Source organism: Aeromonas sp. QDB31 (genome assembly GCF_027707605.1).
GTDB classification, from domain to species: Bacteria; Pseudomonadota; Gammaproteobacteria; order Enterobacterales; family Aeromonadaceae; genus Aeromonas; species Aeromonas media.
The window spans coordinates 56234-113664 of the sequence record NZ_JAPCIX010000008.1 but is presented as its reverse complement, the minus strand read 5'-3'; the positions used below and the strand labels follow the sequence as shown (position 1 = coordinate 113664).

52 protein-coding genes and 1 pseudogene (2 of these 53 running past the window's edge) are annotated in these 57431 nt (G+C 61.2%); 32 read left to right on the top strand and 21 right to left on the bottom strand.

What is annotated here, in order from left to right:
- Both PG898_RS10735 and PG898_RS10730 read right to left on the bottom strand, forming a co-directional pair.
- Positions 1-1955, bottom strand: partial view of a UvrD-helicase domain-containing protein gene (locus PG898_RS10735; protein WP_270824113.1) — the 5' portion only. It extends 259 nt beyond the left edge of the window; the window shows 1955 of its 2214 coding nt (coding positions 1-1955); it begins with the start codon at positions 1953-1955; its stop codon lies off the left edge, out of view.
- Positions 1952-2767 carry a hypothetical protein gene (locus PG898_RS10730; RefSeq protein ID WP_270824112.1) on the bottom strand — a complete coding sequence of 272 codons (816 nt, stop codon included), beginning with the start codon at positions 2765-2767 and terminating at the stop codon, positions 1952-1954. The genes PG898_RS10735 and PG898_RS10730 overlap by 4 nt, the downstream gene beginning before the upstream one ends.
- A gap of 490 nt (positions 2768-3257) precedes the next feature.
- Here PG898_RS10730 and PG898_RS10725 point away from each other — a divergent pair, with 490 nt between their 5' ends.
- Positions 3258-3893 carry an FMN-binding negative transcriptional regulator gene (locus PG898_RS10725; RefSeq protein ID WP_270824111.1) on the top strand — a complete coding sequence of 212 codons (636 nt, stop codon included), beginning with the start codon at positions 3258-3260 and terminating at the stop codon, positions 3891-3893.
- 72 nt (positions 3894-3965) lie between these two features.
- Here PG898_RS10725 and PG898_RS10720 read toward each other — a convergent pair whose 3' ends face one another.
- The 5 genes from PG898_RS10720 to PG898_RS10700 form a co-directional block, all read right to left on the bottom strand.
- Positions 3966-4421, bottom strand: a complete 456-nt coding sequence (locus tag PG898_RS10720) for a hypothetical protein (RefSeq protein WP_171273215.1) — start codon at positions 4419-4421, stop codon at positions 3966-3968.
- A gap of 202 nt (positions 4422-4623) precedes the next feature.
- The gene (locus PG898_RS10715; RefSeq protein WP_005332845.1) at positions 4624-4836 is read right to left on the bottom strand and encodes a hypothetical protein; all 213 of its coding nucleotides are present in this window, start codon (positions 4834-4836) and stop codon (positions 4624-4626) included.
- 112 nt (positions 4837-4948) lie between these two features.
- On the bottom strand, positions 4949-5290 hold the full coding sequence (locus tag PG898_RS10710) for a DUF1294 domain-containing protein (RefSeq protein ID WP_270824110.1): 342 nt from the start codon (positions 5288-5290) through the stop codon (positions 4949-4951).
- On the bottom strand, positions 5287-5877 hold the full coding sequence (locus tag PG898_RS10705; protein ID WP_270824109.1) for a sugar O-acetyltransferase: 591 nt from the start codon (positions 5875-5877) through the stop codon (positions 5287-5289). The genes PG898_RS10710 and PG898_RS10705 overlap by 4 nt, the downstream gene beginning before the upstream one ends.
- 80 nt (positions 5878-5957) lie before the next feature.
- Entirely contained in the window at positions 5958-7220 is a 1263-nt protein-coding gene (locus tag PG898_RS10700; RefSeq protein WP_005332842.1) for an MgtC/SapB family protein, read from the bottom strand.
- Positions 7221-7400: 180 nt separating this feature from the next.
- Between PG898_RS10700 and PG898_RS10695 the strand changes: the two genes are divergently transcribed.
- The 3 genes from PG898_RS10695 (at position 7401) to PG898_RS10685 (ending at position 12719) form a co-directional block, all read left to right on the top strand.
- Positions 7401-9548, top strand: a complete 2148-nt coding sequence (locus tag PG898_RS10695; protein ID WP_270824108.1) for a prolyl oligopeptidase family serine peptidase — start codon at positions 7401-7403, stop codon at positions 9546-9548.
- 149 nt (positions 9549-9697) lie between these two features.
- Positions 9698-11845 (top strand): AsmA family protein, encoded by a 2148-nt coding sequence (locus PG898_RS10690; RefSeq protein ID WP_226170342.1) that lies wholly within the window; start codon positions 9698-9700, stop codon positions 11843-11845.
- A 139-nt stretch (positions 11846-11984) separates the two neighbouring features.
- Positions 11985-12719: an SDR family oxidoreductase gene (locus PG898_RS10685; protein WP_226170339.1), complete on the top strand. Its 735-nt coding sequence runs from the start codon at positions 11985-11987 to the stop codon at positions 12717-12719.
- A 67-nt stretch (positions 12720-12786) separates the two neighbouring features.
- Here the strand turns inward: PG898_RS10685 and glnE are convergent, their stop codons facing one another.
- The 3 genes from glnE to PG898_RS10670 form a co-directional block, all read right to left on the bottom strand.
- Positions 12787-15681 (bottom strand): bifunctional [glutamate--ammonia ligase]-adenylyl-L-tyrosine phosphorylase/[glutamate--ammonia-ligase] adenylyltransferase, encoded by a 2895-nt coding sequence (glnE, locus tag PG898_RS10680; RefSeq protein ID WP_270824107.1) that lies wholly within the window; start codon positions 15679-15681, stop codon positions 12787-12789.
- A 138-nt stretch (positions 15682-15819) separates the two neighbouring features.
- A complete protein-coding gene (locus PG898_RS10675; protein WP_270824106.1) occupies positions 15820-16260 on the bottom strand; it encodes a GNAT family N-acetyltransferase in 441 nt (146 codons plus the stop codon).
- A 77-nt stretch (positions 16261-16337) separates the two neighbouring features.
- On the bottom strand, positions 16338-17588 hold the full coding sequence (locus PG898_RS10670; protein ID WP_041205015.1) for a methyl-accepting chemotaxis protein: 1251 nt from the start codon (positions 17586-17588) through the stop codon (positions 16338-16340).
- A gap of 32 nt (positions 17589-17620) precedes the next feature.
- Here PG898_RS10670 and PG898_RS10665 point away from each other — a divergent pair, with 32 nt between their 5' ends.
- From PG898_RS10665 to PG898_RS10625, 9 genes are all read left to right on the top strand, one after another.
- The gene (locus tag PG898_RS10665; RefSeq protein WP_042648717.1) at positions 17621-18442 is read left to right on the top strand and encodes a potassium channel family protein; all 822 of its coding nucleotides are present in this window, start codon (positions 17621-17623) and stop codon (positions 18440-18442) included.
- A gap of 153 nt (positions 18443-18595) precedes the next feature.
- Positions 18596-19201 carry a TIGR04211 family SH3 domain-containing protein gene (locus tag PG898_RS10660; protein WP_025328281.1) on the top strand — a complete coding sequence of 202 codons (606 nt, stop codon included), beginning with the start codon at positions 18596-18598 and terminating at the stop codon, positions 19199-19201.
- Positions 19202-19366: 165 nt separating this feature from the next.
- On the top strand, positions 19367-20143 hold the full coding sequence (gene nudC, locus PG898_RS10655) for an NAD(+) diphosphatase (RefSeq protein ID WP_270824105.1): 777 nt from the start codon (positions 19367-19369) through the stop codon (positions 20141-20143).
- Between the two features lie 156 nt (positions 20144-20299).
- A complete protein-coding gene (gene hemE / locus PG898_RS10650; RefSeq protein ID WP_270824103.1) occupies positions 20300-21367 on the top strand; it encodes a uroporphyrinogen decarboxylase in 1068 nt (355 codons plus the stop codon).
- A gap of 187 nt (positions 21368-21554) precedes the next feature.
- Positions 21555-22484 carry an ROK family protein gene (locus PG898_RS10645; RefSeq protein WP_270824102.1) on the top strand — a complete coding sequence of 310 codons (930 nt, stop codon included), beginning with the start codon at positions 21555-21557 and terminating at the stop codon, positions 22482-22484.
- A 49-nt stretch (positions 22485-22533) separates the two neighbouring features.
- The gene (gene epd / locus PG898_RS10640) at positions 22534-23544 is read left to right on the top strand and encodes an erythrose-4-phosphate dehydrogenase (protein WP_005332817.1); all 1011 of its coding nucleotides are present in this window, start codon (positions 22534-22536) and stop codon (positions 23542-23544) included.
- Positions 23545-23610: 66 nt separating this feature from the next.
- Entirely contained in the window at positions 23611-24774 is a 1164-nt protein-coding gene (locus PG898_RS10635; protein ID WP_005332815.1) for a phosphoglycerate kinase, read from the top strand.
- A 116-nt stretch (positions 24775-24890) separates the two neighbouring features.
- Positions 24891-25970: a class II fructose-bisphosphate aldolase gene (fbaA, locus tag PG898_RS10630; RefSeq protein ID WP_005332814.1), complete on the top strand. Its 1080-nt coding sequence runs from the start codon at positions 24891-24893 to the stop codon at positions 25968-25970.
- A 211-nt stretch (positions 25971-26181) separates the two neighbouring features.
- On the top strand, positions 26182-27486 hold the full coding sequence (locus PG898_RS10625) for an NAD(P)/FAD-dependent oxidoreductase (RefSeq protein ID WP_270824101.1): 1305 nt from the start codon (positions 26182-26184) through the stop codon (positions 27484-27486).
- A 37-nt stretch (positions 27487-27523) separates the two neighbouring features.
- Here the strand turns inward: PG898_RS10625 and PG898_RS10620 are convergent, their stop codons facing one another.
- From PG898_RS10620 to cutA, 4 genes are all read right to left on the bottom strand, one after another.
- On the bottom strand, positions 27524-27943 hold the full coding sequence (locus PG898_RS10620; RefSeq protein ID WP_270824100.1) for a hypothetical protein: 420 nt from the start codon (positions 27941-27943) through the stop codon (positions 27524-27526).
- A gap of 79 nt (positions 27944-28022) precedes the next feature.
- Positions 28023-28556, bottom strand: coding sequence for a GNAT family N-acetyltransferase (locus tag PG898_RS10615; protein ID WP_171273226.1), 534 nt, complete (start codon positions 28554-28556; stop codon positions 28023-28025).
- On the bottom strand, positions 28557-30335 hold the full coding sequence (locus PG898_RS10610; protein WP_270824099.1) for a protein-disulfide reductase DsbD: 1779 nt from the start codon (positions 30333-30335) through the stop codon (positions 28557-28559).
- Complete coding sequence (gene cutA / locus PG898_RS10605) at positions 30332-30649, bottom strand: divalent-cation tolerance protein CutA (RefSeq protein WP_005332803.1); 318 nt, start codon at positions 30647-30649, stop codon at positions 30332-30334. Before cutA ends, PG898_RS10610 begins: the two co-directional genes overlap by 4 nt.
- 194 nt (positions 30650-30843) lie before the next feature.
- Here cutA and PG898_RS10600 point away from each other — a divergent pair, with 194 nt between their 5' ends.
- Positions 30844-31185 (top strand): hypothetical protein, encoded by a 342-nt coding sequence (locus tag PG898_RS10600; RefSeq protein WP_041205027.1) that lies wholly within the window; start codon positions 30844-30846, stop codon positions 31183-31185.
- 79 nt (positions 31186-31264) lie between these two features.
- Here PG898_RS10600 and PG898_RS10595 read toward each other — a convergent pair whose 3' ends face one another.
- Complete coding sequence (locus PG898_RS10595) at positions 31265-31702, bottom strand: PACE efflux transporter (protein ID WP_182788989.1); 438 nt, start codon at positions 31700-31702, stop codon at positions 31265-31267.
- Positions 31703-31831: 129 nt separating this feature from the next.
- Between PG898_RS10595 and PG898_RS10590 the strand changes: the two genes are divergently transcribed.
- Positions 31832-32713 (top strand): LysR family transcriptional regulator, encoded by an 882-nt coding sequence (locus tag PG898_RS10590; protein WP_270824098.1) that lies wholly within the window; start codon positions 31832-31834, stop codon positions 32711-32713.
- Between the two features lie 6 nt (positions 32714-32719).
- On the opposite strand, the gene ygfZ is transcribed toward PG898_RS10590, so the two are convergent.
- Positions 32720-33625: a tRNA-modifying protein YgfZ gene (gene ygfZ / locus PG898_RS10585; RefSeq protein ID WP_152565375.1), complete on the bottom strand. Its 906-nt coding sequence runs from the start codon at positions 33623-33625 to the stop codon at positions 32720-32722.
- A gap of 119 nt (positions 33626-33744) precedes the next feature.
- Between ygfZ and PG898_RS10580 the strand changes: the two genes are divergently transcribed.
- Positions 33745-34014 (top strand): FAD assembly factor SdhE, encoded by a 270-nt coding sequence (locus PG898_RS10580; RefSeq protein WP_041205030.1) that lies wholly within the window; start codon positions 33745-33747, stop codon positions 34012-34014.
- Positions 34015-34032: 18 nt separating this feature from the next.
- Positions 34033-34431 carry a protein YgfX gene (locus PG898_RS10575; protein ID WP_270824149.1) on the top strand — a complete coding sequence of 133 codons (399 nt, stop codon included), beginning with the start codon at positions 34033-34035 and terminating at the stop codon, positions 34429-34431.
- Between the two features lie 44 nt (positions 34432-34475).
- On the opposite strand, the gene nadB is transcribed toward PG898_RS10575, so the two are convergent.
- Positions 34476-36083 (bottom strand): L-aspartate oxidase, encoded by a 1608-nt coding sequence (gene nadB, locus PG898_RS10570; protein WP_005332793.1) that lies wholly within the window; start codon positions 36081-36083, stop codon positions 34476-34478.
- 181 nt (positions 36084-36264) lie between these two features.
- Between nadB and rpoE the strand changes: the two genes are divergently transcribed.
- The 11 genes and pseudogenes from rpoE to PG898_RS10515 all read left to right on the top strand — a co-directional run bounded on the left by rpoE (position 36265) and on the right by PG898_RS10515 (position 46352).
- Entirely contained in the window at positions 36265-36846 is a 582-nt protein-coding gene (gene rpoE / locus PG898_RS10565) for an RNA polymerase sigma factor RpoE (RefSeq protein ID WP_005332791.1), read from the top strand.
- Positions 36847-36869: 23 nt separating this feature from the next.
- A complete protein-coding gene (locus tag PG898_RS10560) occupies positions 36870-37457 on the top strand; it encodes an RseA family anti-sigma factor (protein ID WP_270824097.1) in 588 nt (195 codons plus the stop codon).
- A 21-nt stretch (positions 37458-37478) separates the two neighbouring features.
- Positions 37479-38459 (top strand): MucB/RseB C-terminal domain-containing protein, encoded by a 981-nt coding sequence (locus PG898_RS10555; protein ID WP_043128421.1) that lies wholly within the window; start codon positions 37479-37481, stop codon positions 38457-38459.
- Positions 38460-38549: 90 nt separating this feature from the next.
- Positions 38550-39011, top strand: a complete 462-nt coding sequence (locus PG898_RS10550) for a SoxR reducing system RseC family protein (protein ID WP_270824148.1) — start codon at positions 38550-38552, stop codon at positions 39009-39011.
- A 170-nt stretch (positions 39012-39181) separates the two neighbouring features.
- Complete coding sequence (lepA, locus tag PG898_RS10545; protein ID WP_025328260.1) at positions 39182-40975, top strand: translation elongation factor 4; 1794 nt, start codon at positions 39182-39184, stop codon at positions 40973-40975.
- A gap of 3 nt (positions 40976-40978) precedes the next feature.
- The gene (gene lepB, locus PG898_RS10540; RefSeq protein WP_005332782.1) at positions 40979-41902 is read left to right on the top strand and encodes a signal peptidase I; all 924 of its coding nucleotides are present in this window, start codon (positions 40979-40981) and stop codon (positions 41900-41902) included.
- The gene (gene rnc / locus PG898_RS10535) at positions 41903-42574 is read left to right on the top strand and encodes a ribonuclease III (protein ID WP_043128419.1); all 672 of its coding nucleotides are present in this window, start codon (positions 41903-41905) and stop codon (positions 42572-42574) included. It begins immediately after the preceding gene.
- On the top strand, positions 42571-43470 hold the full coding sequence (era, locus tag PG898_RS10530) for a GTPase Era (protein ID WP_043128418.1): 900 nt from the start codon (positions 42571-42573) through the stop codon (positions 43468-43470). The genes rnc and era overlap by 4 nt, the downstream gene beginning before the upstream one ends.
- Positions 43471-43484: 14 nt before the next feature.
- Entirely contained in the window at positions 43485-44195 is a 711-nt protein-coding gene (gene recO / locus PG898_RS10525) for a DNA repair protein RecO (protein ID WP_270824096.1), read from the top strand.
- A gap of 84 nt (positions 44196-44279) precedes the next feature.
- On the top strand, positions 44280-45017 hold the full coding sequence (gene pdxJ / locus PG898_RS10520; RefSeq protein WP_270824095.1) for a pyridoxine 5'-phosphate synthase: 738 nt from the start codon (positions 44280-44282) through the stop codon (positions 45015-45017).
- Positions 45018-45136: 119 nt separating this feature from the next.
- A pseudogene (locus PG898_RS10515) lies at positions 45137-46352 on the top strand (IS3 family transposase).
- 65 nt (positions 46353-46417) lie between these two features.
- On the opposite strand, the gene PG898_RS10510 reads toward PG898_RS10515, so the two are convergent.
- The gene (locus PG898_RS10510) at positions 46418-47284 is read right to left on the bottom strand and encodes a D-hexose-6-phosphate mutarotase (protein WP_270824094.1); all 867 of its coding nucleotides are present in this window, start codon (positions 47282-47284) and stop codon (positions 46418-46420) included.
- 108 nt (positions 47285-47392) lie between these two features.
- Positions 47393-48388, bottom strand: coding sequence for a type I glyceraldehyde-3-phosphate dehydrogenase (gene gap, locus PG898_RS10505; RefSeq protein ID WP_005324581.1), 996 nt, complete (start codon positions 48386-48388; stop codon positions 47393-47395).
- Positions 48389-48733: 345 nt separating this feature from the next.
- Here gap and malQ point away from each other — a divergent pair, with 345 nt between their 5' ends.
- From malQ to msrB, 4 genes are all read left to right on the top strand, one after another.
- The gene (malQ, locus tag PG898_RS10500; protein ID WP_270824093.1) at positions 48734-50923 is read left to right on the top strand and encodes a 4-alpha-glucanotransferase; all 2190 of its coding nucleotides are present in this window, start codon (positions 48734-48736) and stop codon (positions 50921-50923) included.
- A gap of 82 nt (positions 50924-51005) precedes the next feature.
- On the top strand, positions 51006-53183 hold the full coding sequence (gene glgB, locus PG898_RS10495) for a 1,4-alpha-glucan branching protein GlgB (RefSeq protein ID WP_270824092.1): 2178 nt from the start codon (positions 51006-51008) through the stop codon (positions 53181-53183).
- Positions 53183-55324: a glycogen debranching protein GlgX gene (gene glgX / locus PG898_RS10490; protein ID WP_182787616.1), complete on the top strand. Its 2142-nt coding sequence runs from the start codon at positions 53183-53185 to the stop codon at positions 55322-55324. The genes glgB and glgX overlap by 1 nt, the downstream gene beginning before the upstream one ends.
- Positions 55325-55380: 56 nt before the next feature.
- Positions 55381-55773 carry a peptide-methionine (R)-S-oxide reductase MsrB gene (gene msrB, locus PG898_RS10485; RefSeq protein WP_171272597.1) on the top strand — a complete coding sequence of 131 codons (393 nt, stop codon included), beginning with the start codon at positions 55381-55383 and terminating at the stop codon, positions 55771-55773.
- A 71-nt stretch (positions 55774-55844) separates the two neighbouring features.
- Here the strand turns inward: msrB and chrA are convergent, their stop codons facing one another.
- A complete protein-coding gene (gene chrA, locus PG898_RS10480; protein WP_270824091.1) occupies positions 55845-56984 on the bottom strand; it encodes a chromate efflux transporter in 1140 nt (379 codons plus the stop codon).
- A 236-nt stretch (positions 56985-57220) separates the two neighbouring features.
- A protein-coding gene (locus PG898_RS10475) for a nucleotide triphosphate diphosphatase NUDT15 (RefSeq protein WP_270824090.1) crosses the window boundary here: on the bottom strand, positions 57221-57431 show its final stretch. Its footprint extends 221 nt past the window's final position; only the last 211 of its 432 coding nucleotides appear in the window; the start codon falls outside the window, past its right edge — the gene reads right to left on this strand; the stop codon is at positions 57221-57223.

The window sequence follows — 57431 nt, the reverse complement described above, 5'->3', positions numbered from 1 at the left end:
TATTTTCCACCCCGCTCAGCTTTACTTTGTAGGCTACGATCACCCCGTTTTAGAATAAATTCACAGGACTTTTTATTATCTTCCACCATTCGCATTAATTGAGAAAGTATCATTTCATTGCAAGGTATAATACAGATTTTTGATTTTATTGTGTTTATTTTGCTTGCAAGTAAATCAACTTCCTTGAAAGCAGAACCTAACACCAACTCATCTGTTGAGTATGTTACCAATGTCGGTGGGATAGATCTGTTTTCATCCTCTTGTGTAAATGATGTTTCAGTATCAACCAAAGGATTCTCTAGCGAGGTGAAAAATCCGGCACCTGTAGACAATACATCAAAGGCAAGGCGAACTATATCAGGAGATGAGCGAAATACAGTTTGTAGTTTCTGCCCATTTGTCTCTTTGAATATAGATTCGAGTTGGACTTTCGAGGGGGATGAATTTGCTATTGCCTGACTTCTATCAACAGAATATGCTACATTATGAATAGCTTCATCCTTGAGGATATGATGTATAACAGAAAGCTCATTCAGGTTAAATAGATGAGTTTCGTCAATAAAAACAAAATCATAACCTTCCTTATTTTTTCGCCTTCTCCAAATTGGTGAGTCCAATTGATTTAATGCAGTAATAACTATATCATCACTATCAAAATTACCTACAGATTCAAGCTTGCTCTGATAGTTGCGATATATTGAGAATACACATTCAGCATCAAGTTCATTAGTGATTGGTATTGCATGTATCGAGTAGTCTATTTTTTTATAAGATTCTAAATTTTGTCCAGCTCTCCCTTTTATAACTTCGGATATTTCATGCCTTAGTGCGGTAATTATCGCATTAGAATTATCAGGTGATAGTGAGTCAGCTAGTTCTTTAGAAATTAATCGAGAAAATGATTTATAGTCATTGCTAATGAAGTCTAACAATGATTCTTCTATCAGAATTTGCTGATAAGTCTTTGAACTTTCAGCATCTTTATCCAACAGCTCACTTTCTTCTAGCTGGCCTCCAATACGTTCTAAACACCAGTCTTGTAAAGTGCAAACTTTTATCTGACAGGAACTATTAATATAAGTAAGTTGTTCAGCGGTAACATTTGCCTTGATAACTTCATTTACATGATCTCGTGTTGCAGTACTATGAGTGACGAACATAATACTTTTGCCAGAGAAGCTCTCTGATAGTGCAGCTTGTATAGACTTGAGAATCAAACAAAGTGTCTTTCCTGTTCCGGCTGGACCTTCTAAGCAAGATGCTCCAAATGAACCAGACATAACAAAGTCTTTTTGCGATTTAGTCAGCAGATTTTTCCACGCATCAAATCCAATTCTAGCATCTACAGGCGAAAACCCATCCTCAAGTTCAGCAATCTCAATAGGAAATTTATACGGTATATTTCTTATTGCATCCCTAATTGTAACATCTTTGACTTCTTCGAGAAATTTTCGGAAATTTGTATAAGGAGGTTGGTTAGATATCTCAGTTTTAACATAAGAAAATGCTAATAAGTGCTTTCCGTTTCGTTTTTCCTGTCGTTTGCTGTCAGGTTTTTTATCTATTACAACTCGATAATTAGATGCATGTGGGAAAACTATAAGCAATGCTGCTTCTTGCTTATTGATTTCCGCCACCCCAAACGGAATGTTATTCCAAGATTTAATCGCAGCCCTAAGTGACTTCTGGACAATAGTTAGGCACTCATTTTCTGTTGCGATACTAAAGCCATCAAATAGGTCTAGGTCAAATATAAGGCATTCATCGTTCTTTAAATTTTCTGTAAACACTAAACCATTTTGTAGAGAATGACAGGGGAACATAAATTCCTCCCCATTTGATATTCCTCTTAGAATATTTACAAACGCTTTACCTTCATCAAATTCAGTGCTCTGCAGTTGTCGAGTGTTTACTATTTTAATTGCTATTTCTTTTTCAAATGCTATAAATTTCATTGCATTATCTCCGAAACCAAATCTTCTTTGAGTTTAATAGAAGGATCTTCAACTCCAATTCTTGAATAGAAATAAGCGAATCTTTGTAGTACTAACTCTACGTAAGGTGACATTACATCGCAAAGAACATAAGACATCTCATCCTTCGTTTTGTAAACCGCATCGTAGATTCTCAATGCTTCATTAATATTGGTATGAAAAAGTCCCTCAGATATCATTTGAGCAGTTGATTTATGTAATGGTCTAGGGTCACTTAGATCTACAATATAAGAACCCATAGATCTATCAGCATCATGAAAATCTATGACCTCATCTATAAAAAAATATCCCTCAACCTTATTTCCAATAATGTCGGATATTTTTGACGACACCGCCTTTGTGTTAAGCATAGCCTTATCAAAAATTCCTTCGGAAGCGTTTTTTTCAATGATCTTTATTTTGTTTAATTTATCTAAGTAAAGCTTTTCATCTTTGTGGCCAACTATTAATTTGGCGGATGCTTCTGGGCCAAAAGTTGAGATGGCGTTAGGGGATTGGCTGTTTCTAGATAGAATTGATTTTAATTCTCCGAGTAGAGACTTCTTCATTTCATCAAGCATTTTTGGTACGAGAAATATATCAACCCACTCGGTGGCTCGTATTAGTGGGACATATAGGAATCGTTCTTGCTTGAATTGCGCCATATCGCAACGAGCAGAAAGTACCATGCCTAAAACTCTATCAGACTGTATATCTGCCTGAGCAAAGTTAAAAATACTACCTTGAGTTATATTCTTAACTCTAGGTCGCTGTACCATTTTTCTGTATGACATATCCCCATGCCCTTGATAAGTGATGTGCCAATGTGGCCTCTGCACTGGAGTTTAACCCTATGCTAGAGTGATATTATTTATCAAATTATCTATTATGTATAGGAGATTTTTATGCAGCCAATGATAGTAATACATAAGTTAAACTTGAAGTCTATTTCACCGTAATGCACGAAGCTATCACAGTTATAAACATCACTGAGTGAATTGAGAGGAATATAGGTTGTCAGTAAGCGGTAAGGCCTAAGATGAGTATGTCTGGCATATTGGTGATCATACAGAAAACGTCTTGATATGTTCATAACCAATGGTCCTTTCAATTATATGATCGTAACTATTCATCAAATCGCCTCACCAAAGGACAACCATATAAAATATTGCCCACACTATTAACGGCTATATAAAAATGTGAGTGTCTCCATATTTTCACAAGATTAGGTATTATCCTGATGCTTTTACTATGTGAAGATAACCCATCGACAAAGGAGCCCCCATGTACCTGCCATCCCATTTCGCCGCCGCCGATCCCGAGGCGCTGCATCAGCTTGTTCGAGCCCATCCGTTGGGGGCCCTGGTCACCCATGGCGAGCAGGGGCTGGATGCCAATCACCTGCCGTTCGAGTTCGATGCCGGGGAGGGGGAACATGGGATCCTGCGCGCCCATGTGGCGCGCAACAACCCGCTCTGGCAGGAGGTGAAGGAGGGGGACAAGGTGCTGGTGATCTTCAAGGCGGTCGACGGCTATGTCTCCCCCAGCTGGTATCCGAGCAAGCAGGCACATCACCAGCAGGTGCCGACCTGGAACTATGCGGTGGTCCATGCTCACGGCCGTATCCGGGTGCGGGACGATGCCCGCTTCGTGCGCCGCCTGCTGGCGAGCCTGACTCGTACCCATGAGGCAGCAGAGCCCGCGCCCTGGAAGATGGCGGATGCACCGCGCGACTATCTTGAGGCCAGGGTGCAGGCCGTGGTGGGCATAGAGATCGAGATCGATCAGCTGGTCGGCAAGTTCAAGCTGAGCCAGAACAAGGAGGCTGCGGACCGGCAGGGAACCATCGATGCCTTGCAGGCCAAGGGCCAGACTGCGCTGGCGGAGGCGATGCTGTGTCCACCGCCGTCACTCCCCTAGCGTGACATCATGGGGTCCGGCCCGACAAAAACGGCAACCCTGAGGTTGCCGTTTTTTATTGGTCGAAGCCGTTCACGCGCTGGCATTGAGCAGTTTGCCAACCCCTTCGCCCTTGCCATTGGGCAGGGTCTGCTTGAAGGCGCCGAGCAGCTGATCCAGGTTCAGATCGCTGCTGCCAAGGGAGCCCTTGAGGGTGTCGAGCTCGCTCTGCAGGGCGTCGAGGCGGGTACTCTGGGTGCCGTTGGCGAGCTGGCTGCGGGCCGCGTCTATGGCCTCGGGCAGGGACTGGCCATTGTTCTCCTGACCCAGGGTCTGCAGCAATTCGCTCATGAAGTGGTTGATGGCGAGACGGTTCTGCTCGCTATTGGCGTCCTTGACGCCCAGCCGCTGGAACAGGCTCTGGACTGTGGGGGCCAGGCGCTCTTCCTGCGCCGGCTGCTGCGCCGGTTGGGTCTTGGCACTGCCGCTCAGCAGCTGGCTGCCCAGTTTGAGAGCGATCGAGGCGATGGGAAGCAGGGTGCTGATCATGATGTCACTCTCCGGTACGGCTGATGACAGTGACAGAGCAGGGATTGGGCCAGTTTGGTGAAGAATGCGGCAGTGGTAGACAGGCCACTGATCCTGTTGTGAATTTAGTGTTGAAAACCGTAGGGGGGAGGGGCAAGTGTGGAGGAAAGCGGCAATCCCTTGCAGCTCTGGCGCTGGTCGGTTTGCCGCCGTCGCTGCCGGTTCACAGATGTTTGAACGGGCGGCGCTTCTCCTCTTCGATGACGATGGCCTCCAGATTGGCGACCCGCTCCTGCAACTCCCTGATGATGAGATCCTGCTTGCCGAGGCGATCCGTGATGCGGGCGTCCCCCAGCTGATAGCGGGCGCGTTTGCCGAGATAGCCGAACAGCACGCTGATGAAGACGATCAGGACTATGCCTGTCCACATGGTCATAACTGACTCCTTGTCGATGTAGAAACGAGACGATCCGCCCCAAGGATCTTGTTGTCTCACAACGATCCATTGGCGGCAATGCCTGCACGGGCATTGCCTGGGGCTTGCCAGTTCAGCCCCCCTGCCAGAGCGGCCGGCCGACCCAAAGTCCCCACAGGGTGAGGTGCAGCAGCACGATAAACCAGAACACCTGCCGGTAGCTCCCCTTCTGGGTCTTGTGGCGTAGCCAGTGGCGAGCCACCAGGGCGCCGGGCCAGCCGCCGAGCAACTCCAGCAGGTGCAGGCGGGATTCCGGAATGCGCCAGCCGCCGCGTATGGCCTGGCGCTTGTCGTGGGCATAGGCGAGCACGGTGAGCAGGCTCATGGTGGTGATCAGGACCAGCGGCCACCAGTTGGCCTCCTGAATGCCAAGCCAGGCGGTCCAGATGAGGGGCAGCAGTGCCAGGGCCATCATGATAGCAGCGCCGGATCCCAGGGTTCGTCCGGGCAGAGGGTGCGAATGACCCTGGCCGGGTTGCCTACCGCCACCGAGTCTGCCGGAATGTCCCGGGTCACCACGGCGCCGGCACCTATGATCGCACGCGGCCCTATGGTGACGCCGGGGCAGATGATGGCGCCGCCGCCAATCCAGCAGTCATCGCCGATGCGCACCGGCTTGTTGTAGGCGGTCCAGTTGCGCCGCTCCAGATAATCCATGCTGTGGGTGGCGGTGTAGATCTGCACGTTGGGGGCCAGCAGTACATGGCTGCCGATGTGCACCTCGCCCACGTCCAGTATGGTGATGTTGAAGTTGAAGAAGGTCTTCTCGCCGATATGGATATTGCGGCCGAATTCGCAGGTGAAAGGGGTGCTGATCCAGCAGGAGTCCGGGCAGTGGCCGAACAGCTCGGCGCACAGACGCTGACGCGCCTCATGATCCCCCGCCGGTGTGGCGTTGAGTTCCGCCAGCAGGGCCTGGCCGCGGATCCGGTCGTTCGCTATCTCCTCGCTCTGGCTGTTCAGGGCGCCCCCCGCCAGTACCTTGTCCCAGTCGCTTGCCATGCTCACCTCCTCTCATGTGCCAAGAGGCGCCAGTATACGCCAGCGACGCCGGCGGCGTCAGGCGCGTCCTGGTGGTCGGGTCAGTTGCCTGGCCAGATGAGGGGCAGGATCAGCAGGATGGAGAGGAGGTAGGGCAGCATGACCCTCAGCCCCAGACGGCGGCCGCCGATCACCAGCGCCAGCAGTCCCTTCACCAGGGAGTTGACCAGGCCGGCGAGCAGAATGGCCCGGGCCGCCACCTCCAGGGCCAACTCCTTGTGGGAGAGCTGGGAGAGGGAGAGAGTGATGGCGTCCACGTCCGTGATGCCGGAGACCAGCGCCAGAAGATAGACCCCGGAGTTGCCCACCTTGCTCTGCAGCAGGGTGGCCATGAAGCCGATGAGCGCCAGCAGCAGGCCGAACTTGATGGCGGTTGCGAGATCCAGCGGGTTGCGGGTTTCGGGTTGCACCGGGTTGTCTGTCATCTCTTCACGCTGGCGCCAGAACCAGAAGGCGAAACCGTAGACGGTGGCCGCCAGCAGCAGCAGGGGGGGGGCCAGGCGCATCGCCAGCTCGTTGTGAATGAGCAGCACCAGCACCAGCAGTCGCAACCACATGGTGGCCCCCGCCAGCAGGATGCCGGTGGCCAGCAGCCGCTCCAGCCCGGGCTGCTCCTTGTTGAGGCGGGCAAATTGCAGGGTGAGGGCGGTGGAGGAGGCGAGCCCCGCCAGCATGCTGGTGAGCACCAGACCTGCGCGGGTGCCGAGCAGGCGCACCGCGAAGTGGCCCGAGAACGAGATGCCGGCGATTACCACCACCATCAGCCAGATCTTGAAGGGGTTGAAGGCGTTGAGGGGGCCCATCTCGACGTCGGGCAGCACCGGCAGCAGCACCAGGGAGATGAGCAGGAAGCGCAGGGTGGCGTGAAATTCCGTCTCGCTCAAGAACAGCATGCCCTGCTGGATCTTGCCCTTGAGCCCCATCAAGAGCGCCGCCAGCACGGCACAGGCCACCGCCTCGCTCGGGCTCTGCAACACGGACATCAGCCCCAGCAGATAGGTGAGCACCATGGCCACCGAGCTGGTGAGGCCAAACTCCCCCTGCCAGCGCTGGGCCAGCCAGACCGAGAGACCGCAGCCTGCCACCACCGCCAGCAGGCCGAGCAGGGCCAGCCAGGCGCCCAGGGTGGGCAGCAGCAGGGCGCACACCCCGCCGAGCAGACCGATGAGACCATAGGTGCGCATCCCGGCGATGCGCTGGTTGTCTCCCAGCTGGCGCACCTGCCAGCCCCGTTCCAGTCCGATGATGAGCCCGATGGCCAGTGACACCAGGGCGCCATAGACGGGCTCCGCCTCGATCCACATGCTGCTCTCCTCTCATTGTTCTCCATGTCAGGATGGCACAGACCGCTCACGGGCAGGGGGAGCTGGCTCACAGAGCAGGCGCAGGCTTTGGTTGGTGAGGGCGGACCCGTTGGGGGGTTGGGCCGTCCGGCACTCTTTGCTAACCTGCCCGCTTCATTCAAACCGCAGGGAGCCGTCTCGATGCGAGCCATTGTCAGCCTGCTGGCCCTGTCACTGCTGTGTGCGTGCAGTGGCCAGTCAACCGAAGAGGATGCCATGTCAGGGAAAACCCGCCTTCACTACCCCGTCACCCGCCAGGGTGAGCAGGTGGATCACTACTTCGGCCAGGCCGTGGCCGACCCCTATCGCTGGCTGGAGGATGATCGCAGCCCCGAGACCGAGGCCTGGGTCAAGGCCCAGAACGCCGTGACCCAGGACTACCTGGCACAGATCCCGTATCGCGCCGTCATCAAGGAGAAGCTGGCCGCCTCCTGGAACTACGCCAAGGAGGGGGCGCCGTTTCGCGAGGGGCGCTACCACTACTTCTTCAAGAACGACGGCCTGCAGAACCAGAACGTGCTGTGGCGCCAGCTGGAGGGCAAACCGGCCGAGGTGTTCCTCGATCCCAATACCCTCAGCCCCGACGGCACCACGGCGCTGGATCAGCTGAGCTTCTCCCGCGATGGCCGCATCCTGGCCTACTCCTTGTCTCTGGCCGGCAGCGACTGGCGCGAGATCCACCTGATGGACGTAGAGAGCAAACAGCCGCTGGAGGCGCCCCTCAAGGATGTGAAGTTCAGCGGCATCAGCTGGCTCGGCAACGAGGGCTTCTTCTACTCGAGCTACGACAAGCCGGACGGCAGCGAGCTGTCGGCCAAGACCGATCAGCACAAGGTCTATTTCCACCGTCTCGGCACGGCGCAGGAGGATGACCGGCTGGTGTTTGGTGCCATCCCGGCCCAGCACCACCGCTACGTGGGGGCCAGTATCACCGAAGATGATCGCTTCCTGCTCATCTCGGCGGCGAACTCCACCTCCGGCAACCGCCTCTATGTGAAGGATCTGAGCCAGGAGAACGCGCCGCTGCTGACGGTGCAGGGGGATCTGGAGGCGGACGTGAGTCTGGTGGACAACAAGGGCAGCACCCTCTACCTGCTGACCAACCGGGACGCCCCCAACGGCCGGCTGGTGACGGTGGACGCCGCCAACCCGGGCCCCGAACAGTGGCGCGATCTCATCCCGGAACGCCAGCAGGTGCTGACGGTGCACAGCGGCAGCGGCTACCTGTTCGCCGAGTACATGGTGGATGCCACCGCCCGGGTCGAGCAGTTCGACTATGAGGGCAAGCGGGTGCGCGAGGTGGCGCTGCCCGGCCTTGGCAGCGTCAGCGGCTTCAAGGGCAAGCACGACGATCCCGCCCTCTACTTCGGCTTCGAGAGCTATGCCCAGCCGCTCACCCTCTACCGGTTCGAGCCAAAGAGCGGCGCCATCAGCCTCTATCGTGCCTCGGCGGCGCCGTTCAAGCCAGAGGACTACGTCTCCGAGCAGCGTTTCTACCAGAGCAAGGACGGTCCCCGGGTGCCGCTCATCATCAGCTACCGCAAGGGGCTGAAACTCGATGGCAGCAATCCGACCATCCTCTACGGCTATGGCGGTTTCGACGTGAGCCTGACCCCGAGCTTCAGCGTGTCGGTGGCCAGCTGGCTGGATCTGGGGGGCGTCTATGCGGTGGCCAACCTGCGCGGGGGCGGTGAGTACGGCCAGGCCTGGCACCTGGCAGGCACCAGGATGAACAAGCAGAACGTGTTCGACGACTTCATCGCGGCGGCCGAGTATCTCAAGGCCGAGGGCTACACCCGCACCGATCGGCTGGCGATCCGCGGTGGCTCCAACGGCGGTCTGCTGGTGGGGGCTGTCATGACCCAGCGGCCGGATCTGATGCGGGTCGCGCTGCCGGCGGTGGGGGTGCTCGACATGTTGCGCTACCACAGCTTCACCGCCGGGGCGGGCTGGGCCTACGACTACGGCACCAGCGCCGACAACGAGGCCATGTTCGCGTACCTGAAGGGCTACTCGCCGCTGCACCAGGTGCGGTCCGGGGTCAGCTACCCCTCGACCCTGGTGACCACGGCGGATCACGACGACCGGGTGGTGCCAGCTCACTCCTTCAAGTTCGCCGCCACCTTGCAGGCGGACGACGCTGGCCCCCATCCCCAGCTCATCCGCATCGAGACCAATGCCGGGCACGGGGCGGGCACGCCGGTGGCGAAGCTTATCGAGCAGAGCGCGGACATCTATGCCTTCACCCTCTACGAGATGGGCTACCGGCAACTGCCGACCATCCAGTGAGACCAGGGCCCTGCGGGGCCCTTTTTTGTGCTGGGACAGGCGGGAGCGACCATCCCTGTCTCGCCATTTGCCCGTTTTGGGGTCGGTACAGCCTGCGCCGCGCCCCCGGTGGTATAGTCAGCCACAGGATCTGCATTGAGGAGTTCGTCGTGAAGAAGATCATCTACATCCTGCTGGGGTTGGCGCTGGCCGCCGTGGTGGCCATCGCCGCCCTGGTGTCCCTGATTGACCCCAATCAATTCAAGCCCCAACTGGCGGAGCAGGTGCGCAAGAGCACGGGCCGCGAGCTGGTGATGGAAGGGGATATCGGCTGGCGCTTCTGGCCAAGCCTTGGTCTCTCTCTCGAGAAGGTGCAGCTTCGCAACCCCGCCGGGTTTGCCGAGCCTGACCTGCTCCGCTTCGCGCAGGGTGACGCCTCTGTCGCCCTGCTGCCGCTGCTCTCCCACCGGCTGGAGATCGGCAAGGTGACGCTCAGTGGCGCTCATCTCTTTATCCAGACTCGGGCCGATGGCAGTTCCAACCTGAATGGCCTGGTCAAGGCCTCTGCTGCCGACAAACAACCCTCAGCCGGCGAGAGCCAGCCTGCCGCTGCTGTCGCCAGCGACGAGAAGCCCTGGCAGATCAGCCTGCAAGGGGTGGCATTGGTGGAGGCCAGCGCCCTGGTGCGGGACGATCGCAGCGGCGCCGTCTCCCGTCTCGACCGGCTCGACCTCGATCTGGGTCAGCTGACCCCGGGGGAGTGGGTACCGGTGACCCTGGCCGCCAAGGGCGCGTGCGGGGAGCTGAACTTTGATCTCAAGGGGCAGACCCAGCTCAAGCTGGCCCGGGAGGCCAAGGCCAGCGAGCTGAAGGATCTCAGCCTCAGCGGCAGCCTGAGCCAGCCATCGCAGCGGCTCGATGCCTTCTCCCTCAAGGCCGATCGGCTGGCGCTGGGGCAGTGGAGCAGCCTGACCCTTAACCTGAGCGGCGCCCAGGGGGCGGCGGACAAGCCGACCCTGGCAGGTACCCTGGAGGGCACCCTCAAGGCGCGGCTCGATCAGGGGCTGCAACTGGTGGAGATGTCGGATGCGGTGCTGGCCGCCAAGCTCAGTGGCGATGGCCTGCCACGCCCGCAGATGCAACTGAAGCTGGCAGGCTTTGCCCGCGCGGAGCTCGACAAGCAGAGCGTCACCCTGAGCAACCTGGTGCTGGGGGCGGACGAGGCCCTGCTCAGCGGCAACGGCACCGTGCGGCTGGGGAGCGTGCCCAGAGGGGAGTTCGATCTCAAGGGGGAAAAACTCGATCTCGATGCCTGGCTCGGTCAGCCAGCCAAGGCGGCGCCCGCTGCGGCCACCTCGGGGGCTGCTGCTCCGGCAGGGGCGAAGGCGCAGGCTGCCGCTGCCAAGGCGCTCTCCACCATGGAGCCCGATCTCTCCACTCTCAAGACGGTGGATCTGGCCGGTCGGCTGCAACTGGGTAGCCTGCGGCTGAAGGGGCTGGATCTCAACGCCGTGGATCTGCAGCTCGCCCTGGCCGGTGGCCAGCTCAACCTCAAGCAGTTCGGCGCCGGGGTGGCCGGTGGTCGGGTGACGGCGAATGGCATGCTCGATGCCCGCCAGCAACCCGCCCGCTATCAGGTACACAAGCGGATACAGGGGGTGGATATTCGCCCGCTGCTGCAGACCCTGGCCCAGAACGATCGACTGGAAGGCAAGGGGGATCTCGAGGTGCAGGTGCAGGGCATCGGTCTCTCCGAGCAGGCGCTGCGCAGCCAGATGCAGGGCAAGGTGAGCCTCAGGCTGAGCGACGGTGCCCTGCACGGCATCAACCTGGCGGAGATGATCCGCGAGGCGCGGGCCACCCTGACCGGCAAGGGGGCGGATCAGGTGAAGGAGGTGCGCAAGACCGACTTCAGCGCCCTGACCGCCAGCTTCCAGATCGCCAATGGCGTGGCGCGCAGCGACGACATCCAGCTGCTCGCCCCCGCCCTGCGGGTGAAGGGCCAGGGCCAGACCGCCCTGGTTCCCGAGACCCTCGACTTCCTGTTCCTCACCTCAGTGGTGGAGAGCAGCAAGGGCCAGGGGGGCAAGAGCGTGGATGAGCTCAAGGACGTCACCATTCCGGTGCGTATCGGCGGCCACTGGCAGGCACCGAGCTACCGGCTCGACGTGAAGGAACTGCTCAGCAACAACAAGGTGCTGGAGGAGAAGGCCCGCAAGGAGGCCGAGCGCGGCCTCAAGAAATTGCTGGGCGACAAGGCCGACGACGAAGGGGTGAAGGGGGTAGCCGACCAGCTGCTCAAGGGCCTGTTCAAATAGCCCACCTCCCGCTGATGCCATCCAGAGCCCGCCCCGTGCGGGCTCTTTGTTGTGACGCAGGTCGCCATGGGGTGAGGCCTGATCAGGAACATGGGGTGATATCCGTGGCAGTCATCAAAACCGGGAACCAGGAGGGTTCATGAACAAACGGGTGCTGATCACCGGCGGCGGCAGAGGCATAGGGGCCGCGACGGCCCGTTATCTGGCGGGGCAGGGGTATCACCTCTGCCTCAACTATCGCCATGACAGGGCCAGTGCCGAGGCGCTGTTGGCCGAGATCCGGGCGCAGCACCCGGTCTCCTGCATAGCGGTGCAGGCGGATGTCAGCGTGGAGGCCGAGGTGGTGCGCCTGTTCGAGGAGATGGACGCGCGGCTCGGCACCATCACTCATCTGGTCAATAATGCTGGCATCTTGCTGCCCCAGATGAGAGTGCTGGAGATGAGCGCAGAGCGGATCAACAAGACCCTGACCACCAATGTCACCAGCTGTTTTCTCTGTTGCCGCGAGGCGGTGCGCCGCATGGCACCGGGCGGCGCCATCGTCAATGTCTCCTCCGCCGCCGCGCGCCTGGGCTCCCCCGGGGAGTATGTGGACTATGCCGCCGCCAAGGGGGCCATAGACGTGCTGACTAGAGGGCTGTCTCTGGAGGTGGCAGCCCAGGGGATCCGGGTCAACGGCGTGCGTCCAGGTTTCATCTACACCGACATGCATGCGGACGGCGGCGAGCCCGGCCGGGTAGACAGGGTCAAGAGCCATATTCCGCTGCAACGGGGCGGCGAACCCCGCGAGGTCGCCGCCGCCATCGCCTGGCTGCTGTCGGACGAGGCCTCCTACGCCACAGGTACCTTTATCGACGTGGCTGGCGGGCGCTGATCCTGACCCGAGGGTGGGTACAACAAGGGGCGCCATGGCGCCCCTTGTTGCTGATACGGTGGGATCCTTACTCCCCCAGCAGCTGTTGCCAGACCGCCAGCACATGGCCCCGCTCGGTCAGCAGCTGATCGTCCCCCACCTTGCGGGAGATCTCCGAGAGGTTGAGGCGATGGCCCTGGTTGCGGATCTCCAGATAGGCGTGCTTGAGCCCCTCCGCCTGGTCCAGGGTCAACACCCCCGCCATCACGCACTCGTCGAAGATGCGCACGTTGTCCGACCAGCGGGTCAGGGCCTCCGGCTCGCCGCAGGCGTGGGCCAGCACCAGGTACTGGGCGATGAATTCTATGTCCACCATGCCGCCCGGGGACTGTTTGAGGTCGAACTCTCCCTCGCCAGCTTTCAACAGGTGATCCCGCATCTTGTGGCGCATCTCGCGCACCTCGCGGGCCAGGGTCGGCAGGTCGCGATCCTTGGCCAGCACGGCGCGGCGGATGCGGGCAAACTCGGCGATCACCGCATCATCGCCATAGATGGGACGCGCCCGCACCAGGGCCTGATGCTCCCAGGTCCAGGCCTCGTGCTGCTGATACTGCTCATAGGCGGCGAGGGAGGAGACCAGCAGGCCGGCGTCGCCGGAGGGGCGCAGCCGCATGTCGATCTCGTAGAGGATGCCGGACGGGGTGCGGGTGCTGAACAGGTGCAGGATCCGCTGGGCCAGGCGCAGGTAGAACTGGCGGCTGTCGATGGGCTTGCGCCCGTCGGTGTAACTGTTGGGGTCGCCGCCGTGCAGGAACACCAGGTCGAGATCCGAGCCGTAGCCGAGCTCGATGCCGCCGAGCTTGCCGTAGGCCACCACGGCGAAGCCGCGTTGGCCGCTCAGCGCCACCTCGGGGGGCACCCCGTAGCGCTCGCTCATCTGGGCCCAGGCCTGATTGACCACCTCTTCGGTGATGGCCTCCGCCAGCCAGGTGAGGTGGTCGCTCACCTTCATCAGCGGCAGGGCGCCGGCGATGTCGGCGGCGACGATGCGCAGCAGCTGCACCTGCTTGAACTGGCGCAGCGCCTCCATCTGCTGCTCCACGTCCTCCTCGGGGATGCGCAGCAGGAACTGGCGCAACTGGGGCTTGTACTGATCCAGCGGGGTGGGGTGGTAGAGGTGCTGGGGATCCAGCAGCTCGTCCAGCAAGATGGGGTAGCGGGCGAGCTGCTCGCTCACCAGGTTGCTCTCGTCGCACAGACGCACCAGCTGGCGCAGGGCGGCGGGGTTCTCCGCCAGCAGCTGCAGGTAGGCGCTGCGGGTGAAGATGCGGGTCAGCAGGGTACAGACCCGCTCGAACAGGCGGGCGGGCTCTCGGCTCGCCACCACCAGTCGCAGCAGCTCGGGCATCAGCCAGTCCAGGGCGATGCGCCCCTGGGGCCCGACCTGGCGGCGCTTGTACTCCTCCTTGAAGCGCAGCAGAGCGGCGCAAAGCGGCGCAGGCTCGGTCACCCCCTGGGCGGTGAGCAGCTTCTCCAGCTCGGCGGCATCGAGCTCGGTGCGCCAGAGATCGAGCCAGAGCTGTTCCAGGTGGGCGGGGGCCTCCTTCTCTTCCCCCACCACGGCGACGAACTCCTGATGGACTATGGCCATCTCCTCGTCGAGGTGCGTCATGAAGCGCTCCCAGTCTGCGAACCCGGTGGCGGCGATCAGTCGCTGGCGATCCCGCTCCTCGGTGGGCAGGGTCTGGGTCTGCTGATCCCCTATCTCCTGCAATATGTTCTCGACCCGGCGCAGGAAGCGATAGGCCTGGAGCAGGCGCGCGCAGCGCTCCTCGTCGAGGGCGCCGCTCTGGGCTATGGCCGCCAGGGCCTCGGGCAGGTGACGCACCCGCAGGGCGGGCTCGCGACCGCCACGAATGAGCTGCAGCGCCTGGGCGATGAACTCCACCTCGCGGATGCCGCCGGCTCCCAGCTTGATGTTGCCCTCCAGTCCCTTGCGGCGCACCTCGGCGGCTATCATCGCCTTCATCTGGCGCAGGCCGTCGATGACGCCGAAGTCGATGTAGCGGCGGAACACGAAGGGGCGCAGCAGCTCGGTGAGGGCCTGGGCGTGTTCGCACTGGGGCCCCAGCACCCGTGCCTTGACCATGGCGTAGCGTTCCCAGTTGCGGCCATGGTGCTGGTAGTAGTCCTCCATGGCGGCAAAGGAGATGGCGAGCGGCCCCGCCTCGCCAAAGGGGCGCAGCCGCATGTCGACCCGAAACACCTGACCATCCTGGGTGGGCTGGTGCAGGGCGTTGATGAGGCGCTGCCCCAGCTTGATGAAGAACTGCTGGTTCGCGAGCTCCCGTCGCCCGCCGACCGTGTAGCCGTTGTCGGGGAAGGTGAAGATGAGGTCGATGTCCGAGGAGAAATTCAGCTCGCCGCCACCCAGCTTGCCCATGCCGAGGATGAGCAGGGGCTGGGGGTCGCCGTTGCCGTCCATGGGGGTACCGAGCTCGGCGCACTGTTTGGCGTAGAGCCAGTCCCGGGCGCCGCAGATCAGCGCGTCCGCGAGCCTGGTGAGATGGATAAAGCTCTCTTCGACCTCTGACTCCCCGAGCAGCTCGCGCCAGGCGATCACCAGCATGCGGCTGCGTCTGAACTGGCGCAGCACGCGCTTGAGCGCCTCCTCGTCATGGACTTCGGCGAGCAGGGCCGCCAGATCGCCCTCGTAGGCGGGCCAGCGCTCGGACAGCGCCAGATCCCCGGAGGCCAGGGTCTGCGCCAGCAGCTCGGGTTGCTTGATGAGGGAGTCGGCGACAAAATCGGAGAGGCCAAACAGGGTCAGCAGGGTCTGGCGAATCGCATCGGGCAGGGCGTCATAGTCGGGCGCCAGCTCGACCAGCCGCTGCCACTGGCGCCCGGCCTGATCCTGCAGCAATGGAGACAGAGTAGAGAGGGATGCTGGCGATGAGGGAAGAGAAGAGGAATGCTGGGCCACGGTTGCCGTCCTTGTGATTAACGGGTCTGCAGAGGGAATGAAAACACCGGCAGCCAATCTAGCATTGTCCCGTGCTCGCGTCACAGCCCGGGAGAGAGAAGCATGAGCCGGCGGGGAAAATGGGCCGCCGGCGCGGGCTCAGGGGCGCCGATAGATCTCGGGGTCGTACTTTTCCATCAGGCTGCCGGGGGCGCGAGGTGGCGCGAAGCCAAAACCGGCATAGAGGCCCTGGGCATCCGAGGTGGCCAGCATGAGGCGGCGCAGCCCCTGCAAGGCGGGATGGTCGACAATAGCCGCCATCAACGCCTTGCTATGGCCGTGTCCGCGATGGGCGGGCAGCACGAAGACGTCGGAGAGATAGCCGAAGGTGGCCCGGTCTGTGATGACCCGGGCGAAGGCCACCTGCTGGCCGTCGACATAGCCGCCGAAGCACAGGGAATGATTGATGGCCCGCTGCACCGTGGAGAGGGGAATGCCGAGACTCCAGTAGGCCTCCTCGGACAGGAAACGGTGAATGAGCGGGACATCGAGGCGTCCCTTGTCGTCGCTGATCTCCAGTGGGGATTGGGTGTGCTGCATCCTGGCTCCTTGCCGTGACATGAGATGAAATGAAAAAGGCCCCTCGCGGGGCCTTCCAGTTTACTCAAATCACGGCCTCAGGCCAGCTTGAAGGCCTGGATATGATTGTCCAGCGTCTGGCTGTGGTGCTCCACCAGTTCGGAGGCATCTTTCAGCTCCCGCAGCACCACCACGGAGCCTTCCACCACCTGTTTGACCTGCTCCAGGTTGGCGTTCATCTCCTCGGCCACAGAGCTCTGCTGCTCGGAGGCGGCGGCGATCTGGCGGTTCATGTCGGCCACCCCCTGCACCCGCTGCACTATGGTGGCGAGCTGATCGCCGGCCTGGGTCACCTGCGCCACCCCCTTGTCCGCCTGCTGAACGCTCTCGGCCATCAGGCCGACAGCCTGGCGGGCATTGCCCTGCAACAGCTCGATCATCTTCTGGATCTCGACGGTGGCGGCCTGGGCCCGGTTCGCGAGTTCGCGCACCTCGGAGGCGACCACGGCGAAGCCGCGCCCCGCCTCACCGGCGCGGGCGGCCTCGATGGCTGCGTTCAGGGCCAACAGGTTGGTCTGCTCGGAGATGCTGCGGATGGTGTCCACCACTGAGCCGATGCGATCGACCCCGTGCTCCACCTCGTTGACCACGGCAGAGGAGCGCTGGATGTTGCCGGAGAGGGTGTCTATGGTGCTGACGGTGGCGGCCACACAGCGGCTGCCCTCCTCGGCCAGGGCGCTGGCATCAAAGGTGGCGTGGGAGGCCTGTTCCGCATGGTTGGCCACCTCGCGAATGGCGCCCACCATCTGGCTCATGGCGCTGGCGAGCTGCTCTATCTGGGTGAACTCCTCGTTGATCGCCTCGTTCGCCTCCTCCATGCAAAGCGTCACCTGGGAGGCGATGTCATTGAGCTCCTTGCAGGCGGCGCGCTGGGTGCCGAACACCTCCTTGAGGTTATCCTGGGAATGGGCGACCGCCTTGGCGATGTCCCCGAACTCGTCCCGGGACTTGAGCAGCACGCTGTGGCTGAGATCCTTGCGGGCGAAGCGCTCCAGCAGACCCACCAGATAATGCACCTGCTTGACCATGAGCCGGGAGCCGGTCAGCAGCAGCACCACGAAGACGACCCCCATCAGCGCCGTCTCCATCAGACCGGTCCAGAGCAGACGATCGGCAATGGCATTGGCCTTGGTGGCGTCTATGCCCTCGCCGAGCAGGGTGGCTTCCAGGTTGCTGGCATCGAACCAGAGCTTGGCCAGCAAGAGCAGCGTGCTGAACACCATGAGCAGCACCACCTTGGGCACCAACCGGATGTTGCTCATTCGCCTCTCCAGCGAGTTTAACTGCATAATCTTTCTCCTTCTTAATGGCCGGTTTTCCTTTGTCCTCAGGAATATCGGCATTATCTTCCTTTTTATTAATTCGCACCGTGCCTAAAGTAGGAAATTGTATGCGACATCACTTAACTCACCTGCGCGCCATGGATCTGCTGATGGCGTTTCTGTCGGTGATCTCCGTTTCTCTGGTCTGCGCCCGCTGGTGGGGCCACAGTGAGTGGAGTCCGCAGACCCTGCAACTCTTCTATGACGTCGATAGCCTGATCTGCTATTTCTTCCTCGCCCACTTCGCTTACGGCTGGGTGCGGGCCCCCAATCGGATGGCCTTCTTCAAGGCCAACTGGTTCTATCTGCCGGGCAGCCTGCCCATGGTGGAACAGCTGCGCTGGGCGCGACTGATCCAGCTGTGGCGGGTCTATCAGCTGCTGCGAGACAGGCCGGACCTGCTGGGCATGTTTCGCCGGGAGCGCAACGAGACGACCCTCTCCGGCATCCTCTTCCTCTTCTTCCTGCTGCTGGGGGTGGGCTCCGGCGTCATGTACTGGCTGGAGACGGGCCAGCCAGGCAGCCTGATCCAGACCCCCTATGACGCCTTCTGGTGGACGCTGGTCACGCTCTCGACCGTGGGTTACGGGGATCTGGTACCCAAGACTGAGGAGGGGCGCTTCGTCGCCAGCCTGCTCATCCTGTTTGGTGTGGGTCTGTTTGGCGCCCTCAGCGGTTTCATGGCCAGCCTGTTCGTGCATCCCGGCAAGACCAATGACGACACCACCCTGTGGCGACGCCAGCAGAGCGAGCAGCAGGCGCAACTGTTGCAGGAGCTGAAGGCCCTGCGTGCCGAGGTGAGGGCATTGCAACAGAAGTAGCCTGCGGCGTCTGGAATGGTCGCGTGGCAAACGGGAGAGACGGTGAGACGCCTCTCAGTCAGGGGGGCGCCGCTTTTCTTTGCTTGTCCTTTGACCCGCTGGCGGCTTAACATTCGGCCTGCAACCTAATTCAACGAAGAGAATCGATCGACCATGCGCGCCCTTCTCGGGATCTTGATCTGCTTGTGTGCCCAACAGGTACTGGCCGATACCCGTTATGTCTCAGACAACATCTTTACCTATATCCACAACGGTCCTGGCACCCAGTACCGGATCCTCGGCAGCGTCAAGGCTGGTGAGCCGCTGGAGGTCAAGGCGGTGAACAACGACGCCGGTTTCACCCAGGTGGTGGACGGCCGTGGTCGTGAAGGCTGGATCAAGAACAGCGAGCTGCAGGCGGAGATCAGCCTGCGCGAGCGCCTGCCCCAGGTTCAGAAAGAGCTGGATGAGGCCAAGGCCCGTCTGCTGAACCTCAATGGCGACAACGAGCGACGCTTCGCCGAGAAGGATGGCCAGATCACCGAGCAAAGCAAGGAGATCGCCAGCCTGAAGGCCCAGCTCGCCAGCCAGAGCACCGAGATGAGCAGCCTCAAGGAGCAGAACGACGCCCTGACTCAGAGCTATGACAACCAGGAGCACGACATGCAGATGGACTGGTTCATCCGCGGTGGTGCCATGGTGCTCGGCGGCATACTGCTCGGCATTCTCCTCCCCATGCTGCCGCGTCGTCGCAAGAGCAGCGAGCGCTGGATGAACTGATCGCCCGGGCGATCGCCAAGAGAAAGGTCGCCACGGCGGCCTTTTTTCATGGGCGCGCCGGGCGGGATCTTGACCCGTTCGGGGGTCGCCAGGGGGCCTCTGCGGTCGTAAGATGAGCCCAAGACCCGTGCCCTGCGCACCCTTCTCAACAAGAGCCTTCAACATATGTCATCAACCGAACAGGCCCGCTGGTTCGTGCTGGGAGGCGATCACCTCGTCCTGCTGGATGAACGGGGGCAGATCCCCCAGGGCCCCAAGGCCAGCCTGCCCGCCCATCTGCACGCCGCCCATTTCGAGGCTTTCGACGAGTGGGACGGACTGCCCTGCCTGCTGCTGGATCTGGGACCGGATGCCGAGATCGCCTCTCTGGCGGGGCTGCGCCAGCTGATGGTGGCGGGGGACGAAGAGGGTTTTCGCCTCGCCGGGCGCGCCTGGCAGCTCGCCACCTTCCGCCGTACCCACAACTTCTGCGGCGAGTGCGGCGCCCCCATGACCCCCAAGGCGGGGGAGTGGGCACAGATGTGCCGGCAGGGTCACGTCGTCTACCCGCGCATCTCCCCCTGCATCATAGTGGCGGTGCGCAAGGGGCCGGCGATCCTGCTGGCAGCCCATCGCCGTCACTATCAGGCGGACGATCCCATGTACACAGTGCTGGCCGGCTTCGTGGAGGCGGGTGAGAATCTCGAGCAGTGCGTGGCGCGGGAGGTGTTCGAGGAGAGCGGCATCCGGGTGCGCAACGTGCGCTACGTGGCGAGCCAGCCCTGGCCTTTCCCCCACAGCCTGATGATGGGCTTCACCGCCGACTACGAGAGCGGCGAGATCCGGGTGCAGGATGAGGAGCTGGTGGCCGCCGACTTCTTCGAGGCAGACCGGCTGCCACGGCTGCCCCCCCACGGCACCATAGCGCGGCGGCTGATCGAGCTGTGCCTCGCAGAGGCGTGATGAGGGGCGGCGCCTCCTGAAAAGCGGGGCCCTGGTTTGCGCCCCCTCACATCTTTGCACTCCGGCGACCCTGCGGTGCGTTTGTGCCGCCCTTAGCCTTGCACAAAGTGGTATCATATCCGCCATTTTATGCTGGATATGAACTCAGGAACTGGGATGAAAGAGCTGAAGAACGATCGATACCTGCGTGCCCTGCTGCGCCAGGAAGTGGACATGACCCCGGTATGGATGATGCGCCAGGCTGGCCGCTACCTGCCGGAATACAAGGCGACCCGCGCCGTCGCGGGGGACTTCATGTCCCTGTGCCGCAACGCCGAGCTGGCCTGTGAAGTCACCCTGCAGCCGCTGCGCCGCTACCCGCTCGATGCCGCCATTCTTTTCTCCGACATCCTGACCGTGCCCGATGCCATGGGGCTCGGCCTCTACTTCGAACACGGCGAAGGCCCCCGCTTCGAGCGACCCATCAAATCCATGGCCGATGTGCAGGCGCTGCCCATTCCGGATCCGGAAGACGAACTCGGCTACGTGATGAACGCGGTGCGCACCATTCGCCGCGAGCTCAAGGGCGAAGTGCCGCTCATCGGCTTCTCCGGCAGCCCCTGGACCCTGGCCACCTACATGGTGGAGGGGGGCAGCTCCAAGGCGTTCACCAAGATCAAACAGATGATGTACGCCGAGCCGCAGACCCTGCACCTGCTGCTGGACAAGCTGGCGGACAGCGTGATCGCCTATCTCAACGCCCAGATCAGGGCCGGTGCCCAGTCAGTCATGGTGTTCGATACCTGGGGCGGCGTGCTGACCCCGCGGGACTACCGCGACTTCTCCCTGCAGTACATGCACAAGATCGTCGATGGCCTGATCCGTGAGAATGAGGGGCGCCGCGTGCCGGTCACCCTGTTCACCAAGAATGGCGGCCAGTGGCTGGAACAGATCGCCGCCACCGGCTGCGATGCGCTGGGACTGGACTGGACCACCGACATTGCCGACGCCAAGCGCCGGGTCGGTGACAAGGTGGCGCTGCAGGGCAACATGGATCCCTCCATGCTTTACGCCGCGCCTGCGCGTATCCGCGAAGAGGTCGCCACCATTCTGGCGGGCTTTGGCAGCGGCAACGGCCACGTCTTCAACCTGGGTCACGGCATCCATCAGGATGTGGATCCGGAGCACGCCGGGGTGTTTGTGAACGCGGTGCACGAGCTGTCGGCTCAGTACCACGGCCGCTGAGCGCGGCAGACAGCACAACGATAACGGGGCCTGCGGGCCCCGTTTTGCTGCCCGGCCTCACGGGGGCTGCATCCTGGTCACCGCTCGGGTTACACTGCACCACCACTGAACAGGGTCGCGGACAGGATGGGCGAGTGCGCCTCCTGACGACCGGGTGAGGGCGTCGTCGAACATGGCAGGAGGCAGGATGGGCAAGAGTGCATGGGACTGGGGAATCGATCTTGGCGGAACCAAGTGCGAGTGCGTGGTGCTCGATGGTGACGAGGTGCTGCTGCGCCATCGCATCCCCACCGAGCGCCGTGGCGGTTACGAGCACATGATAGGTCAGATAGCCAGGCTGGTGGACGAGTGCGCCGAGCGGCTCGGCCAGCGTCCCGCCATCCTCGGCATGGGCACCCCGGGGGCGCGGGATCCCCAGACCGGGTTGATGAAGAACTGCAACACCACTGAACTCAACGGCAAGCCGTTCAAGGAAGATCTGGAGCGCAGGCTCGGCATTCCGGTACTGATCGCCAACGATGCCAACTGCTTCGCCCTGGCGGAAACCCATCTGGGGGCGGTGCGCCAGCACCATCCGGATGCCAAGGTGGTGTTCGGCATCATCATGGGCACAGGGGTGGGTTCAGGCATCGTCATCAACGGCCAGATCCTCAACGGTCATCACGGCATCGCCGGTGAGTGGGGCCACAACGTGCTCTCTCCCGATGGCCCCGAGTGCTACTGCGGCAAGCGCGGCTGCGTCGAGACCTTCATCAGCGGCCCGGCGCTGGAGGCCTGGTATGAGGCCAAGGCCAAGCGCCATCTGTCACTGGCCCAGATAGCGGCGGCCAGTGCCCACGATCACATCGCCAGACTCACCATGGACCGGCTGCACCTGCTGTTCGGCCAGGCCCTGGCCAACGTGGTCAACATCCTGGATCCGGACGTTATCGTCATCGGTGGCGGTGTGGGCAACGTGCAGAGCCTCTACAGCGTCGGTCGGCAGACGGTACTGCCATTCCTCTTCAACCCCCGCTTCGCCACCCCCATCATAGCGCCGGCCCTGGGAGACAGTGCCGGGGTGTTCGGGGCCGCGCTGCTGGCCAGAGGCGTCTTCAAGGAGGCCCTGCTGTCGTGAGCCAGTCAGGGACCCGTCACTTTGTCGCAGGTAAGGACACAGATTTTTCATGATCAAGATTGCCATCAACGGATACGGGCGCATCGGCCGCAACGTGTTGCGCGCCCTCTACGAGAGCGGCCGCGATAACCAGCTTAAGATAGTCGCCATCAACGAACTGGCGGCCCCGGAGGCCATGGTGCATCTGACCCGCTTCGACACCAGCCACGGCCGGTTCCGCTACCCGGTGCAGCTGGCTGGCAGCAGCATGCTGGTGGGGGAGGATCTCATCTCCCTGTTCGCCGAGCGGGATCCGTCGCGGCTACCATGGCGGGCGCTGGGGGTGGATGTGGTGCTGGACTGCACCGGGGTGTTCGGCTCCCGGGCCGATGCCGAACTGCATCTGGGGGCGGGAGCGGGCAAGGTGTTGTTCTCCCATCCAGCGGATGCAGATGTGGATGCCACCATCGTCTACGGGGTGAACCATCAGGTGCTGACGGGGCGGGAGCGGATCGTCTCCAATGCCTCCTGTACCACCAACTGCGTGGTGCCCGTCATCGAAACATTGCATCGAGAATTCGAGATAAATTGTGGTACTATTACGACAATTCATTCGGCCATGCACGATCAGCAAGTCATCGATGCCTATCACAGCGACTTGCGTCGAACCCGGGCCGCCAGCCAGTCCATCATCCCGGTGGATACCAAGCTGGCAAAGGGGTTGGAGCGAATCCTTCCTCACTTCGCCGGCAAGTTCGAGGCGATCGCGGTACGGGTGCCGACCATCAACGTCACCGCCATGGATCTCAGCATTACTGTTCGTAAAAAAGTGACAGTTAGTGACGTAAATCAAGCCCTGCAACGGGCATCCAGAGGTACATTACAGGGTATCCTGGACTACACGGAAGAGCCGCTGGTCTCCGTAGACTTTAATCATGATGCACACTCCTGCATCATTGATGGTACCCAGACCCGGGTGAGCGATGCCAACCTCGTCAAGATGTTGATGTGGTGTGATAACGAATGGGGCTTCGCCAACCGCATGCTGGATACCACCCGGGCCATGATGGCCGCAGGCTGAGAGTCTGCACCGGGCGCAAGGTTACTGTTTTTTTAACATTACCTGAAAATATATAGAGGACTGAATATGTCTGTTATCAAGATGACCGACCTGGATCTGGCGGGTAAACGCGTTCTGATCCGTGCTGACCTGAACGTGCCGGTAAAAGACGGCAAGGTCACTTCCGATGCACGTATCGTGGCGACGCTGCCGACCATCAAGCTGGCTCTGGAAAAGGGCGCCAAGCTGATGATCACCTCCCACCTGGGTCGTCCGACCGAGGGTGAATACAACGAAGAATTCTCCCTGGCCCCGGTAGTCAACTATCTGAAAGACGCTCTGTCCTGCCCGGTCCGCCTGGCCAAGGATTACCTGGATGGCGTAGACGTCGCCGCCGGTGAGCTGGTTGTGCTGGAAAACTGCCGTTTCAACAAAGGCGAGAAGAAGAACACCGAAGAGCTGGCCAAAAAATACGCCGCCCTGTGTGACGTCTTTGTAATGGATGCGTTCGGTACTGCTCACCGTGCCGAAGGTTCCACCTACGGTGTGGCCCAGTTCGCGCCGGTTGCCTGTGCCGGTCCGCTGCTGGCCGGTGAACTGGACGCCCTGGGCAAGGCCATGCTGAAGCCCGAGCGCCCCATGGTTGCCATCGTTGGCGGCTCCAAGGTCTCCACCAAGCTGACCGTGCTGGAATCCCTCTCCAAGATCGCTGACCAGCTGGTGGTTGGTGGTGGCATCGCCAACACCTTCATCGCCGCTGCCGGTCACAACGTCGGCAAGTCCCTGTGCGAGCACGACCTGATCGACACCGCCAAGAAACTGGCTGCCGAGACCAACATTCCGGTGACCACCGACGTCGTCGTGGGTACCGAATTCTCCGAGTCCACCCCGGCCACCATCAAGTCCGTTAGCGATGTGACCGACGGCGACATGATCTTCGACATCGGCCCTGACTCTGCCAAGGCCCTGGCCGACATCATCATGAACGCCAAGACCATCCTGTGGAACGGCCCGGTCGGTGTGTTCGAGTTCGACCAGTTCGCCGAAGGCACCAAGGTGATCGCCGAAGCCATCGCCGCTTCCCCGGCCTTCTCCATCGCTGGCGGTGGTGACACCCTGGCCGCCATCGACAAGTTCGGCATCGCCGACAAGGTCTCCTACATCTCCACCGGCGGCGGCGCCTTCCTGGAGTTCGTAGAAGGCAAGGTACTGCCGGCTGTCGCGATTCTCGAAGAGCGCGCCAAAGCCTAATTGACCCGGGACGGGGGGCAAAAGCCTCCCGTTTCGTTTATCATGTTGCCGCTGTGCCGGTTCATGATGAACCCCCCATTTTTTATTAACGGCATACGAGAACAGGACGATTAAACATGTCTAAGAAAATTTTCGACTTCGTAAAACCCGGCGTGATCACTGGTGATGACGTTCAGAAAGTGTTCGCCATCGCTAAAGAGAACGGCTTCGCTCTGCCTGCAGTGAACTGCGTGGGTACCGACTCCGTCAACGCCGTGCTGGAAGCTGCCGCCAAGGTCAAAGCCCCGGTCATCGTTCAGTTCTCCAACGGTGGTGCCGTGTTCACCGCCGGCAAGGGTCTGAAGCTGGAAGGCCAGCAGGCTGCCATCATCGGTGCCATCTCCGGTGCCAAGCACGTGCACGCCGTCGCCGAAGCTTACGGTGTTCCAGTGATCCTGCACACCGACCACGCAGCCAAGAAGCTGCTGCCGTGGATCGATGGTCTGCTGGAAGCGGGCGAGAAGCACTTTGCCGAAACCGGCAAGCCGCTGTTCTCCTCCCACATGCTGGATCTGTCCGAAGAGTCTCTGGAAGAGAACATCGACATCTGCTGCGAGTACCTGACTCGCATGGCCAAGATGAACATGACTCTGGAGCTGGAACTGGGTTGCACCGGTGGCGAAGAAGACGGTGTGGACAACAGCCACATGGATCAATCCGCCCTGTACACCCAGCCGGAAGACGTGGCTTACGCCTACGAGCGTCTGTCCAAGATCAGCCCGCGTTTCACCATCGCTGCCTCCTTCGGCAACGTGCACGGTGTTTACAAGCCGGGTAACGTCAAGCTGACCCCGTCCATCCTGGACGCTTCCCAGAAATACGTTTCCGAGAAGTTCGGTCTGCCGGCCAAGTCCCTGGACTTCGTGTTCCACGGTGGCTCAGGTTCCACCCTGGAAGAGATCCGCGAATCCATCTCCTACGGCGTCGTGAAGATGAACATCGACACCGACACCCAGTGGGCTACCTGGGAAGGTCTGTTGAACTTCTACAAGACCAACGAAGCCTACCTGCAAGGCCAGCTGGGCAACCCGGAAGGCGCTGACAAGCCGAACAAGAAGTTCTACGATCCGCGCGTATGGCTGCGTGCCGGTCAGACTTCCATGATCGCCCGTCTGGAGAAAGCCTTCTCCGACCTGAACGCCATCAACGTACTGTAATTCGTTACCGTATCTTGATTGCTGAAGAGGCGCCCTGCGGGGCGCCTCTTTCATTTTGGGCCCCTCGGCTGGCCCCTAAAAAGGTGTCCTTCGGGACACCTTTTACATTTCTGTGATCCATGGAGGCTGGAATGGTGACCCTGGGCTGGGTATTATCGATGACACTGCGTTTAATTTAGTAAACAAATGCAACCAAGGCAGGATGCTGAGCATGCAGGCAGGAAGACACAACGGACACCAGGAGCACGTGGCCTCCTATTACGCGGCCACCCGCAACGACCATAGGCAGTGGCCCGAGCTCAGCGGTGAGCTGGATGCCGACGTCTGCATCATAGGCGGCGGTTTCACCGGCCTCAACACCGCCATCAACCTGGCCGAGGCCGGTTACAAGGTGGTGCTGCTGGAGGCCAACCGCATCGGCTGGGGCGCCTCTGGGCGCAACGGCGGCCAGCTCATTCGCGGCATAGGCCACGACACCAGCCAGTTTGCCCGCTGGATAGGCGAGCAAGGGGTACGGGAGCTGGACCTGATGGGGCTGGAGGCGGTGCAGCTGGTGCGCGAGCGGGTCGCACGGTTCAATATCGACTGCGATCTGACCTGGGGCTACTGCGACCTCGCCACCAAGTCACGCCACCTCAAGGGATTTGAGGAGGATGCCGAGCACTTGGCCAGCCTGGGCTACCAGCATGAGGTCAGGCTGGTCCCCAAGGGGGAGATAAGGTCAGTGGTGGGGTCGAATCGCTATATCGGCGGCATGATCGACATGGGCTCCGGCCACCTGCACCCCCTCAACCTGGCGCTCGGCGAGGCCCGTGCGGCAGCCAGCCTGGGCGTCGCCCTGTTCGAGCACTCCAGGGTGACCCACATCGAGTATGGCGAACGGGTCGAGGTGACCACGGCCCACGGCCGCTGCCGCGCCAACTACCTGGTGATCGGCTGCAACGCCTACCTCAATGAGCTCAATCCCGAACTGGGGGGCAAGGTGCTGCCGGCGGGCTCCTACATACTCGCCACCCAGGTGCTGGAGAAACGGCTGCGCCAGCGGCTGCTGCCGCAAAACATGGCGGTGTGCGATCAGAACGTGGCGCTCGACTACTACCGGTTGTCGGCCGATGGTCGCCTGCTGTTTGGCGGGGCCTGCAACTACTCGGGGCGTGATCCCAGGGACATCAAGGCGTTTATGCTGCCCAAGCTGCTGCGGGTCTTCCCTGAGCTGGCGGGCACCGCCATCGAGTTTCAGTGGGGGGGCATGATAGGCATAGGCGCCAACCGGCTGCCTCAGATCGGGCGCCTCAAGGAGCACCCCAATGTGTTCTATGCCCAGGCTTACTCGGGGCACGGCCTCAATGCCACTCACATGGCCGCCAAGCTGGTGGCCGAGGCGATCAGGGGGGAGAGCCGGGGCTTCGATCTCTTCAGTAGCGTGCCCCACATGACCTTCCCCGGCGGACCTGCCCTGCGCTCCCCCTTGCTGGCGCTCGGGATGCTGTGGCACCGGATGAAGGATCTGCTGTAAGTCTAAGGGGGAGGGCTGGCGGCAGGGAGGAGGGCGCTTATCCCTGCTGCGCCGGTTCTGCCAATTGCCAGCCCTGCTCTGTCTTCATCATCCAGACCTGGCTCTCCTGCGCCAGGGCCTGGCCTGCCTCGAATTCGCCGTATTTGCGCTCCAGTTCCATCAGCGCCATCTCCTGCTGGAAGGGGCCGACCCTGTCATAGACCAGATCCTCGTCGTGCAGTACCTGCAGCTGATCCAGCCCCTGCTTGAAGTGGAGCCGGTAGCTCACCCTGACGAGATAGACCCCCTCCATCCGCTCCTCCTTGTCGAGCACGGCGAAGTCGCTGATCTCGAACAGGGCGGGATCCGTGTCGGCCTGCAGCCTGGCGGTGACCTGGCTCTGGATCGCCTCTTCACCTGGACCTGAGTTGCAGCCATAGAGCCAGCAGGCCAGCAGGGGGATGAACCACTTTTTCATCAAAACTCCGGATGATGCGAGACGGGAAAGGGAAAATTTTGCCATGGCGCCAGTCATATACAAGGGATGGTCAGAAAAATCAACGCGCGGTGGCCGAGTTGCTGGATTCGGGGCGGTATGGATGACTGACGGTGCGCGTCATGACCAGAGTATCGCCAGTGAACCCGGCTATCTGCTTGCGATCCACTTGCTTAAAGCCGTGTTTCGACCAGAAATGCAGGGCAGGGGCGTTGGTCTCGATGACCCCGAGTCGCAGGGTGGTGCAACCCCAGCCAGCCGCCATCCCCATGAGTCGTGCGACCAGTTCGCTACCAACCCCCCGTCGCTGCCAGCACTCCTTCAAAAGCAGCAGGCCAAGATAGGCCGTCTGCTTATCTGGATAACCGCGAACCAGATCGACGCAGCCAAGCAGCACCTCTTCCTCCTGGATGGCCAGCACAAACTTGTCATGCTCTCCTATGCCCGGTGGGCAGGCTCGCAGTATCTCCAAGGCATCCGCAGGGTTGGGTGCCTTGCCTTCCGTCAGCCAACTGTAGGCAGGCGTCGCCAGCACGACCTCCTCCAGCCACTGTATGTGGCTCGAGTGAGCCGATGACAGGCGCCGCAACTCCATCTAGCGCAGCTTGTCCAGCTGGCCGAGGAACTCGGCGGGCCCCATAAAGCCGGTCACCCGCTGCCCGCTTACCTCGTTGCCATCGCGATCGAAGAAGATCAGGGTCGGCAGCCCCAGCACGTTCAGGCCGTTGAGCAGATCCACATCGGCATCGTCGTTGGCGGTGACGTCAGCCTGCAGCAGCACCATGTCGGCGAAGCGTGCTCGCACCTCGGAATCGCTGAAGGTCTTGTGCTCGAACTCCTTGCAGGCGACACACCAGTCGGCGTAGAGATCCAGTAGCACCGGCTTACCGCGGGCGGCCTCGAGTCGGGTCTTGAGGTCATCCAGGGTCTTGATGCGGATGAATTGAGGAGCCTGGATCCCGGTGCTGGCCTTGACGCCAGGCTCGGGCAGCAGCAGATCCTTGCCGACCACCACCAGAGTCATCATCGCCAGCAGCAGCACGAAGCCGCCGAGACTCTTGCCGAGCGAGTGGGTGCGATGCTGGTTGTGGTGATAGAGATAGGCACACAGCACCAGTGCCCAGCCGAGCCAGAGCAGGGTGGCAATCTGGTCGCTCAAGAGCCGTGACAGCAGCAGTATGGGCACCGCCAGCAGTGCAAAACCAAAGAGTTGCTTGATCACATCCATCCAGGCGCCCGCCTTGGGCAGTAACTTGCCCCCCGAGGTGCCGAGCAGCAGCAGCGGCAGACCCATCCCCAGCGACAGGGCATAGAGCGCCGCGCCGCCAAGCCAGAGATCGCCGCTCTGGGCTACGTAAATAAGCGCCCCCGAGAGCGGCGCCGTGGTGCAGGGGGAGCAGACCAGGCCGGAGATCATCCCCATGATGGCAACCCCTACCACGGATCCACCCTGTTGGCGGTTGGAGAGGCCTGACAGCCGGGTCTGCAGGCTGCTCGGCAGTTGCAGGGTATAGAGCCCGAACATGGAGAGCGCCAGCAGCACGAACATGACGGAGAGGCCGATCAGCACATAGGGGTGCTGCAGCGCGGCCTGGAACTTCAAGCCGGCCGAGGCGACGACCAGCCCGAGCAGGGTGTAGGTGACCGCCATCCCCTGCACATAGACGAAGGAGAGCAGGAAGGCGCGGCGGGTGGAGAGGTGCTGACCGGCACCGGCGATGATGCCGGTCAAAATGGGGTACATGGGGAAGACGCAGGGGGTGAATGCCAGCCCCAGCCCGAGCGCAAAGAAGGCGGCGATGCTGAGCCAGAAGCCCTGGCTGCCGAGGGCGGCCGCCAGTCTGTCCTGCTGGCTGCTGGCTGGCGCCTCGATGGCGTCAGCGGGGCCGGCCTGCCCGGCGGCGTCACTGGTGGCAGTGAGAGGCTGCACCGGGATCCGCTTGTCGGTGGGCGGATAGCAGAGACCCTCGGTGCAACCCTGATAGCTTATCTTGAGGCTGGCGGCGTCCCCCACCTGGGTCAGGGTGACGGGGATCTGCAGCTCCTGATAAAAGACCCGGGTCTTGCCGAAGAAGTCATCCTCATGTTCGGTGCCGGCAGGCAGCACGGGCGCCTCGAAGGCGAGGTTGTCCCCCTTGACGCCGATGCTGTGGCGATAGAGGTAGTAGCCGTCGGCGAGGCGCAGGGTCAGCAGCAGCTTGTTTCCCTGCTGCTCGCTCTCGAGGGCGAAGGCCTCGTCGACTTTCAGAAATTTGGGCTGGGTATTGGTCTCGATGCCGAGACTGTTGAGCAGATCCTGGCTGCTGGCCTGGACGGGGGCCGCGAGCAGGCTCAGCAGGAGCAGCAGGGGGCAAAGCAGGCGAAACAGTGTCATGAGGTCTCCTGTGTCAACCAGTCGAGATAGGGTTGATGACCCTGGCTTGCGGGGAGCGCCAGGATCTCCGGCACCTGGTAAGGGTGGTGAGCCAGAATGCACTGACGCAAGGGCTCGAACAGCGAGGCCCTGGATTTGATGATGAGCTGGATTTCACGTGCGCGCTCAATTTTCCCCTGCCAGCGATAGACGGAGTTTACTCCCGGTAACTGGTTGATGCAGGCGGCGAGGCGCTGGGTGAGGAGGTGCTCGCAGAGGAGGTCTGCACTGGCTTCATCAGGGCAGGTGCAGAGCACCAGAATGGCGTCGGTCATGGGGTTGGCAGTCTCATCAACGGGGGCGCTCTGGCCCTCTGGAACAGCGGTTACTATACCGGGCAAAGGGGCAAATAGCACCCGGTCCGCGCCCGGCTGGCGGGACGCTCAATTAGTGATGCGCCCGAGATAGACGCTGTGAAAAGGACAGGGCAGAATGAGCGGGCTTGTTCCCACTCTACGTAAGGAAATGTATGACCCAACAGAATGAGCAGCAGAGAAACCGCATGTTGAGCCTGTTGCGTGAAGGCGAGCGTCGCATGTTGGTGCAACTGGCCGGTCTGCTGCGTACCAGTGTCGATGAAATCAATGCTGAACTGGAGAAAGAGGAGCTGCTGTCCGCCCTGGAGCAACCCATCACGGTGGAGTATCTCAACGGCGTGGTGCAGCACCATCTGTTCGAGCGTCTGCACAAGGGGGACATGGTCGCGGCACAGCGCATGCTGAACCAATATCAGAGCGACCTTGAGGCCATGCTGAACCAGGAATCGGCCCAGATCGAGACGCCCGCCGACGAGGTAAAGGCGCAAGCCTGAATGCCTGTCTTCTGAGGCTCCAGATCAGCACCATCATGCCAGCCGCATGATGGTGCCTCGTTTTATTCCCTTCCTCTTGTTAACCCGTGACCCGTTGCGCCCCCTGGCCCGGGATGGGGAACACCTTGTCATAGCTCCAGTTGTAAATGAAGGCATAGACCAAGTAGAACAGCACGAAACCCAGATCCAGCGCCAGCGCCTCCAGCAGGCCGATGTCGAGCCACCAGGACATTACCGGCAGTGCGACGACCAGCAAGCCCCCCTCGAAACCCAAGGTATGCAGCACCCGCTGCCACAGGCTCTTGTGGGTATGGCCCTGCAGGCGTAGCAGCAACCTGTCCACCCCGATGTTGTAGACATAGTTCCAGACGGTGGCGACTACCGAGAAGAACAGGGCAAGCGGGCCCATGTGGTTGAGACCGACGCCGGTGACCCAGCTTGCCAGGGGGGCGGCGATCAGCAGGCCAATCAATTCGAAGCCGATGGCGTGGCGCAGGCGGTCACGGGTATTACGCATCATCTGTCTCTCTATCTATCTCTTTCTGTGGATGGCGACCAATGTATCGCTATTATTCGATAGGTTCATGTTGGTATCTATCGTTAAAATAGATATAGCTAGGTCCAAGAGCAGAGCAGGAGCAGACGGATGACCCCTTCACTGGAACAATTCAAGGCGTTGCTGGCGGCGGCTGAGACGGGATCTTTCTCGGCGGCGGCGCGCCGGCTGGGCAAGGCGCAGTCGGTGGTGAGCACCGCCATTGCCAACCTGGAGATCGACCTCGGCCTCGAGTTGTTCGATCGCAGCGGCCGCTACCCGGTGCTGACCGAGGCGGGGGCCCGCATCAGCCAGGAGGCGGGGGTGCTGCTGGCCCAGAGTGAGCGGCTGCAAGCCATTGCCGGGGAGCTGGCCAGCGGCATAGAGTCGCGCCTGACGCTCGCCATCGACGATGACTCCCACCTGCCCTGGCTGGGGGCCCTGCTGGAGGAGTTCGCCAGCCGCTACCCGGTGGTGGAGCTGGAGCTGCTGTTCCCGCTGATGGAGGATGTGACCGAATTGCTCAAGAGCGGGCGGGCCCAGCTCGGCATCAGCTACCAGAAGGCGCACCCCGAGCGGGAGCTGGTTTCCCGCTCTCTGGGGAGCGTCGCCATGCCCCTGGTGGTCTCCCCGGATCATCCCTTGGCCCACAAGACACCGCTGCACGAGAGAGACCTGCAAGGGGCCCGCCAGCTGATGGTGACGGGGCGGCGGGAGGGCACGGAGCGCCATCGCTTTCGCCTCTCGTCCCAGGTGTGGTGGGTCGAGGGGGATCTCGGGATCCTGGAGCTGGTCAAGCTGGGGCTGGGCTGGTCTGCGGTGCCCGAGTTTCTGCTGCACCGGCCGCTGGCGCGAGGGGAGCTGGTGGTACTCAAGCCGGATTTCATGCCCCAGGCCGAGCTGGAGCTGGAGTTGCAGTGGTATCGCGCCCGCCCGCTCGGGCAGGCGGGGCGCTGGCTGAAGGAGGCCCTGCTGGCGCGGGTACCTCGTTAGCCGACCTTACTCGGTCAGGGAGTAGGGCAGGGGTTGCAGGGCAAGGCGGGAGCCTTCCTCCTGCTTGAGGCGGAAACTGGCATCGGCCTCGGTGTCTTTTGGCAGCACGGCGGTGAGCCACAGCTGGCCATCCTGCTGCCAGGCGTTCAGCACCATGCCGCTGCGCCGCCAGTTGTCACCGAGCTGGATCTCCAGGGTATCGCCGCTGGCAACGGGGCCACTGGCCTGCCCGGCCAGCACGAAGAGGGCGCGGTTGTTGGCACCGCGGTACTTCGCGCGCGCCACTATCTCCTGTCCCATGTAGCAGCCCTTGGTGAAGCTGATGCCGTCCAGGGCCTGCAGGTTCAGCATCTGGGGAATGTACTCACCCTGATGAACCGCCTCCAGGTGCGGGATGCCGGCCTTGATATCCAGACCCCACCAGAGTGATTCCTGTCCGACGGGCAAGCCGATATCGAGCGGTTGTTCGCTCACCAGCAACCATCGTTCGGCTTCCACCTTGACCGCCATGCCCCCCTCGACGAGGCCGGTCTCCTGAAGGCCGTATTGCGCGGCGATCCAGGTGTCTGTGCCCTGACCGGCCACGCCGACCGCCTGGCCCTGGAACTCGCCGATCTCGACCTTGGCGAACACCGCAAATTTCTTGAGCTCGGGCAACTGGCGCGCCAGCACCGACGGCTTGGTCAGCAGCAGCAGGCTCTCATCGAGGCAGAGCAGGCGAAAATCGCTCCACAGCTTGCCCTTGGGGTCGCAATGGCCACCGAGGGTGCTTTGGCCCGGTTGCAGGGTATTGACGTCGCAGGTGACCTGGCCTTGCAGATATTTCACGCGATCATTGCCGGTGAGGCGGGTGATGGCCAGATCGGTCAGGGGAAACAGGGTTGGCTCGGCAGGAAGAACAGGGGTCGGCAGGCTCACGATGGTATTCCAGAGACAGAAAGTATGTGACCTGCATGGTAAAGACGTAAGGAATGTTTGTCAGCCGGAAAATCCAGCTGCTACCATCCCCGGGTCTTTGTAAGGAGAGTTCCATGTTGAGCCCAATTGAAAAGTCCCGCCTGAAGTGGGCCTGCCGTCGCGGCATGCTCGAGCTGGATGTGATATTTATGCCCTTTTTCGAGCACGAGTTCGACTCCCTGAGCGAAGCACAGCAGCAGACCTTCATCCGCCTGCTGGAGTGCGAGGATCCTGAACTGTTCCGCTGGAGCATGGGCCACGGTGTGCCGAGCGATCCCGATTTCGCCGCCATGATCCCCCTGATCCTGGAGCGCAATCAGGCCCGTCATGATCGCCTGAGCTGATCCCCGATGCGGGTCCTGATGCCCGTCATCCCCTCCCGGCGGCAGCGCATGCTGCTGCTTGCCCTGTTTCTGCTGTTGCTCTGGCCGGTTGCCGCTCTGATCCATGGCTGGCAATGGGGGCTGTTTCTCCCCTGCTGGTTGCTGGGGCTCTGGCTGGCCTGGCGCCCTGTCATGCAGAGGGGCGATGCGCTCTGCTGGGACGGAGAGTGGCTGGAGTGGCAAGGCCGACGTCATCGGCTGGATGACCGCAGCCGTATCCTGCCCGGTGTGCTCTGGCTGAGGTTGCAGACAGAAGAGGGCGCCGAGCGCCGCCTCTGGCTCTTCTCCGATGCTCTGGCACCCGCGCATTACCGCGCCCTGGCCCGCGCCATCCACCTCGCCCTGCCCAAACCGCCAGATTCACCCCATAACAGATGACCCCGCCGGGGCGGGGTCATCTGATTGACGGTGGTGGGAGTCATTCACTCCCGATCCGGCGTCAGCACTGTCGGCTTGGGGTTTGCTTGCATGTCCGGGTAGTCGAGGTTGTAGTGCAACCCGCGGGACTCCTTGCGCTCCAGGGCACAGTTGACGATAAGCTCGGCCACCTGCAACAGGTTGCGCAGCTCCAGCAGGTTGTTGGAGACGCGGAAGTTGGCGTAGTACTCCTGCACCTCCTGCTTGAGCAGGTCGATACGGCGCTTGGCGCGCGCCAGCCGTTTGTTGGTGCGCACTATCCCCACGTAATCCCACATCATCAGCCGCAACTCGTGCCAGTTGTGCTGGATCACCACTTGTTCGTCCGAGTCATCCACCTGACTCTCGTCCCAGGCGGGTAGATGGGGTGGTTCCACGCTGGTCGGGAGCTTGGCCAGGATGTCGGCCCCCGCCTGATGGGCGTAGACCACGCATTCCAGCAGGGAGTTGGAGGCCATGCGGTTGGCGCCGTGCAGCCCGGTGTAGGTCACCTCGCCGATGGCGTAGAGGCCGGGGATGTCGGTCTGGCCGTTGTTGTCGATCATCACGCCGCCACAGGTGTAGTGGGCCGCCGGTACTATGGGCATCGCCTCTTTGGTGATGTCGATGCCCACCGCGAGACAGCGCTCATAAATGGTCGGGAAGTGCTTGATGATGAAGTCGGCCGGTTTGTGGCTGATGTCCAGATACATGCAGTCGGCCCCGAGTCGCTTCATCTCGTGGTCGATGGCGCGGGCGACGATATCACGGGGTGCCAGCTCGGCCCGCTCGTCAAACTCAGGCATGAAGCGGCTGCCATCGGGACGGCGCAGATAGGCCCCTTCCCCGCGCAACGCTTCGGTCAGCAGGAAGTTGGGGTCATCGGGATGGAACAGGCTGGTGGGATGGAACTGGTTGAACTCCAGGTTCGCCACCCGACAGCCAGCGCGCCACGCCATGGCGATGCCGTCCCCCGAGCTCACGTCCGGGTTTGAGGTGTACTGATACACCTTGGAGGCGCCGCCGGTGGCCAGTGCCACGAAGCGGGCGCGGATCACCTCGACCTGCTCGACGTTGCGATTCCAGACGTAGGCGCCGAGTACCCGGTTGCCTGGCAGGTCCAGCTTGCGGGTGGTAATGAGATCGACCGCGTTGAAGCGCTCCATCAACTGGATGTTGGGGTGGGCGCGTACCTGATCGATCAGGGTGAGCTGCACCGCCTTGCCGGTGGCGTCCGCCGCGTGGAAGATGCGGCGATGGCTGTGACCCCCTTCCCGGGTCAGGTGATAGTGGGATTCCCCCTCGGCATCCTCCTCCTGATCGAAGGGGACACCTTGCTGGATCAGCCACTGGATGGAGTCGCGGGCGTTGCGGGCGGTGAACTCCACCACGGCCGGGTCACACAACCCGGCGCCAGCGTTGAGCGTGTCGCTCACATGGGATTCGATGCTGTCGGTCTCGTCGAACACGGCAGCGATGCCTCCTTGCGCATAGAGAGTGGCCCCTTCACTGATGGGCCCCTTGCTCAGAACCAGGACTTTGGCCTGGTCTGCCAATCGCAACGCGAGGGACAGACCGGCGGCACCGCTGCCAATGATCAGTACGTCGCAAAGGTATTCAACACTTGCTTTCATAAGTATCATTGGCCTGGATTAAGAACTGGCCCCATGGTAGCCCAAGGGGGGTTGTGATGCAGCCTGCATCACATTTTTTTCAATGCAAGCGAACTTTCTCTGATTCCTCCTGTCTGAACTTGTGCGCTTAGAAGGGGCCGGAAAAGAAGAACGATAACCTGATGGGGGTTTTACGGCTCTGATGAGCGACCAGAATCTACTGGACGAACAGCTGGTTGAACGGGTCCAGCGTGGCGATAAAAATGCATTCAACCTGTTGGTAAGAAAATACCAGCATAAGGTGGTCAACCTGGTGGCCAGGTATGTCAACAATCCGGGCGATGTGCCGGATGTGGCGCAGGAGGCCTTTATCAAGGCTTACCGGGCGTTGCCGACATTCCGTGGCGAGAGTGCGTTTTACACTTGGTTGTATCGGATCGCCGTCAACACGGCCAAAAATTACCTGACCTCACAGGGGCGCAGACCGCCCAGCAGTGATGTCGAAGCGGACGAGGCTGAATATTATGGTGGTGGTGAAGCCCTGCAAGAAGTGGCCACCCCGGAAAATCTGGCGCTGACCGACGAGATCAAGCGTACCGTGTTTGCCGCCATAGAAGCCTTGCCAGAAGACTTGAGAACAGCGATCACCCTTCGTGAAATGGAAGGGCTGAGCTACGAAGAGATTGCGGAGATCATGGATTGCCCTGTGGGTACGGTGAGATCCCGTATCTTTCGGGCGAGGGAAGCAATCGATAAAAAGCTGCAACCTCTGATCGAGAATTAAACTGGGGAAAGACAGGCAAACTTATGGCAAATAAAGAGCAACTTTCAGCCCTGATGGATGGTGACCTCAGCGACATGGAGGTTCTGAACGAGCTGGGAACGGATCCCGCTCTGCAAGATACCTGGGCTCGTTACCATCTGATCGGTGATGCCATGCGGGGAGACCTGCCGGTCAATCTGCAACTGGATCTCAGTGACAGCATCATGCTGGCACTGGAAGACGAACCCGTCATACTGGCACCCAAGCCGGTGCAACCCGTTGTCCCCCAGGCGAAGCCTGCCGGCAAGGTAATACCTCTGGTCCGCCGGTTTGGCCAACAGATGGGGCAGTACGCCATTGCCGCATCGGTGGCCGCCGCCGTCATCTTCGGGGTGCAGCAGTATCAGGGCAGCGACGGCATGCCGGCCAACCCTGTGCTCAACACCATACCGGTCGGTGGCAGTGCGGCGCCAGTGAGCGTGCACTATCCCCAGGAGGGCAATCGTGCCACTCCTCGCCAGCAAGGCTTGAACGAGCAAGAGATGCAGGAGCAGCGTGAGCGTATCAACGCCTTCCTGCGAGACCATCAATTGCAACAGCGTCTGCTGCAAGACAAGCAGATTCAGGAATAACGCATCTTTAGGGATCAGACCGTGCGCCAGTCCAGCCTCATTCTGCTGGCCTCTCTCCTGCTGATTTGTGCCAAGGCCTCGGCCGACGATCTGTCGGCCGAGGCCTTGTTGCAGCAGATGCAGAGTGCCGTTTCGCAACAAAATTTTGAGTTGTCCATGGTCAAGGCCCGTCAGGGACGCCTCGAGCCCATTCGCTTCAGCCATGGGGTGATCGATGGCAAGGAGGTTGCTCATTTGAGCTACCTCGACGGCAAGGCGGTGGAGTACCTGCAACGCCAGAATGAATACACCTTCTTCGAGAACACCCACGAACCCTACACACTGAAGGGGGCGCGTTTTCCTGGCGTATGGTCGAGTCTGGTGAGGATGCCGCTGCCCCGGGTGCTGGAAAGCTATGACCCCGTGCTGGCCGGTCGTAGCCGGGTGGCCGGTCTGGTGGCGCAAGTCGTGAGACTGGTGCCCAAGGAGGCGGACAAGTACGGCTTTGTACTCTGGGTCGATGAGCAGAGTCATCTGCTGCTGCGGGTGGACATGGTGGACAAGGAAGGCAACCTGGTGGAGCAGGTGCTGGGGGTAGATCTGGACAGGCAGCCGGCGCCCGCGCCCTGGCTTGTCACCCTGGCCCGCAGCAAGCTGCCCGATGCGCTGGCATTGGAAGACGCCTATCCCGCTCCCCAGCAGACCCTGAACTGGCACCTGACCTGGCTGCCGGGTGGATTCAAGGTGCTCTCTCAGGACAGGCACCAGCTGGTCAGCACCAGCCTGCCGGTGGACTACATGATGCTGTCGGACGGCGTGGTGGATCTCTCCGTCTATGTCTCCCGGGTCGATCCCAAGCAGGCGGTGCGTCAGCAATTGATCCGCCAGGGGGCCACTTCGCTGGTGAGCTTCGTCAACGAGGTCGGCGTGGAGATCACCGTGGTCGGGGAAGTCCCTACCGAGACGGCCAAGCGCATCGCCGAGTCGGTGCAGCCGCTGGCCCGCAACGAGGCGGTTCAGTGAGGGGGCATCCGGCCACTTGCCGAACCGGGATGACCGTGCTGAGATCGGGTAAATCCATAGCCGTTCGTCTGGAGTCATCCTGTGAGTAACATGAGCGAAGAGCTGGCAACCGTGGTGGCCGTCGAGGGGGCTTTTGCCTGGGTGGAGTGCGAACGGCGCTCCGCCTGCAGCGGCTGCCATCAGCAGTCAAACTGCGGTACCGGCACCGTCGCCAAGGCCTTTCCCCTGAAGTCGCAGCGACTGCGGGTGGCGCTGACCGCCGAGGTCATGGTCGGTCAGCAAATCAGGCTTGGCATTCCCCAGGCGAGTATCCTGCGCGGCGCGGCCCTGGTTTATGTGCTGCCGCTGTTCTGCCTGCTACTCGGTGCCCTGCTTGGTCAGCTCTGGCTGGCGCCGCTGCTGTCAGCGGGGGAGGGCGTCACCATCCTCAGTTGCCTGCTCGGTGGCACCATCGGATTTTTACTGGTTCGTTACTTTTCTGCCCGGCTCGAGCAAGGGGAATATGGTCCCCGCATGCTCGGCGTGGTATTCAATACCCGTCACCTCTCCTGAGCGGCGTTACCCTTTTCTGGCTCCGTCGCCGCCGTTTTGGTGCCGAGGGCCCGCCAGACAAGGCGCTATTTCTGGTGCCCGCCGACTAAAGATTGGCCGTCGACCTGGTTATCCAGTAAAATCCTGCCCTCATATCCGACCCTAACTTAATTTTGAGTGATTCTTGCTCGATGAAACACATTCGTAACTTTTCGATTATTGCGCACATCGACCACGGTAAATCGACCCTGTCGGACCGTCTGATCCAGACTTGTGGCGGCCTGTCCGACCGCGAGATGCAGGCTCAGGTGCTTGACTCCATGGATCTGGAGCGCGAGCGCGGCATTACCATCAAAGCACAGAGTGTGACCCTGAACTACCAGGCACAAGACGGTAACACCTATCAGCTGAACTTTATCGACACCCCGGGCCACGTGGATTTCTCCTACGAGGTTTCTCGCTCCCTGGCGGCCTGTGAAGGGGCTCTGCTGGTGGTGGATGCCGGTCAGGGGGTTGAGGCACAGACTCTGGCCAACTGCTACACCGCCATGGAGATGGAGCTGGAAGTGGTGCCGATCCTGAACAAGATCGATCTGCCTGCCGCAGAACCCGAGCGGGTTGCGGAAGAGATCGAGGACATCGTCGGCATAGACGCGGTGGATGCGGTGCGCTGCTCCGCAAAGACCGGCCTGGGTGTCGATCTGGTGCTGGAAGAGATCGTGGCCCGTATCCCGGCACCGGAAGGTGACCCGGACGCCCCGCTGCAGGCGCTGATTATCGACTCCTGGTTCGACTCCTACCTGGGCGTCGTCTCCCTGGTGCGGATCAAGAACGGTTCGCTCAAGAAGAACGACAAGATCAAGGTGATGAGCACCGGTCAGGTGTGGGGCGTGGATCGCATCGGTATCTTCACCCCCAAGCAGGTGGACACCATGGGCCTGGGTTGCGGCGAGGTAGGTTGGGTTGTCTGCGGTATCAAGGACATCCACGGCGCCCCTGTGGGCGATACCCTGACCCAAGCCAAGAACGGTGCCGACAAGGCGCTGGCCGGCTTCAAGAAGGTGAAGCCGCAGGTCTATGCGGGTCTGTTCCCCATCTCCAGTGATGACTACGAGTCGTTCCGTGACGCCCTCGACAAGCTCTCCCTGAACGATGCCTCCCTGTTCTTCGAGCCGGAAAGCTCCACCGCGCTGGGCTTCGGCTTCCGTTGTGGCTTCCTCGGCATGCTGCACATGGAGATCATCCAGGAGCGTCTGGAGCGGGAATACGACCTGGACCTCATCACCACGGCACCGACCGTCGTGTATGAAATCGAGCTGAACAACGGCGAGACCATCCACATCGACAGCCCGGCTGCAATGCCTCCGGTCAACAACATCAAAGAGATGCGCGAGCCCATCGCCGAGTGCAACATCCTGCTGCCGCAAGAGTACATGGGCAACGTGATCACCCTCTGTATCGAGAAGCGTGGCGTGCAGACCAACATGGTCTATCACGGCAAGCAGGTGGCGCTGACCTATGAGATCCCGATGGCGGAAGTGGTGCTCGATTTCTTCGATCGCCTGAAATCCACCAGCCGCGGCTACGCCTCCCTGGATTACGGCTTCAAGCGCTTCGAGACCTCCGAGATGGTGCGCCTCGACATCATGATCAACGGTGAGCGCGTCGATGCCCTGGCCATCATCACCCACAAGGAGAACGCCCAGTATCGCGGTCGCCAGGTGGTGGAGAAGATGCGTGAGCTGATCCCGCGCCAGATGTTTGACATCGCGATTCAGGCCTCCATCGGTAACCAGATCATTGCCCGCAGCACGGTCAAGGCCCTGCGCAAGGACGTGACCGCCAAGTGCTACGGCGGTGACGTGAGCCGGAAGAAGAAGCTCTTGAACAAGCAGAAAGAAGGCAAGAAGCGGATGAAGTCCCTGGGCCGTGTCGACGTGCCGCAAGAGGCCTTCCTCGCCATTCTCCACGTCGGAAAGGATTAATCGATGGCAAGCACCTTTTCCCTGATCCTGGCCATTGTCACCCTGCTGACCGGCATCATCTGGACAGTCGACAAGCTGGTCTGGTCCAAGCAGCGGGCGGCCAAGATTGCGGCCGCACGTGCCAGCGCCGGCTCGAACATTGACGAGAAGACCCTGGCCAAGGTGGCCCCCATGCCGGTCTGGATCGAGCAGACCGGCGGTGTCTTCCCGGTCATCGCGCTGGTGCTGATCCTGCGTTCCTTCATCTTCGAGCCGTTCCAGATCCCGTCTGGTTCCATGATGCCCACCCTGTTGGTGGGCGACTTCATCCTAGTGGAGAAGTTCGCCTACGGCTTGCGTGATCCCGTGACCAACACCAAGTTCCTCGAGACGGGTTCTCCGGAGCGTGGCGACGTGGTGGTGTTCAAGTATCCGCTGGATACCCGGGTGGACTACATCAAGCGGGTGGTCGGCATGCCGGGCGATCGAGTGATCTATCGCAACAAGGAGCTGATGATCCGGCCCAAGTGCGAGGAGCAGGAAGGGAAAACGTGCCCGGGCTTCAAGAAGCTCGACGTCAAGTTCGAGCAACGGGGGGAGTTCAGTCAGATGGGGATCCCGCTGGATCGCTACACCGAACAGCTGGGAACCGTCTCTCACGAGACCCTGCGCAACCCTCTGATGCCGGACCTGGTGGATCGCTACTATCGCCAGCCCGGTACCTACCCGGATGAGTGGGTGGTGCCGGAAGGCCACTATTTCGTGATGGGTGACAACCGCGACAACAGTACCGACAGTCGTTTCTGGGGCTTCGTGCCCGAGCAGAACCTGGTAGGCAAGGCGGTCGCCATCTGGATCAGTTTCGAATTTGAGCGCGAGGAAGGATCCAGCTTGCCAGGCTGGGTGCCGACCGGTGTGCGCTTCAACCGCATTGGCGGAATCAAGTAAATGAATATCAAGATGAACAGACTGCAGTCCCGTCTCGGGCATGTCTTTCAGGATCAAGAGCTGCTGACCCGGGCGCTGACCCACCGCAGCGCCGGTTCCCGTCACAATGAGCGACTGGAATTTCTGGGGGACTCCATCCTGAGTCTGGTGATTGCCGATGATCTCTTCCACCGCTTCCCGCAAGCGGCGGAAGGGGATCTCAGCCGGATGCGCGCCACCCTGGTGCGGGAGAAGACGCTGGCCGAGCTCGGTCGGGAGTTTGACCTCGGGGATCACCTGATCCTGGGGCCCGGCGAGCTGAAAAGCGGCGGGTTCCGCCGCGAGTCGATCCTGGCCGACACGGTCGAGGCGGTGATCGGCGCCGTCTATCTGGATACCGATCTGGAGCGGGTGCGGGCCCTGTTGCTCGGCTGGTACGCCAGCCGCCTGGATGAGATTCGTCCCGGCATCGAGCAGAAGGATCCCAAGACCCGGCTGCAGGAAATTTTGCAGGGAAGCCGCAAATCCCTACCGACCTATACAGTGACCAACGTCAAGGGCGAAGCCCACAACCAGGAGTTCACCGTCCAGTGTGACGTGGATGGCCTGGATGGTCCGCTGGTCGGGGTCGGCACCAGCCGCCGCAAGGCCGAACAGGCCGCGGCGCAGCAAGCATTGGAAAAACTGTCATGACAGATACTACCTACTGCGGCTTTGTCGCCATCGTGGGCCGCCCCAACGTGGGCAAGTCCACCCTGCTCAACAAGCTGCTTGGCCAGAAGGTCAGCATCACCTCGAAGAAGCCCCAGACCACCCGTCACCGGATCCTGGGGATCGACACAGAGGATAACTACCAGACCATCTATGTGGATACCCCGGGTCTGCACATCGAAGAGAAGCGGGCCATCAACCGCCTGATGAACCGCGCCGCCACCAGTTCCCTGGGGGACGTGGCCATGGTGGTCTTCATGGTCGACGGTACCCACTGGACCAAGGACGACGAGATGGTGCTCGGCAAGTTGCGCCACCTCAAGTGCCCTGTGGTGCTGGCGGTCAACAAGATCGACAACGTCAAAGAGAAAGAAGATCTGCTGCCCCACCTGGAGTGGCTGGGCCAGCAGATGAACTTTGCCCACATCCTGCCCATCAGTGCCGAGAAGGGCACCAACGTGGAGAAGATCCGCGAGTGGGCCAAGCCGTTGCTGCCGGAGAACGTTCACTTCTTCCCGGAAGACTACGTGACCGACCGTTCGTCCCGCTTCATGGCCTCCGAGATTATCCGCGAGAAGCTGATGCGCTTCACTGGCGAGGAGCTGCCCTACTCGGTGACGGTGGAGATCGAGCGCTTCAAGGTGGAAGAGAATGGCCTCTACCACATCCATGGCCTGATCCTGGTGGAGCGCGATGGCCAGAAGAAGATGGTCATCGGCAACAAGGGCGAGAAGATCAAGACCATAGGTACGGAAGCGCGCCTCGACATGGAACGCCTGTTCCAGAACAAGGTGCACCTGGAGCTGTGGGTCAAGGTCAAGTCCGGCTGGGCCGATGACGAGCGTGCCCTGCGCAGTCTCGGTTACGGCGATGACTAAGCGGCGCTGACGGATTGCTGAACCCGGCTTTCGTCATCCACAGTCGGCCCTATCGTGAAACCAGCCAGCTGGTCGAGGTCTTCACCCAGGATAGCGGCCGATTTACCTTGGTGGCTCGCGGTTCCCGCGGGCCGCGCTCCCCTCTGAAGGGGCTGCTGCAACCCTTCACCCTGCTCACCATGAGCTGGCGTGGCAAGGGAGATCTCAAGAACCTCGCCCAGGTCGAATGCCCGGATCACTCCCTGCGACTCGGCGGCGATCGCCTCTTCTACGGCCTCTATCTCAACGAGCTGGTCTACTACCTACTCGAAGCCCATACCCCCTTCCCCGAGGTGTTCGATGCCTATGCCCGTGCCCTGATGGCGCTGGCGGACGGCGAGACGCCGGAGCTGCCACTGCGCCGCTTCGAGTTCCTGCTGCTGCAGGCGCTCGGTTATGCGGTGGATTTCGAATATGCCGCCGACGACGACACCCCGATCCAGCCCGATCTGCTCTACGGCTTCGAGCGGGAGCTCGGCTTTGTCGCTTGCGAGCGGGCGCCGGATCCCCGTACCCTGTTCCTCGGCGCCCACCTGCTGGCCTTCGCCGAAGGGCGATTCAATACCCCTCCCTTGCTGCAGGCGGCCAAGCGTTTCAGCCGGCTGGCGCTGCAGCCCTATCTTGGCAAGCGCCAGCTCAAGAGCCGGGAGCTGTTTTTAAAACGCAAAGCCAGCATGCAAGGCTGACACAGATTACAGACATATGGATAGTGGCGCGGAGTGATTCGCTGACCGCGCAGTCAACAGATGAAGAGTTTCAAGGAGTCCTCAATGAGTGAAATCTACCTGGGTGTGAACATCGACCATATCGCCACCCTGCGCAATGCCCGCGGCACCCAGTATCCGGATCCTGTCCAGGCCGCCTTCGTGGCCGAGCAGGCCGGTGCCGATGGCATTACGGTTCACCTGCGTGAAGATCGCCGCCACATCACCGACCGCGACGTGGAGATACTGCGCCAGACCATCCAGACCAGGATGAACCTGGAGATGGCGGTGACCGAGGAGATGATCGGCATCGCTTGCCGCATCAAGCCCCAGTTCGTCTGCCTGGTACCGGAGAAGCGCACCGAGGTGACCACTGAGGGCGGCCTGGACGTGGCGGGCCAGCTGGACAAGGTGACCGATGCGGTGACCCGCCTCGCCGCCGTCGGTGCCCAGGTGTCGCTCTTCATCGACGCCGACCCCATCCAGATCGATGCGGCCGCCGAGAGTGGTGCCCCCTTCATCGAGATCCACACCGGCCGCTATGCCGATGCCACCACGGATGCGGAGCGCAACGCCGAGTTCAAGCGCATCGCCGCCGGCGCCTCCTATGCCGCCGGCAAGGGCTTGAAGGTCAATGCCGGCCATGGCCTGCACTACCACAACGTCAAGGCCATCGCCGCCATTCCCGAGCTTTATGAGCTCAACATCGGTCACGCCATCATAGGCTGCGCCGCCTTCGACGGTCTGGCCAAGGCGGTCAGCGACATGCGCCTGCTGATGCAGGAAGCTCGTCAGGGGATCTGATACCCCCTGGGGATGAGACAGAAAGAGGGACGCCGCGGCGTCCCTCTTTCGTTGTCAGTGTCTCGTCCTGAATATGGTTTACACCTTTCCCCCAAATACCCAAATAAATGGAGAGCCCGATGGGACAAGGTGTGAAACGAACACAGCGCGATTACCCGCTGACTTTTAAACTGGCCTTGGCCGAGCGGATTGAAAAAGGTGAGCTGACCTATCTGCAGGCACAGACCCGTTATGGCATTCAGGGCAACTCGACCGTTCTGGTATGGTTGCGTAAACAGGGTTGGCAGGACTGGAGTCAGGGGGCTTCAGTGCGTCGGCAAGAGTACCACCATGCCTGACCCCAACACCCAGACTCCCGAACAACGCATCAAGGAACTCGAGCAGCAATTGGCGCTTATGAGCCAGAAGGCCCAGTTCTTTGAGGCCGTGGTCGATGTATTGAAGAGTGACTACGGCGTCACCAGCGTAAAAAAGCAACCCGGCAAGTTCCCTCACTGCGGCATGTCGACAGGCTGACCATTGTCAGGGCTTGCCGGTTTTTCGGGATAAACCGTCAGGCTTACTACAAATGCAATCGGGTGGCCGACCAACGCCATGTACAAGAACTACATGTGGTGGCTTCGCGCGCAAGGTGCGGCTTCGACAACCACGGGTGGGCACCTGCAAGCTGCATTATCTGCTGCAGGGTCAGGACGATGCCGGGCTGAAGACCGGGTGGGGCAGGCTGTTTCGGATATTGTCAGAGCAGCGCCTGCTGATGCAGCCCAAGCGGGCTTATCACAAGACCACCCACAGTTTTCACCGTTTCTACCGCCATCCCAACTTGCTCAAGGCGTGGCCGGAGCAAGTTACGCCGGTGGCCCCGGTACAGGTCTGGGTCGCGGATATCACCTAGCTGCCGGCTAGGATCGGCCGCTGTACCTGAGCCTTGTGACAGATGCCTATTCACGCAAGATATCTGGTCATCATGTGCACCAAGGGTTGCATGCCAAGTCGGTGGTAATGGCTTTCAGAAAGGCGCTGAAACAACAGCATGGCGGTGGGGAGCTCATCGATCACTCGGACCGCGGGGTGCAGTATTGCTCGGGCCAGTATCAATTGCTGCATGAGCGGCGTGGGGTACGATGTTCGATGACAGACGGATATGACTGTGACCAGAGTGCGTTGGCCGAGTGGGTAAACGGTATTTTGAAAGGAGAGCTGCTGTTGCAGAGCCCGCAGGACCTAGCGCATGCGCGGGATATGGTGCGTGAGGCGGTGGGTATTTACAATCTGGAGCGACCACATCAGGCCTTGAAATACAGAACCCCCGATGCAGTGCATCGGGGGTTCTGAGTCATGTGAAGCTAGACAAAAATGTGTAAACCCATTTCAGGACTAGACATCAATTTGCCGTATCGTCAGATGATCACGGTGGAGAAGCTGTGCTCCTCGTCTGGCGCCACAGTGATGCCGGCGTCAGCGGTGATGGCTGCTTCGACACAGAGCATGGTGCGGTAGCCGTCGTCGCTCATGTCGGCCATGGCGGTGGCCCCTTCCAGCCAGGGGGTCCAGACCACGACGCTGTCGTTGTTGCCACTCACCACTTTAGTGGTGCGATCGCCGTCCTTGACCATCACCATGGCCTCGGCTTGGTGGTAGACCCGATCAATGGCAGCTGTGAGCGTCAGAGCGCCCTGCTGCTGCCCATCCTGACCCGTCAGCTTGTCGGCATAAGGCTCACCCAGGCCGGTCACGTTGACGGCCTCTGGGCGGCTTATCTGCAGATAGGTGTGCAGGGCCGCATTGTAGGTGAGGGGCGTCTTGCCGGTATTGCGGGTGGTCAGCACCAGGGAAAGCTCCTTGCCCACCAGCACATCCAGCTCCAGCTCGAAGGCGTGGGGCCAGAGGGCTCGACTGGCGTCGGTGTCACGCAGAGACAGATGGACGAGGGTGCCATCCCCGTGATCGGAGACGCCATCCAGGGTCCACAGGCTGGTGCGGGCGAAGCCATGGGCCGGCTTGCCGCTGCCGACACGAGCGGGGGAGGGGCCGAACCAGGGCCAGCACAGGGGGATACCACCCCGGATCGGCTTGCTGCCATCCAGCACTGCCTTGTCGCTGAGCCAGAGCGAGGCGGGTTCGCCGTGGCGCTGGTAGCGCAGCACATGGGCGCCAAACAGGCTGATCTCGGCCTTGGCATGCTCGTTGTTGATGGTCAGCAGAGGCTGGCCATCCGCGGGGTGGCTGAGGGTACAGTGGGCTGTCAGAGTACGTGTCGGTTGCATGGAGACTCCTGTGCTCGCGCACATTCAAGAAAGAGGTCGGCAGGTCCAGAATACAAAAAGGCGGCCAATGGCCGCCTTTTTTCAAGCTACGCGATTGCGCATCCCAAATTACTTGGAGATGTGAGCGATCAGGTCCAGAACTTTGCTGGAGTAGCCCATTTCGTTGTCGTACCAGGATACAACTTTAACGAATTTGTCGTTCAGTGCGATACCAGCCTTGGCATCGAATACTGAGGTCTGACGCTCACCCAGGAAGTCGGTGGAAACCACTTGATCTTCGGTGTAGCCCAGCACGCCCTTCATGGAGCCTTCGGAGGCTGCTTTCATGGCTGCGCAGATTTCTGCGTAGGTGGCCGCTTTCTTCAGGTTGACGGTCAGGTCAACAACGGATACGTCCGGAGTCGGTACGCGGAAAGCCATACCGGTCAGTTTGCCGTTCAGTTCCGGGATAACAACGCCAACAGCCTTGGCAGCACCGGTAGAGGACGGGATGATGTTCTGAGCCGCACCGCGGCCACCGCGCCAGTCTTTGGCAGACGGACCATCAACGGTCTTCTGGGTAGCGGTGGTAGCGTGGACAGTGGTCATCAGGCCGGATTCGATACCGAAGGTATCGTTCAGAACCTTGGCGATCGGGGCCAAGCAGTTGGTGGTGCAGGAAGCGTTGGAAACGATGTCCTGGCCAGCGTAGGTAGAGTCGTTAACACCCATGACGAACATAGGGGTAGCGTCTTTGGACGGGCCGGTCAGTACGACTTTCTTGGCACCGGCAGCAATGTGCTTGCGAGCGGTGGCGTCGTCCAGGAACAGACCGGTAGCTTCGGCAACAACGTCAACACCGATGGCATCCCATTTCAGGTTTGCCGGGTCACGTTCAGCGGTAACACGTACGGTTTTGCCGTTGACGATCAGGTTGCCGTCTTTGACTTCAACGGTGCCCTTGAAGCGGCCGTGAGTGGAGTCGTACTTCAGCATGTAAGCCATGTAGTCAACGTCGATCAGATCGTTGATACCAACCACTTCGATGTCAGCACGCTCGGCGGCCAGACGGAAAACGAAACGACCGATACGGCCAAAACCGTTAATACCTACTTTGATAGTCATAATTGGTTACCTAACTGTTCAGTAGTCAAAGAAAATTCCGTTTGTAAATTTACTAGAACTCACCGGTGAGTCAACCAACAATCTGCGCGAAATTGCGCTATATCATGAAAAACTGTGAAATTTATTTTCGTTTTATGTAACTGGCTACCAACTTTTGTCGAATGCATCATCAGCGGATCCGGTCGCAGAGATCAACAATAGTGCCTGTCCGGTCACACATCAGGCCGGGGAGATATGTAAAAATGTGCGCGGTTTAGCATGGCCAAAGAGCCACTGTTCAAGTACCACCCATAAAAATTAATCACAAATAGTGTAGATAGAATCCACAGCGGGAATTCTCAAACTATGACCACCCTGATTGAACAGCTGGCTGCCGCCAAAGGTATCGCCAGTGAGTATGTTGATGCCTGGGGCCACCCGGCCCAGGTATCCGAAGAGAGCAAGGCCGCCATGCTGGGCGCCATGGGCTACCGCGTCGACGACGAGGCAGCCCTGACCGAACAGTTGGAGCAGGAGCACCGTCAGCACTGGTTGCGGCCTCTGGATCCCGTGATGGTAGTGCGCAGTGGCGACCCTCTTAGCCTCGAGGTTCGTCTGCCCATCGAGTTCGTCAACGACGCTCTCCACTGGCAGATAGAGCTGGAGCAGGGTGCCCTGTTGTCCGGCCAGCTGATCCCCATCGAAGGGGAACTGGTCGGCGTCGCCGAATTCGAAGAGATGGAGTGCCAGGCCTATCGGGTCGCGCTGGATGTGCAGCCGGAGCTCGGCTATCACCAGCTGGTGCTGCTGGAAGAGGGCAACGACGAGCCACTCGCCACCATGCGCCTCATCGTCGCGCCCAAGTCCTGCTACAAGCAGGCACCCATCGCGAATGGCCGCAAGGTGTGGGGTCCGAGCGTGCAGCTTTACTGCCTGCGCAGCCGCCACAACTGGGGCATGGGGGATTTCAGTGACCTCGGCCAGCTGGTCGAGAAAGCCGCCGCCTGGGGAGCCCATTTCGTGGGGCTGAACCCCATCCATGCCCTCTATCCTGCGAATCCCGAGAGTGCCAGCCCCTACAGCCCCTCTTCCCGTCGCTGGCTCAACGTGGCCTACATCAATGTGGAGGCTGTGCCGGAGTTTCTCGCCAACGATCGGCTCAAGGCCGATGTGGCGAGCCCGGCTTTCCAGCAGCATCTGGCCTCCCTGCGGGCCAAGGAGAACGTGGATTACACCGGCGTCATCCAGACCAAGATCGGCATGCTGCGCCAGGTGTTCGATGAGGCCAGGCTCAGCGCCGAGCGTCAGGCCGCCTTCGATGCCTTCGTGGTCGCCGGTGGCGACAGCCTGCAACAGCAGGCGGCGTTTGATGCCCTGCAGGCCCATTTCTATGGCAAGGGTGAGAATGCCTGGGGCTGGCCGGTCTGGCCGGATGCCTTCCGCGATTACCACAATCCCGAGGTGGCTGCCTGGATGGCCGAACACCAACAGGACGTGAATTTCTACCTCTATCTGCAGTTCCTGGCCGATGAGCAGCTGGCCCAGGCCGATGCCCGTGCCAAGGCCGCTGGCATGGTGATGGGGATCTATCGGGATCTGGCGGTGGGCGTCTCCGAAGGCTCCACCGAGATCTGGGCCAACCGGGATCTCTACTGTCCGAAAGCCTCGGTCGGTGCTCCCCCCGACATCCTGGGCCCCCTCGGTCAGAACTGGGGCCTGCCCCCGATGAATCCGAACCAGCTGTTCGAGGCGGCCTATCAGCCCATGGTGGATCTGTTCCGCGCCAACATGCGTGCCTGCGGCGCGCTGCGCATCGATCACGTGATGGCCTTGCTGCGCCTGTGGTGGGTACCGCCCGGAGCGTCCGCCGCCAAGGGCGCCTACATCTACTATCCGGTCAACGATCTGCTGGGGATACTTGCCCTCGAGTCCCACCGCAACCAGTGCCTGCTGATCGGTGAAGATCTCGGTACCGTGCCGGAAGGCATAGACGTCACCCTCAAAGAAAATGGCGTCCACTCCTACAAGGTGTTCTTCTTCGAGCGCTCCAAGGGGGACGGCGGCTTCATCTCTCCGGCGCACTATACCGAGCAGGCGATGTCGGCCCTGACCACCCACGACATGCCGACCCTCAAGGGCTTCTGGCATTGTGACGATCTGGCGCTGGGTCGCGAGCTGGGCCTGTACCCGGATGAAGAGGTACTCAAGACCCTGTATGCTGATCGCCACCAGGCCAAGCAGCGGATCCTTGACAGCCTGCATGCCCATGGGGTCATCTCTGGCAATATCAGCCATGACGTGAACTGGGTCGGGATGAACACCGAACTCAACCATGGCCTGCAACTGCACATGTCCCGCGGCAGCTGTGCCCTGTTCAGCACCCAGCTGGAAGACTGGTTGGAGATGGACAAGCCGGTCAACGTGCCGGGCACCAGTTACGAATACCCGAACTGGCGTCGCAAGCTTTCAAAGGATCTGGAAGATATTTTTGCCGATGAGGCGCTCAAGGCGCTGGCGGGCAAGATGAGCCAGGCCCGTGACGAGGCCAGTCGTTGAGCCCCTGCTGTCAACATGTGACTCACTTTCATCCGCTTCGGCCCAGGCCGGAGCGGATGTTCAGCCATGAAAGGAAATGTCGATGCCCGTTGAACGTTTGGTTGCCGCCCGCTGTGCCGATCCCTTCTCCCATTTAGGCCTGCTGGCCAATCCGGATGGGCCAGGCCTGAAACTGACGGCCTGGTTGCCCGATGCGCTCGAGGTCCGGGTCAGGGATCTCAAGTCAGGCAAGATAGTTGCCACCCTGACCTCCGCCGACGAAGCGGGCCTTTTTGAAACTGTTTTCACTCGCCGCAAGAATCCCTTTCCCTATCAGCTGATCGCCAGCTACCCCGATGCCAGTGCCGAATCCATCGACCCCTATCAATTCCAGACAGCCGCCTGGGAAGGTCTGGCAGAGCTGAGCTTCCAGCCGGAAAACCTCTACCACACCCTGGGCGCCCAACTGCGCACCGTGGAGCATCTCGGCCAGCGGGTGGCAGGGGTGCGCTTCGCCGTCTATGCGCCGAGCGCCACGGCGGTGAGCCTGATCGGCGATTTCAACTTCTGGGATGGCCGTCGCCACCCCATGCAGCGCAGCCAGTGTGGTCACTGGGTGCTGTTCGTGCCGGGCCTGAAGGCCGGGGATCGCTACAAGTTCGAGCTCAAAGACCCCATGGGCAACCGCCTGCCTCACAAGAGCGACCCGGTTGGCTTCTACTGCGAGCAGTATCCGTCGTTCGCCTCCGTCATCCACGACCACGAGCAGTACCAGTGGCAGGATGCCGCCTGGCGCGAGAGCCAGCGCAACGACAAGCGCGAGCAGCCACTCTCCATCTACGAGCTGCACGTGGGCTCCTGGAAGCGTCACCCCAACGGCGACAGCCTGAACTGGCGCGAGCTGGCGGTGGAACTGGTCAATTACGTCACCGAAATGGGGTACACCCACATCGAGCTGATGCCGGTCTCCGAGCACCCCTTCAGCGGCTCCTGGGGCTATCAGCCGGTGGGTATGTTCTCCCCCACCAGTCGCTACGGCAGTGCCGATGACTTCAAGTATTTCGTCGACGCCTGCCACCAGGCCGGCATCGGCGTCATCCTCGACTGGGTGCCGGCGCACTTCCCGGCCGATGCCCACGGTCTCGCCCGCTTCGACGGCACCCCGCTCTACGAGTACGAGGATCCGCGCCGTGGCTGGCATCCGGACTGGAACTCCTACATCTACGATTTCGGTCGCAACAACGTGCGCCAGTTCCTGGTGGCGAGCGCCCTGTTCTGGCTCGACAAGTTCCACATCGACGGCCTGCGGGTGGATGCGGTGGCCTCCATGCTCTATCTGGACTATTCGCGCAACGCCGGTGAGTGGGTGCCGAACGTCGACGGGGGCAACCACAACTACGAGGCGATCAGCCTGCTCAAGTGGACCAACGAGGAGGTCTACGGCAAGTATCCCCACACCATGACCATCGCCGAGGAGTCCACCGCCTTTGCGGGGGTCTCCAAACCCACCTTCCTCGGTGGCCTCGGGTTTGGCTTCAAGTGGAATATGGGCTGGATGCACGACACCCTGAGCTACATGCAGAAGGAGCCGATCCACCGCCGCTATCACCACAACGAGATGACCTTCTCCATGGTTTATCACTATGACGAGAACTTCATCCTGGCCCTGTCCCACGACGAGGTGGTGCACGGCAAGCACTCCCTGCTCTACAAGATGCCCGGTGACGAGTGGCAGCAGGCCGCGAACCTGCGGGCCTACATGGGCTTCATGTATGGCCATCCGGGCAAGAAGCTCAACTTCATGGGTACCGAGATCGCCCAGAGCAACGAGTGGAATCACGATGCCCAGCTGCCGTGGCACCTGCTGCAATTCCCCAAGCACGGCGGCCAGCAACGGCTGATCCGCGATCTCAACCGGCTCTATCGTCATGAAGCTGCCTTGTATCAGGCGGATTATGAGCAGAGCGGTTTCCGCTGGCTGGATCACAACGACGCCGACAACAGCATCTTCGCCTGGCTGCGCGCCGACAAGCAGGGGGCCAATCCGCTGATGGTGGCCTCCAACTTCACCCCGGTGCCGCGCCTTGCCTATCGCCTCGGGGTGCCGACGGCGGGTCGCTATGCCGTGGTGCTCAACACCGATAGCGAGCATTACTGGGGCAGCAACTATGATGTGGGTTTGACCCTGGTCGCCGAGCCGACCCCCTGGCAGGGGATGGTGCACAGCATAGTGCTGGACTTGCCGCCGCTCGCGACCTTGTTCATCAAACAGGAGTCCTGATGTTTGTAATGGAAAATGGGGTGGACTACCCGCTGGGGGCCCGGCTCGACGAGGCCGGCTGCCACTTCTGCGTCTGGGCCCCCCAATCGGACAAGGTGGAACTCTGTCTGTTCGACGAGCAGGAGCAGGAGCTGGTCCGGCTGGCCCTGCCCGGCCAGCGCGGTCAATACCGCTTCGGTTATGTGCGCGGGGTGCGGGCCGGTCAGCGTTACGGTTACCGGGTTCATGGCACGCCCCAGGAGGGTATGCTGTTCGACCCCGACAAGCTGTTGATCGACCCCTATGCCAGGGCGCTCAGCCGGGCGACCCGTTGGGATGACGACCTCTATCAGGGGGACAGCGCGGCCATGGTGGCCAAGTCGGTGGTGGTGGACGATGCCTTCGACTGGCAGGGGATCGGCAAGCCTGGCATCCTGCCCGAGCGGGTCGTGCTCTACGAGACCCACGTCAAGGGCTTCACCCGTCAGCATCCCGGGGTGCCCGAGGCGCTGCGGGGCACCTACCTCGGCGTCAGCCATCCGCTGATGATCGAACACCTGCTGTCGCTGGGGGTCACCTCGGTGCAGCTGATGCCGGTGGCCGCCTTCATGTCGGAGCCTCGGCTGGAACAGCTTGGGCTGACCAACTACTGGGGCTACAACCCCATTGCCTTCTTCGCCCCGGAGCCTCGTTATGGCGCGGGAGAGGCAGTGACCGAGTTCAAGACCATGGTGCGCGAGCTGCACCGTGCCGGGCTCGAGGTGATATTGGATGTGGTCTACAACCACACCGCCGAATCCGGTGCCGATGGCCCCATGCTGTCGCTCAAAGGGTTCGACAACGCGGGTTACTACGCCTTCGAGACCGGGGCCCATGGCCCGGACTATCACCGTCACGCCAACGTCACCGGCTGTGGCAACAGCGTCAATCTGGATCACCCCAACAGCCTGCGACTGGTGCTCGATGCCCTGCGCTACTGGGTCACCGAGATGCAGGTGGATGGTTTCCGCTTCGATCTCGCGGTCACTCTGGCGCGGGAGGCGGGGGAGTTCGATCCCATGAGCGCCTTCTTCAAGGCCATGCTGGCGGATCCCGTGCTGGCGCGGGTGCGGCTGATCGCCGAACCCTGGGATATCGGCCCCTTCGGCTATCGCCTCGGCCAGTTTCCGAGCCAGTGGCTGGAGATCAATGACCGCTATCGCGATACCGTTCGCGCCTTCTGGCGCGGGGATGCGGGCAAGATGGGGGACTTTGCCACCCGGCTGGCTGGGTCGCGGGATCTCTTCCCGAAGAACTGGCGCTCCCCCCACACCAGCGTCAACTACCTCTGCTATCACGACGGCTTCACCCTGGAGGATCTGGTCTCCTACAATCAGCGCCACAACCAGGCCAACGGCGAAGACAACAGAGACGGCCACGGCAACAATCTCTCTTACAACCACGGGGTGGAAGGGCCGACCCTGGACCCCAGAGTGAACAACCTGCGTCAGCAGCAGAAGCGCAACCTCATCGCCACCCTGCTGCTCTCCCAGGGCACGCCCCACTTCCTGGCCGGGGACGAGATGGGTCGCAGCCAGCTTGGCAACAACAACGCCTATTGCCAGGACAACCAGATAAGCTGGGTCAACTGGCAGTTGCGGCCGGAGGATGAACGGCTGCTCGCCTTCACCCGCCAGATGATGGCGCTGCGGGCGGAGTCCGGGGTCTTCGCCAACCTGCAACTCAGTGACGATGAGTGGAATGGCAAGGCGACCAGCTGTCACAGCGTCAACTGGTATCACCCCGATGGCCATCAGCTCACCGATCAGGACTGGCACGCCCCCATGGGGCAGGCGTTCGCCATGGACATCGGCATGCTGACGTGCGGTGGGGAGCGCTGGTATGTGCTGTTCAACGCCAGCGACTACGACATCCAGTTCCGCCTGCCGCCGCCGGGGGAGGGGCTGGAATGGATCCAGACCATAGACACCGCCACCAACGACGGCCTGCCATTCCTGCCTGACGACATCAAGCGGCAGGTGGCGGTCGGGCGCGCCCACTCCCTCAAACTGCTGGAGCGGGTCGCGCTGCCGGCGGTGGCGCTTGCCAAGGAAGGGGTGGTCGCCACGCCGGATGTTGCCGCCGTGTTGCCAACGGGATCACAGTTCCCGCTGGCGGGGTAGAGTCGGGGCGCCCTAGTGGGTATGCTGGGCGCCGTGATAAAAGGCAAGGAGTCAGTATGAAGGGCAACAATCCCGAGCAATGGCGCAGCAAGTTGAGTGCCGAACAGTTTCACGTTTGCTGGGAGAAGGGCACAGAGCGCCCTTACAGTGGCGCCCTGCTGCACAATCGCAAGAGCGGTGACTACCTCTGCGTCTGCTGCAAGAGCGTACTGTTCCATGCGGATGCCAAGTTTGACTCCGGCTGCGGCTGGCCCTCGTTCGATCGGGCCATCGAGGGGACAGTGACCTACACCGAAGATGGCAGCCACGGCATGAAGCGGGTGGAGATCACTTGCAGCCAGTGTGGTTCCCATCTGGGGCACGTCTTCCCGGATGGGCCGACCGAGACCGGCCAGCGTTACTGTGTCAACAGCCTGAGCCTGGACTTCGAACCCACCCCAGACCCCTGAGATCCCCCAGGATGAAAAATGGCGCCTCCGTTCGCGGAGGCGCCATTTTTTATGCGGTCTGCGCTGACCCGTCAGATCAGCAGCAGGCTCGCGCCCGCCAGCAGGCCGGCGAGCGCCAGTATGGGCAACCTGATGACGCGCAGCAGATAGAAACCGATGGCGGCCAGCGCCAGATCGGTCGGGGCCAGCACGGCACTCTGCCACACAGGTTGATAGAGGGCGGCCAGCAACAGCCCCACCACGGCGGCATTGATGCCGGCTACGGCGCCCGCGAGGCGAGGGTGGGCCAGCCAGCGTTGCCAGCAGGGGCCCATGGCCCAGAGCAGCAGGAAGCCCGGCAGGAAGAGTGCCAGGGTTGCCAGCAGGGCGCCCGCCAGTGGCGCGGCAGGCAACAGCTGGGCGCCGAGGTAGGTGGCCAGGGTGAACATGGGGCCGGGCACCAGCTGAGCCAGGCTGTAGCCAGTCAGGAACTGTTGCTGGCTGAGGCTGTGACCAACGCTCTCCTGCAACAGGGGCAGTACCACGTGGCCGCCGCCGAACACCAGGCTGCCGGCCCGATAGAAATCGGCGACCAACTGACTGGTGGGGCCCTGAACCAGCAGGGGCAAGCCGACAAACAGCAGGGCAAACAGCATCAAGGTTGGCCAGTGGGGTGAACGGTGGGCTCCTGGCGGCGCAGAAGGGGCGCTGGCTTCCTCCCGTTGGGCGCAGAGCAGTGCAGCCCCCAGCAGCATGGCAAGCTGGGTCAGGAGGCCAGGCTGCCACCAGAGTGCGGCGGCGGTCACCACCATGACACCTTGTTGCAGCGCCGTCTTGCAGAACTGGCGGCTCATCGTGAGCACTGCATCAGCCACCACCACCAGTGCCAGCAGCTTGAGGCCGTGCAGGGCGGCATCCAGCCAGAGGTTGTTGCTAAGCTGCCCGAGGCCGATGGCGGCGACCAGCAACAGCAGGAAAGAGGGCAGGGTGAAACCCGCAAAGGCGGCGAGCGCCCCTCCAAGGCCTGCCCGATGGCGACCGATGGCGAAGCCGAGCTGGCTGGAGGCCGGGCCGGGCAACAGCTGACACAGGGCCAGCAACTGGGCAAACTCGGCTTGGCTGAGCCAGCCCAGGCGCGTGACGAAGGTGCGCTGGAAGTAGCCGATATGGGCGGCCGGCCCACCGAAGCTGATACAGCCCAGCCACAAAAATTGAAGGAATACCTGCCCCACCGCTCACTCCCCTGTTGTCATTGGATATGGGCAGGGATGATATGACAAAGTGATGACTTTTTTATGACAATTCGGGCTGGGTTGCCGGTTGACTCACTGCTGGCTGATGATCCTCTCGCCACCCCGCTGGCGAGGGGCATTGGGGCATGGCTGGCAGACCGGCCAGCGGGCTTATTCAGCGGATGGGGTTGCCGCTGGCAGGTAGCAACGCCTGTTCAACCAGCAGGGGATGGGGATTAGGTCGGCTGAGGCAGATAGCAGCGTCCGGCCAGCCAGCAGGAAATGGACTGGCGGCTGGCATCGAAGTGGGGCTCGGGCAGCACGCGAGGATCGCACCAGACCCAGCCTTCGCACTTGTCCGGCTCCAGCAGTTGCGGCTCCCCTTCCACCTCGGCCAGCAGGGTGACGGAGATGTAGTGCAGTCCGCTCTCGCGCCAGGTCTCCAGG

Excerpts from the sequence above, each read along its gene's own strand:
- PG898_RS10730 (WP_270824112.1), bottom strand. The coding sequence starts at position 2,767 with ATGTCATACAGAAAAATGGTACAGCGACCTAGAGTTAAGAATATAACT.
- PG898_RS10725 (WP_270824111.1), top strand. The coding sequence starts at position 3,258 with ATGTACCTGCCATCCCATTTCGCCGCCGCCGATCCCGAGGCGCTGCAT.
- PG898_RS10720 (WP_171273215.1), bottom strand. The coding sequence starts at position 4,421 with ATGATCAGCACCCTGCTTCCCATCGCCTCGATCGCTCTCAAACTGGGC.
- PG898_RS10715 (WP_005332845.1), bottom strand. The coding sequence starts at position 4,836 with ATGACCATGTGGACAGGCATAGTCCTGATCGTCTTCATCAGCGTGCTG.
- PG898_RS10710 (WP_270824110.1), bottom strand. The coding sequence starts at position 5,290 with ATGATGGCCCTGGCACTGCTGCCCCTCATCTGGACCGCCTGGCTTGGC.
- PG898_RS10705 (WP_270824109.1), bottom strand. The coding sequence starts at position 5,877 with ATGGCAAGCGACTGGGACAAGGTACTGGCGGGGGGCGCCCTGAACAGC.
- PG898_RS10700 (WP_005332842.1), bottom strand. The coding sequence starts at position 7,220 with ATGTGGATCGAGGCGGAGCCCGTCTATGGCGCCCTGGTGTCACTGGCC.
- PG898_RS10695 (WP_270824108.1), top strand. The coding sequence starts at position 7,401 with ATGCGAGCCATTGTCAGCCTGCTGGCCCTGTCACTGCTGTGTGCGTGC.
- PG898_RS10685 (WP_226170339.1), top strand. The coding sequence starts at position 11,985 with ATGAACAAACGGGTGCTGATCACCGGCGGCGGCAGAGGCATAGGGGCC.
- PG898_RS10675 (WP_270824106.1), bottom strand. The coding sequence starts at position 16,260 with ATGCAGCACACCCAATCCCCACTGGAGATCAGCGACGACAAGGGACGC.
- PG898_RS10670 (WP_041205015.1), bottom strand. The coding sequence starts at position 17,588 with ATGCAGTTAAACTCGCTGGAGAGGCGAATGAGCAACATCCGGTTGGTG.
- PG898_RS10660 (WP_025328281.1), top strand. The coding sequence starts at position 18,596 with ATGCGCGCCCTTCTCGGGATCTTGATCTGCTTGTGTGCCCAACAGGTA.
- nudC (WP_270824105.1), top strand. The coding sequence starts at position 19,367 with ATGTCATCAACCGAACAGGCCCGCTGGTTCGTGCTGGGAGGCGATCAC.
- hemE (WP_270824103.1), top strand. The coding sequence starts at position 20,300 with ATGAAAGAGCTGAAGAACGATCGATACCTGCGTGCCCTGCTGCGCCAG.
- PG898_RS10645 (WP_270824102.1), top strand. The coding sequence starts at position 21,555 with ATGGGCAAGAGTGCATGGGACTGGGGAATCGATCTTGGCGGAACCAAG.
- epd (WP_005332817.1), top strand. The coding sequence starts at position 22,534 with ATGATCAAGATTGCCATCAACGGATACGGGCGCATCGGCCGCAACGTG.
- PG898_RS10635 (WP_005332815.1), top strand. The coding sequence starts at position 23,611 with ATGTCTGTTATCAAGATGACCGACCTGGATCTGGCGGGTAAACGCGTT.
- fbaA (WP_005332814.1), top strand. The coding sequence starts at position 24,891 with ATGTCTAAGAAAATTTTCGACTTCGTAAAACCCGGCGTGATCACTGGT.
- PG898_RS10625 (WP_270824101.1), top strand. The coding sequence starts at position 26,182 with ATGCAGGCAGGAAGACACAACGGACACCAGGAGCACGTGGCCTCCTAT.
- PG898_RS10620 (WP_270824100.1), bottom strand. The coding sequence starts at position 27,943 with ATGAAAAAGTGGTTCATCCCCCTGCTGGCCTGCTGGCTCTATGGCTGC.
- PG898_RS10615 (WP_171273226.1), bottom strand. The coding sequence starts at position 28,556 with ATGGAGTTGCGGCGCCTGTCATCGGCTCACTCGAGCCACATACAGTGG.
- PG898_RS10610 (WP_270824099.1), bottom strand. The coding sequence starts at position 30,335 with ATGACACTGTTTCGCCTGCTTTGCCCCCTGCTGCTCCTGCTGAGCCTG.
- cutA (WP_005332803.1), bottom strand. The coding sequence starts at position 30,649 with ATGACCGACGCCATTCTGGTGCTCTGCACCTGCCCTGATGAAGCCAGT.
- PG898_RS10600 (WP_041205027.1), top strand. The coding sequence starts at position 30,844 with ATGACCCAACAGAATGAGCAGCAGAGAAACCGCATGTTGAGCCTGTTG.
- PG898_RS10595 (WP_182788989.1), bottom strand. The coding sequence starts at position 31,702 with ATGCGTAATACCCGTGACCGCCTGCGCCACGCCATCGGCTTCGAATTG.
- PG898_RS10590 (WP_270824098.1), top strand. The coding sequence starts at position 31,832 with ATGACCCCTTCACTGGAACAATTCAAGGCGTTGCTGGCGGCGGCTGAG.
- PG898_RS10580 (WP_041205030.1), top strand. The coding sequence starts at position 33,745 with ATGTTGAGCCCAATTGAAAAGTCCCGCCTGAAGTGGGCCTGCCGTCGC.
- PG898_RS10575 (WP_270824149.1), top strand. The coding sequence starts at position 34,033 with ATGCCCGTCATCCCCTCCCGGCGGCAGCGCATGCTGCTGCTTGCCCTG.
- nadB (WP_005332793.1), bottom strand. The coding sequence starts at position 36,083 with ATGAAAGCAAGTGTTGAATACCTTTGCGACGTACTGATCATTGGCAGC.
- rpoE (WP_005332791.1), top strand. The coding sequence starts at position 36,265 with ATGAGCGACCAGAATCTACTGGACGAACAGCTGGTTGAACGGGTCCAG.
- PG898_RS10560 (WP_270824097.1), top strand. The coding sequence starts at position 36,870 with ATGGCAAATAAAGAGCAACTTTCAGCCCTGATGGATGGTGACCTCAGC.
- PG898_RS10550 (WP_270824148.1), top strand. The coding sequence starts at position 38,550 with ATGAGCGAAGAGCTGGCAACCGTGGTGGCCGTCGAGGGGGCTTTTGCC.
- lepA (WP_025328260.1), top strand. The coding sequence starts at position 39,182 with ATGAAACACATTCGTAACTTTTCGATTATTGCGCACATCGACCACGGT.
- lepB (WP_005332782.1), top strand. The coding sequence starts at position 40,979 with ATGGCAAGCACCTTTTCCCTGATCCTGGCCATTGTCACCCTGCTGACC.
- rnc (WP_043128419.1), top strand. The coding sequence starts at position 41,903 with ATGAATATCAAGATGAACAGACTGCAGTCCCGTCTCGGGCATGTCTTT.
- era (WP_043128418.1), top strand. The coding sequence starts at position 42,571 with ATGACAGATACTACCTACTGCGGCTTTGTCGCCATCGTGGGCCGCCCC.
- pdxJ (WP_270824095.1), top strand. The coding sequence starts at position 44,280 with ATGAGTGAAATCTACCTGGGTGTGAACATCGACCATATCGCCACCCTG.
- PG898_RS10510 (WP_270824094.1), bottom strand. The coding sequence starts at position 47,284 with ATGCAACCGACACGTACTCTGACAGCCCACTGTACCCTCAGCCACCCC.
- gap (WP_005324581.1), bottom strand. The coding sequence starts at position 48,388 with ATGACTATCAAAGTAGGTATTAACGGTTTTGGCCGTATCGGTCGTTTC.
- malQ (WP_270824093.1), top strand. The coding sequence starts at position 48,734 with ATGACCACCCTGATTGAACAGCTGGCTGCCGCCAAAGGTATCGCCAGT.
- glgB (WP_270824092.1), top strand. The coding sequence starts at position 51,006 with ATGCCCGTTGAACGTTTGGTTGCCGCCCGCTGTGCCGATCCCTTCTCC.
- glgX (WP_182787616.1), top strand. The coding sequence starts at position 53,183 with ATGTTTGTAATGGAAAATGGGGTGGACTACCCGCTGGGGGCCCGGCTC.
- msrB (WP_171272597.1), top strand. The coding sequence starts at position 55,381 with ATGAAGGGCAACAATCCCGAGCAATGGCGCAGCAAGTTGAGTGCCGAA.